The sequence below is a fragment of the Sphingobium sp. ZW T5_29 genome (assembly GCF_044987515.1).
Classification (GTDB): Bacteria; Pseudomonadota; Alphaproteobacteria; order Sphingomonadales; family Sphingomonadaceae; genus Sphingobium.
The window spans coordinates 56,253-112,104 of the sequence record NZ_JBJDRM010000005.1 but is presented as its reverse complement, the minus strand read 5'-3'; the positions used below and the strand labels follow the sequence as shown (position 1 = coordinate 112,104).

Below are 55,852 nucleotides of genomic sequence, written 5' to 3'. Positions count from 1 at the left end.
CTGATGGGGACATCGATCTAATTTTCAACACCACCGAAGGCTGGCAGTCGTTGAAGGACAGCAAAGCGATTCGCACCAGCGCGCTTCGGGCGAAGGTTGCGAGTTTCACCACGGCGGCCGCCAGCGTTGCGGCAGCGGACGCGATAGAAGCATTGCTTGGCCATGCACTTGAAGTGCGGTCCCTCCAGTCCTATTATCCTAGGCCGCAAGCCTGACCCCCTGCATTAGGAACCATGCTGCGGGCGGCCTCGACCAAAGAGGCTGCCAAAGGGAAGTTTTGACAAAGGATCTTCGATAATGGCGACCGTCGAAAAGATGCCGATGCTGCAGACGGGCTATGACAAGCTGACCGCGCAGCTTCGCGAACTCAAGGCCGAGCGGCCTTTGATTGTGGACGCTATCGAAGAAGCGCGCGCCCATGGCGACCTGTCGGAAAATGCCGAATATCATGCGGCAAAGGAACGGCAGGGTCAGGTGGAAGCGACCATCGGCGACCTGGAAGACAAGCTGTCGCGCGCGCAGATCATCGATCCTACGTCGCTGTCAGGTGACAAGGTCGTCTTTGGCGCGACGGTCACTTTGCAGGATGAGGACGAAAAGCCCGTCCGTTATCAGATTGTTGGCCAGGCAGAAGCTGACGCGAAGCTGGGCATGATCAGCTACAACAGTCCGCTGGGACGGGCGCTTATCGGCCGTCAGGTCGGCGAAGAGGTTGAAGTCTCTGTACCGTCGGGTGACAAATTCTACGTCGTCGACAAAATAGAATTCATCTGAACGAGGTGCAGCTGCCCGCAGGCCGAATGACTAGTTCGATCGCGGCGATCACCTTTGCCGCGTTCCTGATTCTGTTGCTGTCGGGGCAGACCGACAATGCGGCAGTTCTGGGTGGGTTCATAGCTGCGCGGTTCGGGGATCCAGGCTTGTTCGCAGGCGTGGCGGCTGTGCCAGCATGGCTGACACCGCTTAGTTGTGCACTGATCCATGCGGGTTGGCTGCATATCGGCTTCAATCTGCTGATGCTGATCTTTTGCGGCCGACAGGTCGAACAGGTGCTTCAGAAGGGTGCTTTTCTGACCCTTTACATCGCGGGTGCCTACGGCGCAGCAGCGTTGCAGTGGGCGATGCAGCCGGATGCGCTTAACCCAATGATAGGGGCCAGCGGCGCTATCTCGGCCGTGATCGCGACATATGCACTGCTCTTCAGCCAGCAATCGGTGCGCAGCATCGGGCCTTTTTCGGCAAACCTCCTCCGCATTCTGTGGTTGGCTGCAGGATGGATAGTGATCCAACTGATGATCGGCGTGGCGACCGCAGGCGGCATCGGAGATCTGGGACAGATCGCGGTGGCGGCGCATATCGGGGGCTTTTTGGTTGGTCTGCTGCTTACGCGCCCGTTGCTCTGGTGGCGCTTTCGCAAAAGACCTCAGTCGCTGATCTGACGCCGCCGCCGCGGCATTATTGGGTCTGGGGTAGGTCAGGTTCCAGCAGGCGGTGCAGGTGCACGATGACATAGCGCATTTCGGCGTCGTCAACCGTGCGCTGTGCCGCCCCGCGCCAGGCGTTTTCCGCCGACGCAAAGTCAGGGAAAATCCCTACGACGTCGATCGAGTCCAGATCTTCAAATTCCAGCGTTTGAGGGTCTTTGACGCGACCGCCCATGACCAGGTGGAGCTTGCTCATATATTTTATAATCTCCCTCGGAAGGAACGGGCAGCCTTAGCAGTGAGGCCGCCCGTGTCCAAGCGGAAGGAGCGACAGTATCAGTGTTTGGGCAGCCTGGCCTTGAGCGTTTCGCTGACCGTATCGATCTTGCTGGCGACAAGAGTGACGAGGTTGTCGGCCAAGCGCGACGCTGTACCGCTGATGTCAGCGGAAGCAGCGGTGTCCCGCGCAGACGCAGCAGCATGACTGGCCCCTTCGCGAGCTTGGTGGAACGCATCGCTCGCGCTGGATTTAACGCTCACTGCTCCCTCTGCGGCGGCGTTACGCGCGGCCAGGGCGGCTTCCACCACTCGGCTGCCTGCCGTCGTGGCAATGGCGGGCAGGGCCTTGAGCGCAGCGCGGCTTTTTGGGAACATCCACGCGATCATCGCACCTGCCGCGACGGCGCCAGCCACTGCGACTATCGGATGCTCTTGCACGATTTCATTCGCGCGCGTCGCGACTCGTTGGGTGCGTGCGCGCGCGTCGCTATAGACATCTTCGGCACGTTCACGGCCGTTTTGAATGAGGTCGCTGGCGCTGTCGCGTGCCTTGCCCGTGGTATCGCGCAACTTTTCCGTCGTAGTTTCTGCAATATCGTTTGCAGCGTCGCGTACGCGAGTGATCTGGGCGCGAATGTCAGCCATCGTCTTTCTCCGATTGATCCGGGGTGCGGTTGGTAGCTCGAACGTATATACGCCGGAAAAGTGCCGAAAGCGGGCGGCGGAACAAATAGATGCCTAACGCCCCGGCAGCCGCAACTGTGGCGACTGGGCGCTCACTAACTTGTGCCAAGGCTGTTGAACTCACCTTGTGAAACCGGTCGGCCACCTTTTGCTGAACATCCCGCTTCAACCGGGCAGGCGACAGCCGGGCCTTTACCGTCGTGGCGCTAGACCGAAACGCCGCCTTTTTCGATTCTGCCTCGATATTTGCCCTTTTATATTGTTCTTCCGGCGTCATGACTGGACCGCCTTCTTCATGCGGGCGATGCGCGTCTTTGCCAACAGCAACAACAGTAAAGCCACAAGCAGGGATGACCCGAATATAATGATGGTCGCCCATCCCGCACCGACATGAGGTTGGAGCGTGATGATAAGTCCCACAAGAAAAGCGATCAGTCCTGATATCGCGATCAGAAAGCCCGCCGCGCCAAAAATGACGGCATCCTTGACACCCGACCCGACAATGCCCGCGCGCAGCTTCTGTCGCTCGATCTCCGCATCGGCATAGGCGCGTCCGTCGGAATACAGCCGGGCGAATGCCGCACGAACGGTGTCCTGATCTTCCTCCGTTTCCGGATTCGCCGCAAGAGTTGGCTGTTTACTCAAACGCCCCTCCACCCCAGGCCGGGGTCTTGTTTAATGAAATGAAAATCGCGCTACGCCTCGTCATCGGATCCCTTGGCCAGGCGCATGAGTACGAAGCCAACGACAGCCGCCGCTCCGATGGCGACCGCGGGACTCTTGCGTACGAAATCGCGTGCTTCAGTCATCAACTGATCGACATCCTTGCTGTCCAGTTTGTCCGCAGCGCCGGCCACCGACTCGGCGGCCTGCCGAGCATAGTCGCCATATTGGGGGCCCAGTTTCGCATCGACTGTTCCGGCCGTATCGGAAATCAGCTTGGCCAGGCTCTGCATCGCTGATCCGGTCCGATCCTTGGCCGCGCCAGCAGCCGACATGGCCGTCTTTGATGCCTGTTCCTTTAACGGATCGATATGTGTTCTCCAGTCGACGGCGTTCAACTTTTCGGTGGCGGTCTTGACCACCTTTTCTGCCTGCGCCTTGACCGGCTCAATCTGTGATGTCCAGCTTGCAGCGGCCTTGTCCACCGGGGCGACAGGCGCACTTGCCGTGGCGGCGGTCTTCAAAGGTGCGGCAGGTGCTGCTCCAGCGCTCTTCCTCGGCTTCGGATTGGGCGCTTTTTTTGCGCGCTTTGCGGGCGGGGTGTCCGGTGTATCGACCATCGTCCTATGTCTCCTCAGATATGGTGGGGTCGCGATGCGGCCGGATGGGTATCCGTCCTAATGCTTTGCGGCGCGCCACAGTTCCGTTGCCGTTACAATTTTGAACATCGGCATTTTTCGAGTCCTTGCAAGCCCCTGCATTGCCATTCCCAAAGCTGCTGTCTAAGCGATGCGCAAAGCAGGCCCAATGCAGTATTTCAGGGAGCGACCATGACCGCTATTCTCGATATCCACGCTCGGCAAATCCTAGACAGCCGGGGCAATCCCACTGTCGAAGTCGATGTCATGCTGGAGGACGGCAGCTTCGGTCGCGCGGCGGTGCCATCGGGTGCTTCGACCGGCGCCTATGAAGCGGTCGAAAAGCGCGACGGGGACGCCACCAAATATCTGGGCAAGGGTGTGCTCGCTGCCGTGGCGGCAGTAAATGACGAAATTGCCGAACAGCTCATCGGTTTCGACGCGGAAGATCAGGCTGAAGTCGATGCGGCGATGATCTCACTGGACGGGACCGAGAATAAGGCGCGGCTCGGCGCCAATGCCATCCTGGGCGTCAGCCTGGCCACGGCGAAGGCTGCGGCGGACGCGCGCGGCCTGCCGCTCTATCGCTATGTCGGCGGCGTTTCCGCCCATGTGTTGCCGGTGCCGATGATGAATATCATCAACGGTGGTGAGCATGCCGACAATCCAATCGATTTCCAGGAATTCATGATCATGCCGGTGGGCGCGGAAAGCCTGGCCGATGCCGTGCGCGTGGGGGCCGAGATATTCCACACGCTTAAAAAAGGCCTGCATGACAAGGGGCTGGCGACGGCGGTGGGCGACGAAGGCGGCTTTGCGCCGAACCTGTCGTCGACCACGGACGCTCTGGACTTCATCCTCGCCTCCATTGAAAAGGCGGGTTACAAGCCGGGTGACGACGTGATGCTGGCGCTGGATTGCGCATCCACGGAATTCTTCAAGAACGGAAAATATGAGATGGTGGGCGAGGGCAAGAGCCTGACCTCTGCAGAGATGGCCGATTACCTTGCTGATCTGGTGGCCCGTTATCCGATCAAGTCGATCGAAGACGGCATGGGCGAGGATGATTTTGAAGGCTGGAAGATCCTGACTGACAAGATCGGCGATAAATGCCAGTTGGTGGGCGACGACCTGTTCGTCACCAACCCCAAGCGTCTGGGCATGGGCATCGACAAGGGGCTGGCCAATTCGCTGCTAGTGAAGGTGAATCAGATTGGTTCATTGACCGAAACGCTGGCAGCGGTGGATATGGCGCACCGCGCGCGCTACACCGCCGTCATGTCCCACCGTTCCGGCGAGACCGAGGATGCGACCATTGCAGACCTGGCCGTTGCCACCAATTGTGGGCAGATCAAGACTGGCTCGCTGGCTCGTTCCGACCGGCTCGCCAAATATAATCAATTGATCCGGATCGAAGAGGAACTGGGGGACGTCGCCGTTTATGCGGGGCGTTCCATCTTCCGCTGATATTCTTTCAAGGACCGGCCGTCGGGGAACAGAATTCCCTTGCGGCCAGCGTTCAGCTGTGATTCAACTTACCTATGGCGCACATTGCTAAGCTTCGCATATTGTTATGGTCTGCTCTTGGGCCAGCAATTGCGGTGCTTCTTCTTCTGTTCTTCGCGGGATATGTCGTGCTGGGGTCAAACGGGATTCTGGCGTGGGGTGATTACACGCGGCAACTGCACCATGCCAAGGTGGAGTTGGCACAGGTCGCGGCGCATCGCACTGAACTGAAAAACCGCGTCGACCTGCTCAATCCGCGCCGGGTCGATCCGGACCTCAGCGATGAGCTGATCAGGCGCCAACTGGGCGTCATCCATAATGACGAAGTGGTCGTTCCGCTGAACTGACCGGAAGGCGGTCCGCGCCGCTATTCGCAGTCCTCAAACGTTGCATTTGGCGGACTTGTGCCGCTATACCGGCGTTCCTTCCATCCATGTCCACGCAAAAGGATAAGAGCCTTGGCGAAACCAACGACGCCGCGTCCATCGCGCGCTAAAGCAAAGGGGGCAAACCCTGCTAGCGCCGACCATAACCGGCCTCGCCCTGACACACCGTCCGTATACAAGGCATCCAAGGAAGAACTGATGGAGTTCTACCGACAGATGGTCCTCATCCGCCGGTTTGAGGAAAAAGCGGGTCAACTCTACGGCTTGGGCCTGATCGGTGGATTTTGTCACCTTTATATCGGCCAGGAAGCCGTCGCGGTCGGCATTCAATCCGCCCTTCAGCCAGGCAAGGACAGCGTGATCACCGGCTATCGCGACCATGGGCACATGCTGGCTTATGGCATCGATCCCAAAGTCATCATGGCCGAACTGACCGGGCGCGAAGCTGGCATTTCAAGGGGCAAGGGCGGTTCGATGCACATGTTCAGCGTCGAACATAGATTTTTCGGCGGCCATGGCATCGTCGGTGCGCAGGTATCATTGGGCGCGGGGCTTGGCTTTGCGCATAAATATAATGATGACGGTGGCGTGTGCGTCGCTTATTTCGGTGACGGGGCTGCTAACCAGGGCCAGGTCTATGAGAGCTTCAACATGGCCGAGCTATGGAAGCTGCCGATCATCTTCGTGATCGAAAACAACCAATATGCCATGGGCACCAGCGTCAACCGGTCATCGGCCGAAGATCAGCTTTATCGCCGAGGCGAAAGCTTCCGCATTCCGGGGCTGCAGGTCGATGGCATGGACGTGCTGGCCGTGCGCGGCGCGACTGAGGAAGCGCTGAAATGGGTGCAGGGGGGCAACGGGCCGATCCTTCTGGAAATGAAAACATACCGCTATCGGGGCCACTCCATGTCGGACCCTGCCAAATACCGGTCGCGTGAGGAAGTGCAGGCGATGCGCGAGAAATCCGATCCGATCGAAGGCGCGAAGAAATATCTCACCGAAATGGGCGTTGGCGAAGACGAACTCAAGAAGGTCGATCAAGACATCCGCAAGATCGTGAGTGACTCTGCCGACTTCGCTGAAACTTCCCCTGAACCGGAAATGTCGGAACTTTATACCGACGTGCTGGTGGAGCAATATTAATGGGTATCGAAATCAAGATGCCGGCGCTGTCGCCGACTATGGAGGAAGGCACGCTTGCCAAGTGGCTCGTCAAGGAAGGCGATGAGGTCCGTTCCGGCGACATTCTGGCCGAGATTGAAACGGACAAGGCGACGATGGAATTCGAAGCCGTCGATGAGGGCAAGATCGGTTCGATTGTCGTGCCAGAGGGGTCGGAAGGCGTGAAGGTCGGAACCGTCATCGCGACCATGGCGGGTGAAGAAGGCGAGCAGCCGTCTGTTCCGGCTCCCAAGGACAGCAAGACCGAGCCTGAAAGCACGCCGAAGAAGGCGGAAAGCGGCACGTCCAAGCTGACAACCCAAGTCCGGCCAGCCGTTCAGGACGCCGACTTGCCCGAAGGCACCGAAATGGTGAAGACGACCGTTCGCGAAGCTCTGCGCGACGCGATGGCGGAAGAGATGCGCCGAGACGAGCGGGTCTTCGTAATGGGCGAAGAGGTTGCCGAATATCAAGGCGCCTATAAGGTCACGCAGGGCCTGCTGGACGAATTTGGAGCCAAGCGCGTCATCGATACGCCGATTACCGAATATGGCTTTGCCGGCGTTGGTGCGGGCGCCGCCATGGGTGGTTTGCGTCCGGTGATTGAATTCATGACGTTCAACTTCGCGATGCAGGCGATCGATCACATCATTAACTCCGCGGCCAAGACCAACTATATGTCGGGCGGTCAGATGCGTTGCCCGATCGTATTCCGTGGTCCCAATGGCGCGGCCAGCCGCGTCGGTGCCCAGCATAGCCAGAATTACGGTCCCTGGTATGCGGCGGTTCCCGGCCTGATCGTCATCGCGCCCTATGATGCAGCGGATGCCAAAGGCCTTCTCAAGGCTGCGATCCGGTCGGAAGATCCAGTCGTATTCCTGGAAAATGAGCTGGTCTACGGCCGCAGCTTCGACGTGCCCAAGCTGGATGATTATGTCCTGCCGATCGGCAAGGCGCGGATTGTGCGGCAGGGCGCGGACGTAACGCTGGTCAGCTATTCGATCGGCGTCGGCGTCGCGCTGGAAGCGGCGGAGACGCTCGCGTCCGAAGGCATCGATGCTGAAGTCATCGACCTTCGCACCTTGCGGCCGCTGGACACGGCGACGGTGCTGGAAAGCCTGAAGAAGACCAACCGCATTGTGGTGGTCGAAGAAGGCTGGCCGGTCTGTTCAATCGCGTCGGAAATCGCGGCGGTGGCGATGGAACAGGGCTTCGACGACCTCGACGCCCCGGTGCTGCGCGTGACGAACGAAGATGTCCCGCTACCCTACGCCGCCAATCTGGAAAAGGCGGCGCTGATCGACGCGGACCGAGTCGTGGCTACCGTGAAAAAGGTTTGCTATCGCGGCTGACACGCATGGGGGAGGCGCGATGGACGCCTTCCCCCATGTTGTCATCCTGCATCAAGCGCAGGCCGATTTCGTAACATTTTCGGTATTATATACGTCGGTGATATCCCGGCTGTCACGGACGTTGAATGCTGACATTTCGGTGATGTCATGGAGCGGCAACCAAATGAGCGGCATCAGCCGCTGATAGCGGTAGCGGATTTCCACGACCATGACTGCCGTTCCCGATGCGGCCTTCAATTCTGCGCCGGTTGGTCCCACTCCGGGAAAGCTGGTTCCCGTTTCACCGGTTTTTTCTGGACCATAGGCTGAGGAATAATCGACGCCGCCAAAACAACGCTGCCAGGCTATTGTCTGGCCACCGTCATCATTCTCCTGCAGGCTGGACAGGATGATCCGGCTGTTTGTGCCAAGAGCCAGACCGGGAGCCTGCAAATCCGCGCCGATGAATACATCGTTGATTTCCGCTTCGCTCACCGGCTTGTTGTTAATCGCGCTTTGGGCTCCCATACGCGAAGCGTTGTCGGCAACCATCACCGAAAGTTCGCCTATCTGCTTCACAGTCAGGGCGTAGTTGGTCAGCTCAAGGCCTGATGTCGCCATGATCAGAAGAAATGGAAGGGAAAAGGCGAATTCGGTCAACGCCAATCCGCTTTGGCATTGGTTGAGCTTATTTGTTGAGGCAATTGAATACCGCCCCATTCGGGCTAAGCCTCGCAGGAATGATCGTCCGTTCATCAACTGATCCTCAGGTGCAATGGCCGATGACGGCCTCTGCCTGTTTGTCGAAAGGCTGATTCCGCAACAGGGTGCTCGATCGCATCGTTACCTCCTGTCCCCAACCAAGCAGGGAAGCCATGGGGAACATGCGGTCGTAGCGAAGCGTAACGGTGTAGATTGTCACGTCCTTCGCGCCGCCCTGGCCCGACGTCCCGGAATCGAGATCACGGACGCCATTACCATTGGCATCATCGAAACTTTCATTTGCGTCGCAGATATTGTTGTTGTTGCCGTCGATGAATGCTTCCGCCTTTGCTTGGGCGCGCCCGTAGGATTTATAGGCCATGCGGTCGAAGCTTAACGTACCGCTGTTGACCAGCCGCTTCACGGACGTTTCCACGTTATTGTCCAACAAATCGCGGTTCGCTTGGGTGGCGGTTTCCAATGCCGATGATCGCCCCGCCGCCAGTACCTCTCCAGTCAGGATCGACTTTGCGTAGAGATAATAGCCGACGTCGAACAGGAACATCAGCAGCAGAATGAGCACAGGAGCGACGAAAGCGAACTCTACGATCGTAGCCCCCCGTGCATCGCGGAGCAGTGTCCTCGATTCTTCGGTGGTAGCTGGACCGGTCATTTTGTGACCCGCAGCTGAGCGATTTGGGAGGCGATTTCCGCGAAGGTTTCAGTCAACTGGGAGGCATTGTTTGCCTGGAAAGCACGGCCTGGGGAAGCACAGCTGGACAGCAGGCTGGTCAGCTCTGTGCCGAAGGCGATTACCCAGACGGTGATATTCTTGTTGTTTTTCGCGATGTTACATAGCTCCGTCAGACGGGCTTCGGTAATGCCGTTCTGCGTCGCGTCCGTCGGGATCGATGTCTTGGGCGTGCGGCGGCGTGCGACTGCCGACTGGCCCCAGGCGTCATAGGCGCCGATGCGAGTATCGGTCTGGCCATCCGTCATGAATATGAGGTTGCGGGCATATTTGCCGGTTGCTTCCGCCGCGCTATGTTCGGCAGCGAACAGACCTTCTCGCGACATAAGGCGCAGGCCCCACAGCATCCCGATATCATGATAGGTAAAGCCCGCCGGCTTCAGCGCAGCCAGATAGGTTGCCAGAGCGCTTGCATCGATTTCGGCCAACTTGCGCGCATAGGTCGGACACGCGCCATATTGGGTCAGATCCGAAAATGGCGTGACATAGTTGGATGTGGACTTTGTGTAAGGTTGTGTTTCGCTGAAAATCCATCCGCTCGTAGCCGTAGGCGAGGTGCTACCGCGCCCGTAAACAAGACCCGGCAGGAATGGCTTCCACTGGGTCGTCACGTCATTCTTGTCGGGTATCAAATCGACATCCATGTCGTAGCGCTTGAAGTCATTACTTTCGTCCGTCCGCCGGGTAGCACGCTCTTCGATGCAGGCGTTTGTCTGATTCCATACGACCTTGCGCGTTGTTGGCTTCCCATTGGAAATGTTGCCGACCAACGGGACGGGGTTCTTTAGTTCCCCGCCGCTCACCGTGGCATTGCCGTCGCCCGTGCCCTTGAGATCGGTAAGGGGATATTCGATCTGCCGATAACGCCAAGGGTAGTCGTAGCTATCTGCGTTTTCCTGCCCAGCATTCGGATTTTCCTTTACCCACGACCGCTGCGTTTCGATGAGATTGTTGTAATTGGTGGGGGTGATCCAGCAGACTCCGTTCGACAGGCCCGCAGAATAGGTTGTCCCATTGCGGGTGCGCGTACGGGTTCGTTCGCGAGGTACCGCCGTGTTCGAAGGCGTCCAAGCCGTATAAGTGCTTGTATCGCTCAGCGTGTTCGCAGGCGCCTTGCAGTTTTCCGATGCGCCTTGATATTTCGTTCCTGCGCCCGAAGAACCACTCACCTTCTGCCACGGGTCGCTACCTGATATAGTATCCCCTTGGATGCCTCCGTCCCTGGGGACTTTGTCGGCCTCATGAAATTCCCGGGAATCATATTTCCATTTGTCGGCCACCCAGTCGCGCTTCAGAAGCATGCCGACATTGACCGTTGAGGAATAGGGTACGAATCCATAACGGATATGGCTGCCCGCGGGCTTCACGCTTTGAAGCGTGTTGTAGAAGTCGGTGACGGCGCTGCGCAGCACTGTGATGCGGCTCTGGCTGTCGCCTGGATTGATGTCATTCATGGACAGCGTGGTGTCGAGAACGAACATGACGTCGGTATTGGGCAACTGAAGGTCGGCGGTGCATTCGACTGTGACAGTCTTGTCAGGCATGCTGAACAGCGACATCAGCGTCATGGGCACGACGGCACTCGCCACGCCGGTGACCGCGCCTGTGTTCGATGCCGTATAGTCCACCGTCGATGAATTGGTGCCATATCTGTGCGCAGGAAAGTTGATGCTGAAAAACTTTTCAGCCGTTTCCTTGCTGTTGTCGGCACCGGTGGTCGTCCAGGTGATGCCCGACATGGATCGCCGCCCGGCAAGCGCGCCAGCATCGCAGGCTTGTTGCAGCCGCGTCTTGGTCAGGTAGATCCGGCTCATTTCAACGCCGCCGCCGATCAGCGCCGCCAGAGGAAAAATCGCGGCTGCAACCATGGCGAGCGTATTGCCAGCCTGGTTGTAATAAAGCCGCATCAGGATAAACAGTCCCCGCTTGATCCGTTCGCCCATGTTCTTCCACCCTGTTGACCCCGCCTTGCCGTGGCGGGGCGTCCCATCGCCTGACAGGCGCAATCATGAGGATCGATATGCGGACAGCAGTTAAAATGGTGATAATGCCTAGAACTGAAGCAATCCCACATGGCTGATAATGATGAAGGTCCTACCGCTGTAGCATCCCTGTTGAGCGCCTATGCCGGGCGCGATGCTGCGCGGCACCGACTGCTCTGGACGCTGGACGCGCGGCTCGCTCGTCTGGTGGCCTCCACAACGGAGCCGATGATCGGGCAGATCCGGCTCGCCTGGTGGAGCGATGCGTTGACGGATGAGAGCGGCGTGAAGGGAAGGGGAGAGCCGCTGGTCGACGCCTTGCGCGAAGCGGGGATAGCGCCGCCGACGGGATTGAGCGACTGGTTGGACGGTTGGGAGTCGCTGATCGGCGAGCCTGATCTTGTTGGCTATGCTGTTGGGCGCGGCGGCGGGCTTTTCCGGTCCCTCGCAGGCGAAGATGACGTGCCGGACTGGCTGATCGATGCGGGAGCGGTCTGGGCGCTGTGGGACCTGTCAGGCCATGTGAGCGACGTCGCAACTGCCTCCCAGGCCGTGGCGATGGGCCGCGATCGGCTGTTGTCCGGGCAGCCGCACTGGCCGCGTAAGTGGCGCCCGATGCGGATCGCCTATACCTTGGCCTGTCATGACATTATGCGGGGACGACCAGCGCCGCACGGGCTGACGCTGCGCCTTTATATGCGGTTGGTCCGCACGGCTTTGATGGCGCGTTAAGGGAGAGAAGGCATTGGGGCGATTTCTGGCAGGTGCGGCGGGTTCGCTGCTGTTGGTGGCGGGGGGTCTATTCTGGTGGCAAGGGCGCGCGACGAGTGAACCTGTTTCGCAAGCTCTAGTGGCGCCACCGCCACCGCCGCCCATCGCGTCTTTGCCCGAAGGCGATCCTGGCGCTGTTGGAAAGGCCTTGCCCATGCCGGGTGAGGCCAGCCCGGAAAGTCGCGAGCAAAAGCGCTTCGCCCGCTATGACCGCAATCGCGACGGGGCGATCACGCGGATCGAGATGATGGGCAGCCGGGTAAAGGCGTTCAAGGCGCTCGACAAGGATGGCGATAATCTACTCTCATTTGAAGAGTGGGCCGTCGCCACGTCTGACAGGTTCGGCAAGGCCGATGGGAATGCCGACGGCAAGCTGACGCCCGCCGAATTCGCGACCACCGCCCCTAAGCGGAAGGCGGCGCCAAAGTGCAGATGCTAGGGTCCTTATGCCCTAACGAAGCTATAAACGATCAGGCAGGCTGAAGCGTCCCCAGCCATTCCCCCAGCGCTGCCCGCGCGCGGGATGTCATGGCTTCCTTGCGCTGCTTTTTCTTCACATCGTCCAATGGAGGGAACAGGCCGAAATTGACGTTCATCGGCTGATAATCTGCGGTCGCTTCATTACCGGTGACATGGCCCAGCAGAGCGCCGAGCGCCGTTTCTGGAGGCGGTGCGGGTAGAGGATGCCCCAACAGTTCTGCGGCGGCGAAACGCCCGGCCAGCAACCCGATGGCCGCACTCTCGACATAGCCTTCACAGCCCGTCATTTGACCGGCGAAGCGGATGTGCGGCGCGCTTTTCAGACGCAGGGTTGCGTCGAGCAGCTTGGGGCTTTGGATGAAGGTATTGCGGTGCAGCCCGCCCAGGCGCGCGAACTCAGCCTTTTCCAACCCTGGAATCGTACGGAACAGTTCCACCTGCGCGCCGTGCTTCAGCTTTGTCTGAAAGCCGACCATGTTCCATAATGTGCCGGACGCATTGTCCTGCCGCAGTTGCACCACCGCATAAGGCCAGCGTCCCGTGCGAGGGTCGTCCAGTCCCATCGGCTTCATCGGGCCGTGCCGCAATGTTTCGGGACCGCGCGACGCCATCACTTCAATCGGCATGCAGCCTTCGAAATAGGGCGTGTTGGTTTCCCATTCCTTGAACTCGGTCTTTTCACCGTCGATCAGTCCCTGGACAAAGGTCTGATATTGTTCGCGGTTCATCGGGCAGTTGATGTAATCCTTGCCCTCGCCGCCGCCCGGACCAATTTTGTCCCAGCGATTGGCCATCCAGCATTTGTCCATGTCGATGCTGTCGAAGTGTAGGACCGGCGCGATGGCGTCGAAAAAGGCGAGATGGTCCATGCCTGCCGCCTGGCCGATACTGGCCGCCAGCGCGGGCGCAGTCAGCGGGCCGGTCGCGATGATTGTCATGCCGCTGGACGGTAGGGTATCGATACGTTCCCGAACGACTTCGACATTGGGGTGTTCGGCCAGCGCACTGGTCACGCCTTGCGAAAAGACATCCCGATCGACGGCGAGCGCCGATCCCGCCGGCACCTTGGCAAGTTCTGCCTGCGTCATGATGAGCGATCCGAGCCGCCGCATTTCCTGATGGAGCAGGCCGACGGCATTCTTGTCCGCATCGTCCGACCGGAAACTGTTGGAGCAGACCAGTTCGGCCAGCCCATCCGTCTGATGGGCCGGGGTCATGTCACCAGCGCCCCGCATCTCCGACAGGCGGACTTTCACCCCCGCCTGCGCCAACTGCCAGGCGGCTTCGGTCCCGGCGAGGCCGCCGCCGATGACATGAACCTGATGGTCCGCTGCTTTGCTCATTATTCGTCAGCCTGCTTTATCGGTCAGGCCGCGGCCACGCTGTTCGCCGCCGACAGGACGGCCTGAACCGACGCGGTCGCAATGTCGGTGTCGGTGCCTATGCCAAAAATGGTGCGGCCATCGGGCGTGCGGCATTCGACATAGGCGGCGGCGGCGACATTGGTGCCTGCGCCGATTGCATGCTCGCTATAGTCGGCGACCTCCAGATCGATACCCAGATCATCGCGCAACGCGGCCAGCACGGACGAAATGAGACCGTTGCCGCGCCCGGAAATAGACCGTTCCCCGCCCGCGTGCGCAATCTTTCCGGTAAAGATGCGGTCGCCCGCCTGGCCCGTCTCATTATAGTCGATCAGCCTGTAGGCCTGGTCGCCCGACAGGCGGTAATGGTCTTCAAACGCGGTCCATATGTCGGACGCGTTCAATTCCCGACTGGTCTGGTCGGCCAGCGCCTGCACCACGCGGGAGAAGTCAGCCTGCATCCGCTTTGGCAGCTTCAGCCCCTTGTCCTGCTGCAGCACCCAGGCCACGCCGCCCTTGCCCGATTGCGAATTGACGCGGATCACCGCTTCGTAATCGCGCCCCAGATCCTTGGGATCGATAGGCAGATAGGGCACGTCCCAAATCTGGTCGTTGCGCGTTTCCTGGGCGGCAAAGCCCTTCTTGATCGCGTCCTGATGCGATCCCGAAAATGCGGTGAAGACCAGTTCGCCTGCATAGGGATGACGCTGATGCACTGGCAGCTGGTTGCAATATTCGACGGTCTGAATGACTTCATCGATATCGGAAAAATCGAGGCCCGGATTGATGCCCTGCGTGTACATGTTCAGCGCCACCGTCACCAGATCGCAATTGCCAGTGCGCTCGCCATTGCCGAACAGGCATCCTTCGACGCGATCCGCGCCCGCCATCAGGCCCAGTTCGGCCGCCGCCACGCCCGTGCCGCGGTCATTATGGGTGTGCAGCGAAATCACGACGCTATCGCGGCGCGAAATATTGCGGCACATCCATTCGATCTGGTCGGCATAGATGTTGGGCGTCGCGGCTTCGACCGTGGCAGGCAGGTTCAGGATCAGCGGACGATTAGGCGTAGGCTGCAGGATTTCCATCACTGCTTCGCAACATTCGAGGCTGAAATCCAGCTCAGCGGTAGAGAAGGTTTCTGGCGAATATTCGAAATGCCAGTCGGTATTGGGCTGCTTGGCCGCATTATCGCGCAGCAGTTTGGCCGCGTTGATCGCGATGTCCTTGATCTGGGGGCGGTCCATCTGGAACACGATGTTGCGCCAGGCGGGCGACACGGCGTTGTAGACATGGACGATCGCCTTTTTCGCGCCGCGCAGGCTTTCAAAGGTGGTAGCGATCAGGTCTTCGCGGGCCTGGGTCAGAACCTGCGGGAACACATCGTCCGGGATCGCGCCATCGCGCACCAGGCCGGAAATGAAATCGAACTCGGTTGCGCCAGCGCTGGGGAAGCCGACCTCTATTTCCTTGACGCCCACTTTCAGCAGCAGGTCAAAGAAACGGCGCTTCTTTTCCGCGTTCATCGGGTCGATCAGCGACTGGTTGCCATCGCGCATGTCAGTGGACAGCCAGCGCGGGGGCGATGTGATGGTGGCGCTCGGCCACTGGCGGTTGGGCAGATCCACCTGGGGGAAGGGACGGTATTTCTGCGAAGGGTCGGTCAGCATCATGGGAAAGCTACTTCTTCTGCAAACGGGCGGCGGCACGGCCTGCCCGGTGAAACGACTATCTGCTTGGAAATGCCCTTAGGCGTATCGCTGCGTCATTCAAGCGAAGAGCAGCACAAAAGCACGCCTAAGGGCGTGTAAGTCGTAGCAGGGAAAGGAGCGCGCGCTGCATGATGGAGACGGCTTAACCTTTTTTGGGGGTGCGCGTCTAGTGTTTGTTGGGGGGAAGGCGGAATAGCGGCTTAGGGTGGGAAGCCGACAGACGGGTTCGTGAAGTGGTGAAGCGGAAAGGAGACATTGCTAAAGCAGCAAAGCGATGCTCTATTCTCGGCCTATGTCATCTGCCCGAGCATTTGCCCTCCTCTTCGCGGCGAGTTCAATATCTGTTGCTTGCTCAGCCGACGATGAAACGAGAATAACGACGCGTGACGCTGTCGGAGAATATCGGGGTACAGGCTATTCAGGCATAGTCCCTGGCCCTCGCCTAATTAAAATGAGTATTCTTGTGAACGGGACGTTCAACGGGGACATCTCCGTTCCCGATGGCTACATACAACATACCGGGACTTGGAATTTCGGGAAGTATATCCGGGCGAAGCAATGCCGCGAGATAGAATTCAGAGATGAGGGGCATCTGCTTGGGGTCAAATGCGCCTCAGTTGGTTCTGATGGCGTAACGGGCCTTGATTGCATCGCAAATCGAGATTGCTCGATGAGCAGAAGACTGGATTTCCAGCCCGTTCGAGTGTCTGTTATCGGATGACCTTGGGCCAACTCTGAAGGGCAACAACTGGTCGGTTCGAGACCATGCTTAGCTGCATCACCCCGGATAAGGTCCGGGGTGATGCCGTGTGTTGGCCGGCGTTATTTCTGAAATGCCGCCACGATTTTCAGTTCGATGGTGTCGCCGACCATGGGCACGCCATAGCCCATGTCGAAGTCGCTGCGCTTCACCGCGCCGGTCGCTACGAAGCCGACATTTTCCTTGCCGCCCATCATCGCGGGAGCCTTGCCCGCGCCATAGAATTCGGCTTCGAGCGTCACGGGCTTGGTGATGCCCTTGATGGTGAGGTTGCCGGTGATTTCCGCGCCGGTGGGGCCGTCAGCCTTTACGCTGGTCGAGACGAACGTCGCCTTGGGGAATTTTGCGGCGTCGAAGAAGTCGGCCTTCATCAGATGTTCGTCGAGTTTGGCGACGCCGGTGCGGATGTTGGCGATGGGGACGTCCACGGAGACCTTGGCAGCGGCGACATTCTTGGGATCGAGGGTCAGCGTGCCAGTGGATTCGGAGATGACGCCGACATTGTTGGAAAAGCCCATATGGTCATAGGCAAACACGATCTGCGTGTGGCCGGGATCAATCTGATACGTGCCACCGGTGACGCGGGCGGGATCCTTTGCGCCGGGTACGGCGGGCGTTTGCTGGGCGATGACGACGGTGCCGCCTGCGATCGCGGTGAAGGCAGCAGCGGAAATCAGCAACTTGCGCATCGGTGGTTCTCCAGAAGCAAAAGACGCGACACCATAGCGGCATCATTTCATTGTTCCAGAGGTGTAACCGGAAACAGAGGGTTACCGGATGTGGATTTTTGGAGGGGGGCTGCGCGCGTGGCGCGGGATGGGACTGGGGCTTTAGATCCCAGCTTTCGCTGGAGTGACGGGGTGGTGTGTTGCTGCTGGGGGGCTTACCGTCTGCGGGAGGGCGCAGGATCAACCTTGCATATGCGAGAGGCGCAAAGGTCGCAGGAGTAATTCTCCCTGCGTCCTCTGCGCCTCTGCGCGAACGAATGGAAAAGTGGTCAGGGGGGCGGGCCGGATAGCCCTCCCGCGCCAGCCTTAGTTCTTTTCCTGATCCACCAGCTTGTTGGCGGCGATCCAGGGCATCATGGCACGCAGCTTTGCGCCGGTTTCTTCGATCGGGTGACGCTGGGCGGCGATGCGGCTGGCCTTCAGTTCAGGCTGGCCGGCGCGGTTGTCGAGCACGAAGTCCTTCACGAAGCGGCCCGACTGGATGTCGGCGAGAACGCGCTTCATTTCCTTCTTCGTTTCTTCGGTGATGATGCGCGGGCCGGTCTTGATATCGCCATATTCGGCGGTGTTCGAGATCGAGTAGCGCATGTTGGCGATGCCGCCTTCATACATCAGATCGACGATCAGCTTCAGTTCGTGGAGGCATTCGAAATAGGCCATTTCCGGCGCGTAACCAGCTTCTACCAGGGTTTCGAAGCCCGCCTGGACCAGCGCGGTCGCGCCGCCGCACAGCACGGCCTGTTCACCGAACAGGTCGGTTTCGCATTCCTCGCGGAAGTTGGTTTCAATGATGCCCGAACGGCCGCCGCCGACGCCGCTGGCGTAGGACAGGGCGATGTCATGGGCGTTGCCGGTTGCGTCCTGCGCGATGGCGATCAGGCAGGGGACGCCGCCGCCGCGCTGATATTCGCTGCGAACAGTGTGGCCGGGGCCCTTCGGCGCGATCATGATCACGTCCACGTCCTTGCGCGGCTCGATCAGGCCGAAATGGACGTTGAGACCGTGCGCGAAGGCGAGCGCCGCGCCCGGCTTCAGGTTGGCGTGAATGTCGTCGGCGTAGATGGCGGCCTGATGCTCGTCGGGGGCGAGGATCATGAGGACGTCGGCCCATGCGGCAGCTTCGGCGTTCGGCAGAACCTTGAAGCCTGCGCCTTCCGCCTTCTTGGCGCTGGCTGAGCCGGGGCGGAGCGCAATGGCGACTTCGGCAACGCCGCTGTCGCGCAGGTTCTGGGCGTGGGCGTGGCCCTGCGAGCCGTAGCCGAGGATGGCGACCTTCTTGCCCTTGATGAGGCCGATGTCGGCGTCGCGATCGTAATAAACCTTCATGTTTCCAATTCCCTCAATCGTGCCATTGTCCTCACCCCGCCACGGGGAGAGGATACGAAATCTTGGCTCGACCAAGCCGGGCCTAGATGGAGTAGGAGAGGGGCTTTCGTTCCCGTGAGGGCGCTGGCCCCTCTCCCGCTGCGACTAGGCGGCGAGCCGCCAAGTCTCGCTGCCCTCTCCCCTGCAGGGGAGAGGGAAATTCGGTCAGTTCGGCTCCTTGCCGCGGATCAGGCCGACGACGCCGGTGCGACCGACTTCGACCAGGCCGATCTGGCGCATCAGGCCGACGAAATTGTCGATCTTTTCGGTGGTGCCGGTGATTTCGAAGATGAAGCTTTCGATCGTCGTATCCACCACCTTGGCGCGGAACACGTCGGCAAGGCGCAGCGCCTCTATCCGGTCTTCCCCAGTGCCCGAAACCTTGACCAGCGCCAGTTCGCGTTCCACGAACGGGCCATTCTCCGTAAGGTCGGTGACCTTATGTACGGGCACCAGCCGGTCCAGTTGGGCGATGATCTGGTCGATCACCTTTGGCGGGCCATTGGTGACGATGGTGATGCGGCTGATCGCGTGATCGGCTGTGATGTCCGCCACGGTCAAACTGTCGATATTATAGCCGCGCGCGGTGAACAGGCCTGCGATGCGGGCCAGAATGCCCGCTTCATTGGCGACCATCAGCGACAGGACGTGTCGCTCGCTATATTCTTCCTGGATATGCATCAGATGCTTGCCCCGTTATCCGGTTCCTTGTCGCGTTCGCGACGCTCGGAAATCATGCCTGTGAAGGCGTAGTGCCAACTGCCTTCGTCCTGATGAGCGAGGCGGACTGGAAAGCCCGCAATCGCGTCGAACATGCGCGCGATATGTTCGCCCACATAGCGTGGAGAGGCGAGCAGGCGGCTCACCCGGCGTCCGTGGAAATCAAATCCGTCATCCAGATGAACTTCCCACTCTTCATTTTCTGGATCACCATGGTCCACGGTCCAGCCCGTCAGTTCGGCCGTACCCGCGATCCGTTCGAAATCGAAGGGTTCGCTCACATGAATGCGCAGCTTCAGATGTCCGGTCACGCCATCACCTTCACACCAGCGCCTTCGCCTCGTCGGACATGATACCTTCCACCTGGCTGGGGTCGAGCAGCATGTCGGTATGCGCCGCGCCGGACGGGATCATCGGGAAACAATTGGACAGCTTCGCCACGCGGCAGTCCACGATCACGGGGCCGGGCGTGTCGATCATCTGACGAATGCCTGCTTCCAGTTCCTGTGGTCCTTCGATGCGTATGCCAGTCCAGCCATAGGCTTCGGCCAGCTTTACGAAGTCGGGCAAGCTATCCGAATAGCTGTTCGAATAGCGGCTTTCATAGGTCAGTTCCTGCCACTGGCGAACCATGCCCATATATTCATTGTTCAGGATGAAAATCTTGACCGGCAGGCGATATTGGCTGGCCGTCCCCATTTCCTGGATGTTCATCTGGATCGATGCATCGCCCGCGACGCAGACGACCAGGCTGTCGGGGTTGCCGACCTGCGCGCCGATGGCGGCGGGGAAGCCATAGCCCATGGTGCCAAGGCCGCCGGAGGTCAGCCACTTGTTGGGCGCGTCAAAGCCGAAATGCTGGGCCGCCCACATTTGATGCTGGCCGACTTCGGTGGTGATGATCACATCTTCCGCCGAACGTGACGCCTTGTAGAGTTGGGCAATCGCCTCTTGCGGCATGATCTCTTCGCGGCTTTCGGGATAGGCCAGGCTGTTGCGGGCGCGCCATCCTTCGATTCGGGCCCACCATTCGGACAGGTCAGCTGTCTTGTGCCCGCGATCCTTCCAGCATGCGATCATGTCGGTCAGGGCGCTGCCGACGTCCGCAATGACGGGCAAGTCGACGGCGACCGTCTTGTTGATGGAGCTCCGATCGATGTCGATGTGGATTTTCGTGCTGTTGGGCGCGAAAGCATCCAGACGCCCCGTGACCCGGTCGTCGAACCGGGCGCCGACGCACAGGATGACATCGGCCTTGTTCATCGCCCAATTGGCTTCGTAAGTCCCATGCATGCCCAACATGCCCAGCCATTGCGGCCCGGATGCGGGATAGGCGCCCAGGCCCATCAGCGTGGAAGTCACCGGCGCACCGGTCAGCGCTGCCAGTTCCCGCAGCAGCGTGGATGCTTCCGGCCCGGAATTGATCACGCCGCCGCCGGTATACAGAACCGGACGCTCAGCATTTGCGAGCAACTCGACAGCCTTGGCGATGACCGCAGGGTCCGCCTTTGTCTGCGGGCGGTAGCTGGCATGTTCCAGCCGTTCGGGACGTTCATAACGCGCGGTCGCGACCTGGACATTCTTGGGAATGTCCACGACGACCGGACCGGGCCGACCGGTGGTGGCGATATGAAACGCCTCATGAACGACGCCTGCCAACTTGGCCGGGTCCTTCACCAGATAATTATGCTTCGAACAATGGCGCGTGATGCCGATGGTGTCCGCTTCCTGGAAAGCGTCGGTGCCGATCAGCTGCGTTGCGACCTGGCCGGTGATGACGACCATCGGGATGGAATCCATCAGCGCGTCGGTGATGCCGGTGACGGCATTTGTAGCGCCGGGGCCGGACGTGACCAGCACGACGCCGGGCTTGCCGGTCGAACGGGCATAGCCTTCCGCCATATGGGTCGCGCCCTGTTCATGACGGACAAGGACGTGGCGGATTTTCGGATGATTGTAGAGCGCATCGTAAATGGGCAACACAGCCCCGCCCGGATAACCGAACACGACCTCGACCCCCAAGTCGATCAGGCACTCAACCAATATGTCCGCGCCGCTCTTTTCGGCCACGATGAAATCCTTCCGCTATGCAGGTTGCGCCCTCTGCTCCAGATGAGGAGCGAAGGCAAGGAGGGTGCCTCTATTAGACATAAAATGCCTAGTCAATAGCTATGCACGTAACTTAATTACGATATCGTCGATGATATTGTTATCAATATACTCAATTTCTCGCGGCCAGTCGCTGGGGGGTTGTCGGGAAAACCAGGTATACTGGCGTTTGGCATATTGCCGGGTGGCGATGCGACCGCGCTCCAGCATCGTTGCCTGTTCCATCTCTCCCCGCAGCCAGGCCGCAATCTCTGGCACGCCGATCGCCCGCATGACCGGGAGGTCGGGGGAAAGATTGCGGGCCAGCAGGGCTTCCACCTCCCCCACGGCCCCGCCTGTTACCATCTGTTCAAAGCGGCTGTCACATCGGTCGATCAGCCAGTCGCGTGGCGGCAGCAGGATTAGCGGCGATAGCCTGATCTGCTCTGCGATCCCGCCGCGCTTATGTTGCTGCCATTCGGCGAGTGTTCGTCCGGTGGATCGCACGACCTCAAGCGCGCGGGCGACCCGGCTTGTGTCGGCAGCGGCCAGACGTGCCGCAGCAGGCGGATCTTCACGGGTCAGGGCCGCATGCGCCTCAGCCACGGGCAAGGCGCGCACTTCGGCGCGTATGGCCGGGTCAATGTCCGGCACCGGCGCAATTCCATCGAGCAACGTGCGAATATAAAGGCCGGTGCCGCCAACCAGGATCGGTAGCTGCCCGCCTTCATGCGCTCGCCGGATTTCAGCTCGCGCTTCGGCTGCCCAGCGGGCGGCGGTACACGCCTGCGCGCCATCAATATGGCCAAAGAGGCGGTGGGGAACGCCCCCCATTTCCTGCGCATTGGGACGGGCGGACAGGATTTGAAGGTCGGCATAGACCTGGCTGGCATCGGCATTGATGACGACCCCGTTCGCTGCCTTGGCCAATGCGATGGCGAGCGCGCTCTTGCCGCTGGCGGTGGGTCCGGCAATAAGCGCCACGCGCGGGCGGGATTCGCCTTTATGTGTTTCGGGCCAGTTTGTTTCGGCCCAGTTTGTTTCGGGAGTGTCCATGTTCGTCGCGACCTTAGTGGCAAGTGCGGCCTTGAGTCAGGAAGATATTGTAGAGGCGGTTCGTCGGCTGGCCCAAGCCGGCTGCGCGCCGGGCGATAGCGTCTGGCTGGACGAAGGCAAGGCAGCCGACATTTTCTTCAATGCAGAGCCGACGGTCGCGCGTGCCGCGCTTGCCGGGCTGGGGCAGGGGGTGGACATAATCGTTCAGCCTGCGGACAACCGTGAAAAGAAGCTGCTGATCGCCGACATGGATTCCACCATGATCACCGTGGAATGTATCGACGAGCTGGCTGACTATGCCGGGATAAAGACGCAGATTGCGGACATTACCGAACGGGCCATGCGCGGCGAGCTGGACTTTGCCGGGGCGCTGCATGAGCGGGTCGCGTTGCTCAAGGGCCTTGACGATTCCGCGATCGATCGCTGCCGTGTGGAGCGGGTGAAGATCATGCCTGGCGCCAAGGTGCTGGTCCGCACGATGAAGGCGCGCGGTGCGCGAGCGCTGCTGGTTTCAGGCGGTTTCACTCGCTTCACCGGGCCGGTAGCCGAAGAAATCGGCTTCGACAGTGCGGTGGCCAATGTGCTGGACATAATCGACGGCACGCTGGCTGGAACGGTTGCCCTGCCCATCGTGGATGCGGCGCGCAAGCGGGCCGAGTTGGAGCAGGCCATCGCGGGCGGCATTGATCGCGCTCTTACCCTGGCGGTCGGTGATGGGGCGAACGACATTCCCATGATCCAGGCAGCCGGCTTGGGCGTTGCCTATCATGCCAAGCCCAAGACCAGGGAAGCAGCAGCAGCCGAGATTGTCCATGGTGACCTGTCGGTGCTGCTCTACGCCCAGGGCATAGCGGCCGCTCATTGGGTGCATGATTGAAGTTTTCGGGACGTCACGGCTGGCTGCATGTTGATCGCGCGAAGGTCCGGTCAGGCTTAAAAGCTCGCCATTAACCCATCGATCGCGCCCTGCAATATGTAGCTGGCGGCTAGCTTGTCGACCAGTTCACTGCGCCGGGCGCGGCTGGCGTCGGCTTCCAATAATGTGCGCGTGACGGCTTGCGTCGACCAGCGTTCATCCCATAGCAGGATTGGTCGGCCCAGGTCGGCGATGTTGCGGGCGAAAGCCCGGCTGGCCTGACTGCGCGGACTTTCGCCGCCGTCAAGGTTCAGGGGCAGGCCAATGACGATCCCCTTCACCTGCTGCTGATCGATAAAGGCGGTCAGCGCGATCTTGTCCTTGCTGAACTTGCCGCGGGCAACAGTATGAGCGGGGCTGGCGATGGACCAGCCAGCGTCGCACAGGGCCAGGCCGATCGTCTTGGTCCCCACGTCCATGCCGAGCAGCCTTCCACCCTGGGGCAGGGCTTGGCGAAAATCAGCGCGGTGATTGGTGATCAGGGATGAAGTCATGATTTCAGAAAAGCCGCCAGTCGATGTCGCGCGTCTTCCCGCACGTCGCCCCAAAAGAGGCTGTAGTCATAGACGTGATAATTGTTGCCGGGCAAGGTGAACGGCCCCATGTCGATTGGCTCGCCGATCATCAATATGCCTCTGCCATCGCACTTGGCAGGCACGATCCCTTTGAGCAGTCGCGGTGCCCCCTTCTCGTCGCGGCTGTCCAGCGTTCCCTGATTGGCGTTCGCTGCGGCAGCACCGTTAAGAACGCCCGTAATCGGGTTTGTGCACAGCATGTTCGTGCCCTTGCGCGTCATCCCGGTGAAGCCCTTCTGACGCTCGAAGCTTTCAATCATGGGCGAAGGGTCGGCGGGATCGGCATAGCTCTGCCAACTGACCAGGCAATGCGCCTGATCGCGGCGCGCACAGGCGGGTAGGCCCAGCGCGGGCAGGTCCGCCTCTACCGATACGGGCCACCCGACCGCATAGGCTGCGACCACCCGTTCCGCGACCGGCTTGCCCGCCACCTGTTCGCGCAGCACCTGGAGCAAATGACGCGATCCTTGGCTATGCCCGGCAAGGATCAGCGGCCCGGTGGGATTGGCCTTAAGGAAGGCGGCGAAGGCCAGAACGACATCGCCATAAGCAGCGGACAGCGCTCGATCCCCGGCGGGCTCGCTGGTCAGGAATGCGCCGAAATTGGCCTGGCGATATCGCGGAACCCAAATGTCGCCGATGCCGTTGAACGCGCTGGCCTGATCCCGCACAAAAATCCGCGCGGTCGCGAGGGACCCCTTATCGTTCAGCCGCATGTTCCAATGCGCGCCGCTGAAGGTGGTGATATAGGATGTGGGATGGATGAAGAAGACTGCGGCCTTTTGCGCAACGGGTTCGTCCTTCAAGCCTTCGGGCCGCCAAAGCGCCGGATTATCCCTGACGATGTCGGGCCGTGCGATCCACATTCCCCGGTCGTCATAGGCATTTACGGGGAGAGGGGCGAGGGGGGTGAAGGCTTCACGCGGAACCATGACCGCGCGGATCATCTGCATGCCCCAGATGCGATATGCCAGCAACGCCGCCAGGACCAGCACGATCAGGCTGGCGACGACGTAAAGAAACTTGCGGGCCAAGGCTTTGCTCTCCATCAGTTGGCAGCGCCTTACAGCCTGCTTCTGGCGGCGCTGTCTGGCGCAGGTGAATGTGGCGCGCAAGTGCGGACTTGAAGCGGGCGTGAGCGGGTGGTAGCGGCGGCCCATGTCGATAGACCTTCAGACCGTGAAAAAGATCGCCAGCCTCTCGCGCATTTCGGTGACGGATGCCGAAGCCGAAGCAATGGTGCCGGAACTCAACAACATCCTTGGCTGGGTGGAGCAATTGGGCGAGGTGGATGTGACCGGCGTTGAGCCGATGACCGCCGTCATCCCTAACAAGCTGCGCCTGCGCGAAGATGCTGTCACCGACGGCAATGTCCGCGACAAGGTGCTGGCCAATGCGCCACAGGCTGAACACGGCTTCTTCGCCGTGCCCAAGGTGATCGAATGATGAGCAATCTGACTGACCTGACGGTTGCGGAAATCCGCGACGGCTTTCGCGCGGGCGATTTTTCCGCGCGCGAAGTGGCCGAGGCGTTCAACGCCAATGTCGCCGCTGCCCAGGCGCTGAACGCATTCATCGTCGAAACCCCGGAAAAGGCGCTGGAAGCTGCCGATGCGGCCGACAAGGCGAAGGCTGCCGGTGAACCGCTAAAGCCGCTTTCGGGCGTGCCGATCGGCATGAAGGACCTGTTTTGCACGGAAGGCGTACAGACGACCGCGGCCAGCCACATGCTGGAAGGGTTCAAGCCGACCTATGAGTCCACCGTGTCGAAGAAGCTGTGGGACGCGGGCGCGGGGATGCTGGGCAAGCTGAACCTTGATCAGTTCGCCATGGGGTCGTCCAACGAAACCAGCTATTTCGGCAATGTCATTTCGCCTTGGCGGCGTGGCGGTGGCGATAACGCCGCGCTGGCACCGGGTGGTTCTTCGGGCGGTTCATCCTCTGCCATCGCTGCGCGGCTGTGTCCGGCGGCCACCGGGACCGATACGGGCGGTTCTATCCGTCAGCCCGCTGCCTTCACCGGCATTTCGGGCATCAAGCCGACTTACGGGCGTTGCTCGCGCTGGGGCATCGTGGCGTTCGCAAGCTCGCTGGATCAGGCCGGGCCGATGGCGCGGACGGTGCGCGACAACGCGATCCTGCTGGAGACGATGGCGGGCTTTGACCCCAAGGATTCCACCTCGCTCGATCTGGCGGTGCCGCAGTGGGAAGCTAATTTATCGAGCAATCTCAAGGGCAAAAAGGTCGGCATTCCCAAGGAATATCGTCCCGATGGCCTGAACGCGGAAATCTCCGCCATGTGGGATCGCGGCATTGATTGGCTAAAGGACGCGGGCGCCGAGGTGGTGGAGGTATCGCTGCCTCATACCAAATATGCGCTGCCGACCTATTATATCATCGCCCCGGCAGAGGCTTCTTCGAACCTCGCCCGTTATGATGGTGTGCGTTACGGCCAGCGCGACCTGCCCGATGGGGCGGGATTGCAGGACATGTATGCCGCGACCCGCGCCTTGGGCTTTGGACCAGAGGTCAAGCGCCGCATCATGATCGGCACCTATGTGCTGTCAGCGGGCTTCTACGACGCCTATTATACGCAGGCGCAGAAGGTCCGGGCGCTGATCGCGCGTGACTTCGAACAGGCTTTCGAAAAATGCGACCTGCTGCTGACGCCGACCGCACCGAGCGCCTCCTTCGCGTTGGGAGAGAAACAGGCCGATCCGTTGGCCATGTATCTGAACGATGTCTTCACCGTGCCTGCCTCGCTGGCCGGATTGCCTGCCATGGCGGTTCCGGGCGGGCTGGACTCGCAGGGCTTGCCGCTTGGGTTGCAGATCATCGGCAAGGCGCTCGATGAGCAGACGGTGCTAAACGCGGGGCTCGCTATCGAGGAACGCGCGGGCTTCACGGCACGGCCGGCGAAGTGGTGGTAAAATGAACCGTGCTCCGGCGAAGGCCGGAGCCCAGGGCCACTTGGCTCTGCACTCACCCTGGGTTCTTGCCTTCGCAGGAACACTTGAGGACAAGAAAATGACCGACACAGCATATCGCATTCAGGGCGCAACCGGCGAGTGGGAGGTCGTGATCGGCCTGGAAGTCCATGCGCAGGTGACGAGCCAGGCGAAGCTCTTTTCCGGCGCCGCGACGGCTTTCGGTGCGGAGCCGAACACGCAGGTTTCGCTGGTGGATGCGGCCATGCCCGGCATGCTGCCCGTGCCGAACCGGGAATGCATCCGCCAGGCAGTGCGCACCGGCATGGCGATCAATGCGAAGATCAACAAATGGTCGCGCTTTGATCGCAAGAATTATTTCTACGCCGATCTGCCGCAGGGCTATCAGATCAGCCAGCTCTATCACCCGCTCGTGGGCGAGGGAGAGATTGAGATCAATCTCGACGAGAAAAACCCCGATGCGGAAACCAAGCGGATCGGCATTGAACGCATCCATGTCGAGCAGGATGCGGGCAAGCTGATGCATGACCAGCATCCCACGCGTTCCTATGTCGATCTTAACCGTTCCGGCGTGGCGCTGATGGAAATCGTGTCGAAGCCGGACATGCGTTCTCCCGCAGAAGCAGGGGCGTATCTGTCGAAGCTGCGAACCATCCTTCGCTATGTCGGCTCCTGCGACGGCAATATGGACCAGGGTTCGATGCGCGCCGACGTCAATGTTTCCGTCCGCAAGCCGGGGCATGAATTCGGCACGCGCACGGAAACAAAGAATGTGAACTCGGTCCGATTCGTCATGGCGGTGGTCGAATATGAGGCGAGCCGTCAGGTCGACGTGCTGGAAGCTGGCGGCAAGATCGTTCAGGAAACGCGCCTTTACGACCCGGACAAGAATGAAACGCGGTCCATGCGGTCGAAGGAAGATGCGCATGATTATCGCTACTTCCCCGATCCCGATCTGTTGCCGCTCGAACTGGACGATGCTTTCCTGGAGGAATGTCGCCGATCGCTGCCCGAACTCCCCGATGTCAAACGCCACCGTTATGAAGAGCAGTTGGGCCTTTCCGCCTATAATGCCGCGACCCTGACCGCTGACGCGGATACCGCACGCTGGTTCGAGGCGCTGCTGGCCGAAGCGGCGCGCATCCAGAAAAAGAGCGAGGGCGAAGTAGCCAAGGCGTCGGCCAACTGGCTGCTGTCGGAGCTTTATGGCGCGCTCAACCGGCTCGGCAAAAGCCTGGAGGACAGCCCCGTCGGCCCTGAGGAAGGCGCGGAACTGCTGGCGCTGGTCGCCGATGGCACGATCAGCGGCACCATTGCCAAGCAGGTGTTCGAAATCATGCTCGAAACCGGCGATCGCGCACCCAAAATCGTCGAGGAAAAGGGGCTGAAGCAGACTTCCGATACCGGCGCGATCGAGGCGGCGGTAGCCAAGGTGCTGGCCGACAATGGCGACAAGGTCGATCAATATAGGGCGGGCAAGGAAGCACTGTTCGGCTTCTTCGTCGGACAGACGATGAAGGCGATGCAGGGCAAAGCCAACCCGCAGGTCGTGAACGAATTGGTCCGCAAGGCGCTTGCCTGAACTGTCATGCGGCGTCTAAGCCCCTGAAAAGCTGGAAGCGGGGGGCTTTCAGCGTATGGGGGGCGACTATGAAATCATGGAGCAGGCTGGCGGCAGTGGCGCTGATGGGCGCTTGTACCTTGCCGGGCGGCGTTCGGGCAGAAACGCTGACCAACGACATGGTGGTGGCGCTGGTGCAGGCTGGCCTTGGCGACGAAGCCGTCATTGCCAAGGTCAGGGCTTCGGCCGCTCATTATGCGCTGTCGACGGATGACCTGATTTCGCTCAAGAAACGAGGCGTGCCGGGCACCGTCATCGCCGCCATGATCGATGCGGGAACATCTGGCTCCGTTTCGGCGAAAGCGGCATTTTCGGCTGATTCCCCTGATCCATTGGTGCCCCATCCATCGGGCATCTACATGCTGATGGATGGCGCGCCGCAGGTCAGGATGGCGCGGATCGACCCGACGACTTCGAACCAGAGCAAGACCGGAGGCATTTTGGGCTATGCCTTCACCGGCGGCATCGCGTCCCTCAGCATCAAGGCGGTTATTCCAAACACCAGCGCAAGGACACGGACCCCGAAGTCGCGCCCAACATTCTATTTCTATTTCGATGAGAGCAGCCGGGGTCTGTCGCAGTCCGGCGCACCTTCGCTCTGGCTGTCGGGGCCTGCCACGGCGATCACATCGCCTAATGAATTCACCTTGATCCGCTTCGACGTGAAGAAGGACCGGCGCGAAACGCGGGTCGGCAGCATGAACTTGGCTGGCGCAAAGTCTGGTGTCATGGACAAGGACCGGATCGCCTTCGACTATGAACAGATAACGCCAGGCGTGTTCAAGGTGACACCGGCGGGGGAACTGGCGGCGGGTGAATATGGCTTCCTCTATTCGGTTAGCGCAGGTGCGGGACCGGGCATGTGGGGCAGCGGGACAGGCTCTGCGCGAATCTTCGACTTTGCAATCCAGCCGGAATGAAGCCGGTCATATGGACATCGGCGCAATTTCGCTGTCCTAGCTGAAGTCTCAACGGCTGGAGGCAGGATGCAGGCGACAATGTGGGTGAACGAAGCGGCTGCGGAGTCAGTGGGCATGGACGCCGGGCGCCTTCGCGCGTTGGCGGAAGGGCTGGACCGCACCTATGTTGCGTCAGGCAAGCTGCCGCATTTGCACTTGCTTGTGTCGCGTGACGAAAAGCTGCTCCTGAGCCACATTAGCGGCAAGGCTCGCGCGACCGGTGAGCCGTTGCAGGACGATGCCCTGTTCCGCATCGCTTCGATGACCAAGCCGGTAACGTCCATCGCTTTCATGATGCTGGCGGAGCAGGGGTTGGTGGCGCTCGACGACCCGGTCACGACGGTGTTGCCGGAATTTGCGGACCTGCGCGTCGGCTTGAACGGAGAGCCGCTGCGACACCCGATTCGGATGATTGATCTGCTGCGGCACATGTCCGGCCTGACTTATGGCTTGCAACAGCGAACGGCGATAGATGCGCGTTACCGTGACCTTGGCCTCGATGAGTTTCACCAGAAACGAAGCTCCGAGGAGTTTATCCAAGCGGTGGCGAGCCTCCCGCTGGAATTTTCTCCCGGCGACCGTTGGAATTATTCCATCTCCACCGACGTGCTGGGGGTCGTGGTCGAACGACTGAGCGGAATGGATTTGGCAAGTTTCTTCGCTGAACGGATATTCCAGCCGCTTGGCATGCACGACACATTCTTCGACCTGCCCGATGACAAAGTGGGCCGGATGACCGATGCCTGGCAGCTGGGGCCGGGCGGGCGGCTGTCACTATATGACCGTGGCGAACGGAGTAGCTGGCGACGTGCTTCGCGCTTCCGATCGGGCGGAGGCGGCCTGGTTTCCAGCGCGCAGGACTATCACCGGTTCGCCCTCATGCTCCTGCGTGGCGGCGAACTGGACGGGGCCCGGCTGCTGCGGCCAGACACGCTGTCGATGATGCACGCCAATCAGTTGCCCGGTGGCGCCGACCTCGCCAGCCTTTCCTCCTCGATGTTCAGCGAGGCGGATTATGCGGGCGTGGGCTTTGGCCTGGGATTCGCCACCGATCTGGCGACTGGTGAGTTTTTCTGGGGCGGCGTGTTTTCGACTTTTTTTGTCGTTCATCCTGCTCAACGCACGATCGGCATATTGCTGACGCAGCATTTTCCATCCAACACATACCCCATACGCCGCGAGTTCCGCGACGGGATCAAAGCGTCGATCATCGGAGCGCAAGCGCCAGACGCATGATTGTGCTGCGACAGAAATGTCGTTGTAGGTGGCCTATGTGCTACCCGGCCAGGCCACCGACGGCGGCAGCACCACCTATATATCTGAGATATATGGTGAGCCCTGCTGGGTTCGAACCAGCGACCTACTGATTAAAAGTCAGTTGCTCTACCGACTGAGCTAAGGGCCCTCACGCTGCGAGGTCTGCACGCCCTAAAGGCGGCGATGCGGCGGGTCAACCTCTAGGAAGCGGGATTGGTGTCGCTTTTCGCAGCCGCGCATGAAGGTGGCGGACAAAGCGACCGGAAACCGGGTGTCGCCAGCCGGGCGCGATCTGGCGAAGCGGGTCCAGCACGAATTCCCGCAGGTGGAAAGCGGGGTGGGGAATGGTGAGCGAGCGGCTTTGCCAACATCCCCCCGACCACAGAATGATGTCGATATCCATGCTGCGCGCGCCCCAGCGCCGATGACGGCGGCGACCGAGCTTGTCTTCGATTCCCTGCAGGGCTTTCAGCATCTCGTCAGGCGTCAGCGCGCTTTCAACAATCAGGGCGCTGTTGGCGAATTGCCGGGCGGAAGGGCCAAGCGGGCGGGTTGCCAGGACCGGCGCCATCGCGCGGACATATCCCAGCGCGCTGATCCGTAAAGCGGCCTCCTGCAGTAGGCGGGCAGGCGTGCGCCCGGCGGACAAGGCACGGTTCGAGCCGAGCGCCAAGGCATAGAGGTGAAGGGCGCGATGGGCCGTCATGGAACCAGCGTTTGCCGTGTCACACTGGCGCTGCAAAGCGTCGGCCTTGCGGCATCAAATGTCCTGCGCGATCCGGCCATAAAGCTCTGGCCGTCGGTCGCGAAAGAATCCCATGCCTGCGCGGTGCTTGCGCGCCTGGTCCAGATCCAGTGTCGCCACCAGTGCGCCATTATCCTTGCTGTCGGCTTCCGCTGCAAAATCGCCCCATTCGTCCGTGATGAAGCTGTGTCCGTAGAATTTCTGCCCCTGTTCCTCACCTATGCGGTTGGCGGCGATCACGGGCATGCAATTACTGACCGCATGGCCGATCATCGCGCGCCGCCACATCCGGCTGGTGTCCAGGTCGGCGTCATAGGGTTCCGAACCGATGGCGGTGGGATAGAAAAGCATTTCAGCCCCCATCAGGGCCATGACGCGGGCCGTTTCGGGATACCATTGGTCCCAGCAGATGCCGACGCCGATGACCCCATGCCGCGTATTCCAGACCTTGAATCCCGAATTACCGGGCCGGAAATAATATTTTTCCTCATAACCCGGCCCATCGGGGATGTGGCTCTTGCGGTAGATGCCCATAATCTCCCCTTCGTCATCGATCATGGCGAGGGAGTTGTAATAATGCTGGCCGTCCCGTTCGAAAAAGCTGGTGGGAATGTAGACGCCATGCGCCTTGGCGACCTTGCGCATTTCCTGAACGGCGGGATGTTGTCCCACCGGCAGCGCCTGAGAGAACAAGGCCTCATCCTCCACCTTGCAGAAATAGGGGCCTTCGAACAGTTCGGGGGGCAGCACGATCTTCGCGCCCCGTGCCGCCGCCTTCACGACCTGGCCAGCAACCATTTCGATATTGCTCGCCATGTCTTCGGAAAAGGCGAGTTGAAGCGCGGCGACAGTCACTTTGGTCATTGGTTCATGGTCCCTGGAGACGAGTGCCCATAGGGGCGGCAGAGGCAACGATCAGCAAATAGGGCAGGAAAGTGCCGGTGCAAGGTTCAGGCAGATGGCATTTGCTGACTCGTGCAATGGAAGCTGCCCCCGCCCGAAAGGATCGCGTTGCTGGGCAATCCCACAACCTCACGACCGGGAAAGAAGGGGCGCAGCGCATCAACGGCGGCCCGATCGTTGGGGCAGCCATATAATGGGACGATGACCACCGCATTGCCGATGTAGAAATTCATGTAGCTGGCGGGGACGACCTCGCCATCCACGACGACCCGGCCGGGGGAGGGAATGGACGCTACCTCGATCCCGAACGCCTTGGCCCTGGCAAGGGCATCGGCATAGATGGCGGCGTTGGGATCGTCGGCTGTCGTCGCTTCTGGCAGTGCCAGAAGGCCTGGCGCCAGGAAGCGGGCCAGATTATCGACATGGCCATCGGTGTGATCATTCAGCAGCCCGTCGCCCAGCCACAACATATCCGACAGCCCCAGGGCGCCCGCCAGCAGCGTTTCGATCTTGCCCCGATCCAGGTCGGGATTGCGATTGGGATTGAGCAGGCACTGTTCGGTCGTGACGAACAGGCCGGTGCCATCGGTATCCACCGCTCCCCCTTCGAACACCCATTGCTGTGTGGATGTGGGCAGGCCGGTGGTGGCGGCCAATCGCGCCCCGATATCCTCATCGCCCTCCATCCGGTATTTGCCGCCCCAGCCGTTGAAGCCGAAATCGACGAGCGCACGCTCCTTGCCGCGCATGACTGCAATCGGGGCGGTATCCCGCAGCCAGACGTCACCCAGCTTCTGGACGACGACTTCGGCGCCCGGATCGATCAGCGATCGGGCAGCCTGTGCATCCGTTTCGCTGGCGGCGACCAGCCGCACTTCCTCGCCACGCCCGCCTGCGTGCAGGGCGTTGGCGAAATCGGCGATCTGCCGCCGCGCGTCGTCAAAAGCGCCGGGCCATTCTTCGGCATTTGCCGGAAAGCCGATCCACGTCCATTCATGCGGCGCCCATTCGGCAGGCATATGGAAGGTCATGGGCTTTCTCCTGACGATGCGGATCCTTTCTGCCCTCTACAGGATCACAGCCTGCATGAAAGTGGCAAATGCGCCGAGGCGCACCCATCAGCCCTGCATCTGCGCGGTCCATTGATCCAACAGCTTGAATCCCAGCGGTACATGGAATTGCAGCCCGAAACTGCGGTCCTGTCGCCAACAAACGCTTGCATCGCGCTTGCCAAGGCCTTCGATCGATATCTGGACGTCCGTCCCTACGGCCAATGATGCGGTTTCGTCGATGACCTTGACGCCGGACAGGGAGATGTCCTGCATCACACAACTGCAGTCGCCATCGGGCGTCGTGACGGAAACTGGCATGGTGAAATGGAGGCGTATGGCTTCTCGTCCGCCACGTCCGTCGCGCTGCTCCGCCAGCATGGCAGAGGTGGACATCTGCCCTTCGAACAACAGCAAGACCTGGTCGCCCTGAACAAAACCAACCACGGCAGCGATGGTAAAGCCGTTCCGCAGCGCCAGCGTGACGCTTTGCCCCGAATCCAGGGGCAGGGTGGTCCGTATCAACGCTTCCTTGGATGCGAGGGAATGCACGACGCATAAGCGTTCCCTATCCGCCGTGACCAGCTTGCCTACATGCAATATTGTGACTGCGTTTTTGATCTCCATGGAGCATCCACCCTTCGTTGCGACCGCGTTTCTTTTATGGGGGGCAGTTAAACCTATGGATTCCGTAGCGGAAGTGGAAACGACTCCTGCCTCATGTACGAAAAGGGGACAGTTGCGAGCAGCCCTTTGTCACCAGCGGGGACATGGTTTTAGGTGTTAGCGGGGTTCGCGCGGTGACGGACTGGCGGAAATGTGCCGATTAATGATCCGTCGCTTCTGTTACGGAATTCATCGCCTGGGGTCGGCTGGACCTGCCGGTCATGCTCGCGAGTGCACGTCCTGCATCAAAATAAAGTTCAGGATCGCTCTCCACCTGATCCCATCCCAGCCCGAATCATATCTGCGCCGGGATTGATCGGCCCAGCCCGCTGTTTGGGGAGGGCGCGCGATACTGAGCAAGGCATGGAGCGCAAAAGAAAAGGCGGCCCATAAGGACCGCCTTTCCGAAAAATGCAAAAGTCTGGATCGATCAGCGCGAATAGAATTCGACGACCAGATTCGGCTCCATCTTGACCGGATAAGGTACTTCGTCGAGCGTCGGAACGCGGACATAAGTTACCTTGGTGGCGCCATCGGGAGCGACATAGTCAGGAATTTCGCGCTCTGGCAGGCTCTGCGCCTCCAGAACCAGCGCCATCTCCTGCGCCTTCTTGCCCAAAGTGATTTCGTCGCCCGGCTTCACCAGACGCGACGCGATGTTGCACTTCACGCCGTTCACATAGATGTGACCGTGGGAAACGACCTGACGCGCCGAAAAGATGGTGGGAGCGAACTTGGCGCGATAAACGACAGCGTCCAGGCGGCGCTCAAGCAGGCCGATCAGGTTCTGGCCGGTATCGCCCTTCATGCGCGCGGCTTCGATATAGTTCTTCTTGAACTGCTTTTCGGTGATGTCGCCGTAATAGCCCTTCAGCTTTTGCTTGGCGCGCAGCTGGATGCCGTAGTCGGACATCTTGCCCTTGCGGCGCTGACCATGCTGGCCGGGGCCATATTCACGCTTGTTGACCGGGCTCTTGGGGCGACCCCAGATGTTTTCGCCCATGCGGCGGTCGAGTTTATGCTTGGCGCTGGAACGCTTCGACATGATATTTCCTTCGATATGCTAACAACGTTGTTTCCGGTCGTCGCCTGCTTGCCTCAAACAAGGGGCAGGGCCACCGCTTCACCGGAGTGCGGGACCAATCGCGAAGGCGCGCCTATGAAGAAGGGCCTGGCTCATGTCAACCCTCGACAGGGCGGTTATGCGGGCTTAGGCAGCTGCCCATGAACCCGGAAAACTACACCAGCATGGCGCAAGTCCGCGCGGGCGTCGACACTATCGACCGGCAACTCGTCGCGCTGCTGGACCAGCGCTTTGCTCATATGCGGGCGGCGGCACGGATCAAGCCCGATCGTGCCGATGTGCGGGACGAAGCGCGCAAGGCGCAAGTCATCGCCAACGCGCGCTCCGAAGCGGAACGCCTGGGCGTGCCTGCCGACATCGTCGCGGACCTGTGGGACCGGCTGGTCGAAGCGTCCATTGCTTACGAACTGAACGAGTTTGAACGGCTCAGGGCCTGAACCCACCCTTAGCGACGCCGAGGGCGGGACAGGGTGGACAGAACGCCGCGCAGCGTTCGCACTTCAAAATGATTCCAACCCGGCTTCGTCAACAGATTGCGCAACGTCCGCTTGGTCGCGGTGGCGCGGTCGGGCGGGAAGAAATAGCCAGCATCCTCCAAAAGCGCTTCGAACTGGTCCAACATGCCTTCCAGCTCGATTTGCGGGGCGGGCTCGCCAAGATCGTTGAGAGTGGGCTGCTCCAGCCCCGCCTGTTTCGACCATTCATAGGCGCACAGGATCACCGCCTGGGCCAGGTTTAGTGATCCGAATTCCGGGTTGATTGGAACCGTCAATATCTTGCGGGCGAGCGCAACATCTTCCGTTTCCAGTCCTGACCTTTCCGGTCCGAAGACATAGGCGCAGCGGCCAACTGCCTGATGCACTTCGCGCGCGGCCTCTTCAGGCGTGACCACTGGCTTGGTTACCCCCCGCTTGCGCACCGTAGTGGCATAGACATGCGCGCAATCCGCCACAGCCTCGGCCAGCGTGCCGAAAACCTGCGCCTGATCCAGGACGACATCCGCCCCCGCCGCAGATGGACCGGCGTCAGGGTTGGGCCAGCCGTCACGCGGGCTGACCAGCCGCATTTCGGTCAGGCCGAAATTCAGCATGGCGCGCGCGGCCTTGCCGATATTCTCGCCCAGCTGTGGCCGGACCAGAACGATGACGGGGCGGGATGTGGTGCTGGCTGTCATTTCGTTAGTCCTGGGTGGGGGCTGATCCGCCATTTCGAAGGCTTAATGGCTATTCAGGACAGACGAGGAAATGCAAGGAGCAGGGCTATCGGCCTCACTCACTCCCCACCTCTTTCACCGACCCGGCAAAATCCTCAAAGTCCCGCGCGTCGGTGAAGTCCTTGTACACGCTCGCGAAGCGGATGTACGCGACGCTGTCGAGCCGTTTGAGGCCCTCCATCACCATTTCGCCAATCGCGCGCGCAGGAATTTCCCCTTCACCACTCGTTTCCAGCTGGCGCTGGATGCCCGAAATCATCTTTTCCAACCGGCTGGGGTCGATCTGCCGTTTGCGGCAGGCAATGTCGATTGACCGGGCGAGCTTGTCCCGGTCGAACGCTTCCTTGCGTCCCTCGCTCTTGCCCACCCAGATGTCGCGCAACTGAATGCGTTCGAATGTAGTGAAACGTGCCCCACAGGCTTCACACTGCCGCCTGCGGCGAATGGCGGCGCCATCTTCGGTGGGGCGGCTGTCCTTTACCTGACTGTCGTCATGGGCACAGAAGGGGCAACGCATTCAGTGATTAGCTCCGTTCGTTTCAGGCGATTCGAGACACGGGATGGCACAGCCGCCGCGCCTCGACCACCCCTTGAAACGAACGGAGGCGATCAACCTTCGTAAATCGGGAAGCGGGCGCAAAGCGCCGTCACCCGGTCACGCACATTGGCCTCGACCGCCGCGTCGCCATGCTCGCCGCCGGAACGCTGGGTATCGCGCAGACCTTCCAGAACGTCGGCGATCATATCGCCAATCGCTTCGAATTCCGCGACGCCGAAGCCGCGGGTCGTGCCTGCGGGCGAACCCACGCGAATGCCGCTGGTCTTGGTCGGCGGCAACGGATCGCCCGGCACGCCATTCTTGTTGCAGGTGATGAAGCTGCGCTCCAGCGCCTCGTCAGCATCCTTGCCCGAAATGCCGTAGGGGCGCAGGTCGATGAGCGCCAGATGCGTGTCGGTGCCGCCGGAAACCACGGCCAGGCCGCGCTGCTCCAGCTTGGCGGCCAGCGCCTTGGCATTGGTGACGATCGCCTGGGCATAGGTCTTGAATTCGGGCCGCAGCGCTTCGCCGAATGCAACCGCCTTGGCGGCGATGACGTGCATCAGCGGCCCGCCCTGCAGGCCGGGGAACACAGCCGAATTGATCTTCTTCGCAATGGCTTCATCATTGGTCAGGATCATGCCGCCGCGCGGACCGCGCAGGGTCTTGTGCGTGGTCGTGGTCACGACATCGGCGAAGCCGAAGGGCGTGGGATGCGCACCGCCAGCGACCAACCCAGCGAAATGCGCCATATCGACCATCAGCAGCGCGCCGACCTTGTCAGCGATCGCGCGGAAGCGGGCGAAGTCGAGGTGGCGGGGATAGGCCGATCCGCCCGCGATGATGAGCGTCGGCTTGGCCTCGATCGCCTGCGCTTCCAAAGCGTCATAGTCGATCAGATGCGTATCTTCGCGCACGCCATATTGTACGGCATTGTACCACTTGCCCGACAGGGCGGGCTTTGCGCCATGCGTCAGGTGGCCACCAGCGTCGAGCGACAGGCCCATGATGGTGTCGCCCGGCTTGGTCAGCGCCAGCATCACCGCGCCGTTCGCCTGCGCGCCCGAATGGGGCTGCACATTGACGAAGCCGCAGTTGAATATCTGCTTGGCCCGGTCGATGGCCAGCTGTTCGACCGTATCCGACGGCGCGCAGCCCTGATAGTAGCGCTTGCCCGGATAGCCTTCGGCATATTTGTTGGTGAAGACGCTGCCCTGCGCCTCCAGCACTGCCTTTGACACGATATTTTCGGACGCGATCAGTTCGATCTGGGCCTGTTCGCGCATCAGTTCGCTGGCGACGCCCGCAAAGACTGCCGGATCGGCTTCGGCCAGGCCGCGGGTGAAATATCCTTCGGCCCGGATGTCGGACAGGTCAGGCTGGGCGAGGGCGGCTGTGCTCATCGGCTGGCTCCTTGAAGCGCGGGCTGGGACAGTTTTTCGACGCGGCCACTATGGCGGCCACCGCCGAATTCGGTGGAAAGAAATGCTGTGATGCAGGCACGGGCCATGTCGACGCCGGTCAGGCGGGCGCCCAGGGCGAGAACGTTGGCATCATTATGTTCGCGGGCGAGCGCGGCCGACAGAGGTTCGGATACCAAGGCGGCGCGGCATGCGGGGTTGCGATTCACGGCAATCGAAATCCCTATGCCCGATCCGCACAGCGCAATGCCGCGATCGGCGTCGCCAGCGGCCACAACGGCTGCAAGCTTGTAACCATAATCAGGATAATCGACGCGGTCGGCGGTCGCCGGGCCAAGGTCGTTTACCTCATGTCCTTCAGCACGCAGCCAGTCTGTCAGTTCCGCCTTCAGATCGACAGCGGCGTGATCGGAAGCGATTGCGATTTTCATATGCCGTCCCCTGCATCATATGGGGGTGATTCGTCCCGCGCCTCATAGGGGGTGCGCTGATCAATTGCCACAGTCCAGCTGCCGCCTTATGGCCTGCATCATGACTGGTACGATATTATCCATCCTGATGCTGGCGGGCCTGTTCCTGACCGGCGGCGGCATTTACGCGATCGTCAGGAAGGGGGATCGCAAACGCGGTATCCTGATGATCATAGCCGGATTGGTGATGTTCGCCAACGTCGGCATTTCCGCCATTCCGGGACCTGATGTCGCCCTACTGGATGGCGGTAACTGATCAGGGATGCAATGCTATCGCCGCCAGAAGGTCGGTCTGCGTCACCAGGCCGCGTAACCGGCGATCATCATCCACGACAATCGCTTCGCGGCGCGTTCCGCTGGTCAGTGGCCGCAGCAGCTGGGCCACCGGGGTCGCGGAAGTGACCAGCAGGGGTTCGGACGCAATGTCCCTTACCCTCTCGCCAGCTTTCGCCAGGTCGAGCGGCCCGACCAGGCCGCGCACGCGCCCGGCTTCGTCAAGCACCGGCAACGACAAGAGCCGCCGGGTGTAGAGCAACTGCCGCGCCTCTGAAACCGGCTGCCCTTCGCCTATCGCGATAACGTCCCGGGACATGATCTCTCCGCAGGTAAGGTCGCCATGAACCCGCTCGGCGGCGCGTATTTCGGCGTCGTGCAGCACGACATGCAAGTCGGCAGCATCCACATCCAGAGCGTCGCCATAGGCTTCCAGGGCTTCTTCCACATCACGCTCCGACGGGGTGCGCAGCGGCGGAGCGCTATCCTGCGTTCCATGCGGGCTAGGTGCCTTGGGCGCGACATGTGGATAGCTGTGCCCGGCAATCCGGTGGAAGATTATCGCCACGACGAGCAGCAGGGCGGTATTCACCGCAACCGGCACCAACGCGAACATGAAGCTGGGGGCCGCTCCACTCGCGCCAAGCACAGCCGACAGCGCAACCGCACCTCCCGGTGGATGAAGGCAGCGCAGCAGCGACATGGCCGCGATGGCGCAGCCCACGGCCAGCGCGGCGGCGACGGTAGGATCGGGGATCGCTCTGGCAATGGCGATGCCGACGACCGCAGAAATCACATTACCGCCGAACACTGACCAGGGTTGGGCCAGCGGGCTTGCAGGCACGGCGAACAGCAGGACGGCGGATGCCCCCATTGGCGCGACCAGCAAGGGATGGGTGATGCCATTTCCCAACATCAGGCCGCACAACAGGCCCGTGATGGCGATGCCGCCAATAGCCCCGCTCGCGGCCTTCAATCGATCGACAAAGGCCGGCCCCGGCGGAGCGGGTATGAAGGCGCTGTAATAGCGGCTCCAGATCAGGCGGGCGTCATTTTTCGGTTCGGTCATCAGGCGTGGCGGCTAGCCGCGAAGGGTGACAAGGCCAAGCAGGAATTTCACCCGCCTGGGCAAGCTGCGCTTTGCGGGGGTGCTGGCGGATCGAAGGGGCGAGCCCATCAATCCGCCTGCCCATCAGGATCAGCGGATCGGAGAGTCGGGGGCGAGCCGCATGTCGAGATAATTGTCGACGGACTTCATCAACTGGTCCAGCTCATGTTCGAAAAAGTGGTTCGCGCCACGGATTTCGTCATGATGGATTGTGATGCCCTTTTGTGTGCGCAGCTTGTCGACCAGCTTCTGCACGGCGCTGGCGGTCACTACCTCATCGCCCGTTCCCTGGACGATGATGCCGGACGAAGGGCAAGGCGCCAGGAAGGAAAAGTCGTACATGTTCGCGGGCGGAGCGACCGAGATGAAGCCGCGAATTTCAGGACGGCGCATCAGCAATTGCATGCCGATCCACGCGCCGAATGAAAATCCGGCGATCCAGGTGGTCTGCGCTTCGGGATGGAAGCTCTGCACCCAATCCAGCGCTGCGGCTGCATCGCTCAATTCACCGACGCCGTTGTCGAATGTCCCCTGGCTACGTCCCACGCCCCGGAAGTTGAAGCGCAAAACCGCGAATCCGCGTTTCACGAACGTCTTGTAAAGCGCCTGGGTGATGCGATCGTTCATCGTGCCCCCGCCTTGCGGGTGGGGATGAAGGATCATCGCGACAGGGGCGCGAGGGCGGGGCGGAGGGCTGAAACGCCCTTCAAGGCGGCCTTCAGGGCCAGGAAAGATAACGTCGGGCATGGCACCTTATTATGGTTATGGCCGCGAACGGCTGACTGGATGCGGGGGCGCAAGCCTTTGCTGGCGTTGCGCGGCAGACCGCCTATATAGAAGTCACCGCCGTTTCCGCAATCAATGAGTATAGCCGCCTAGTGGCCGCCGATCGCCTTTACCTGGATCATGCCGCAACGACGCCGATGATGGCCGAAGCGAAAGCGGCGATGATCGAAGCGATGAACCGCTGGGCCAACCCGTCCAGCCCCCATGCCGAAGGGCGTGCGGCGCGCGCTGTGTTGGAAGACGCGCGGGGCAGGATTGCGCGTGCGCTGGGCTGGCAGGCGCATGTCATCTTCACCTCCGGCGCGACCGAAGCGATCTCCATGGCGCTGGGCCACGTACCTGCCGACGATATTGCGACCTCGCCGGTAGAACATGATTCCGTCCTGCGCGTCACGCCTGGAGTCGGTCGGCTGCCGGTCGGTCGCGACGGGCGCGTCGACACCAAGTCTAACTCCGTGCTTCCGCGCGTGATTGCGGTCCAGCACGTCAATAACGAAACCGGCGTCATCCAGCCGCTTGATAAAATCGATCGCGCCGACACGTGGCTGTTCGCCGATTGCGCCCAAAGCGCGGGCAAGCTCCCCCTGCCGGACGCGGACATGATCGCGATCAGCGCACATAAATTCGGCGGCCCGCCGGGAATCGGCGCACTGCTGGTCAAGAACCTTGCCCTTTTGCGCCCCAGTGGCGGGCAGGAACAAGGCTACCGGGCCGGAACGGAAAATCTGCCGGGCGTGATCGCCATGATGGCTGCGCTGGAGGAGCGGCGGAACTGGCTGGCGGAGGCTGAACGACTGCGGGCAAGGCTAGACAGTGGAATAGAGGCGGCTGGGGGCGAAGTGGTTGCGCGGGACGCTCCACGCATCGCTTCGATTGCCAGCTATCGCATGCCGGGCGTGTCGGCCCGTGCGCAACTGATCCAGTTCGACATGGCGGGCATATCGGTGTCGGCGGGTAGCGCCTGCTCATCCGGTTCGCTAAAGACCAGCCATGTGCTGCATGCCATGGGCTGGGACGATGTCGCCGCATCCGAAGTTGTACGCGTCAGCTTTGGTCCGGCTACGGATGAGGCGGATGTGGATCGCTTCCTGCGCCAGTGGACGGGCCTGATGGAACGTGGACGGCGATGACCATCTATCTCGACTATCAGGCGACAACGCCGCTCGCGCCCGAAGTGTTTGACGCCATGGTGCCGCTGCTCCGCGAACAGTTCGCCAATCCTCATAGTGCGCACAGGCTGGGCCGGGCAGCCGCGGCCCATGTCGAGCATGCACGGGCGGAAGTTGGGACGTTGTTGCCGCCCGGCGGCCAGCTTCTCTTCACATCAGGCGCGACCGAAGCGCTTAACATCGCCATTCAGGGCGCTCCTGCTGGCGGCATCGTTACCATCGCGACGGAACATGCGGCGGTGCTGGATACCGTGCTGGCTCAGCAGGGCAACGGACGCGACATGGCCATTCTACCCGTCGGGCCGGATGGCCTGGTCGATATGGATGCAGCCGCGCGCGCAATTCGACCCGGTGTGGCGCTGGTCGCGGCGATGCTGGTCAATAATGAGATCGGCGTGATCCAGCCTGTCGCCCAACTCGCCGATATGGCGCATGAAGCGGGCGCGCTGTTTCTATGCGATGCCGTGCAGGGCTATGGCCGCGTGCCGCTGCCTCAAAATGCCGATATGATCGCGATTAGCGCGCACAAGATCCACGGACCCAAGGGCGTGGGCGCACTCTGGCTGCGCGATAGGGTGCAGCTTCAAACCGTCATCCATGGTGGAGGGCAGGAAGGGGGGCTGCGTTCGGGCACTCTATCGCCTGCCCTGTGCGCGGGTTTCGGCGTCGCTGCCCGGTTGATGCGGGAAAGGGCGGACGCTGACCGATCCCATGTCGAAGCGCTCTGGGACCTGGCGCGGGCGCTGTTCGCCGACTGGACCCTGAACGGCAGCGCGGACTGCCGCTATCATGGAAATATCAATCTGCGCCGCGAAGCCATTGATGGCGCGCGCCTGTTGTCGGATTGCCGCAATGTCGCTTTTTCGCTCGGCAGTGCTTGCGCGAGCGGGTCCGGGCGTCCTAGCCATGTGCTGCGCGCCCTGGGACTGCCGGACGGAGAGGCGCGTGGATCGGTTCGGATCGGCTTTGGTCGATACACGACACTGGCCGAATTGGAGGATGCGGCGGCAATCATAAATAAAGCGGCAGCCGCACAAGCGGCGCCATAAAGCCAAGGGAAGTCGCAATATGGTCAGGGTCACCTTCATCAGCGCCGATGGCGAACATCGACAGGAAATCGACGCCGCCAGCGGATCGGTCCTGCTGGACGTCGCCCAGGCGGCGGGCCAGCCTTTGGAAGGGACCTGCGAAGGTCAGATGGCTTGTTCCACTTGCCATGTGATCGTGGATCGGGATCATTTTGACAGGCTGACTATCGCCAGCGAAGCGGAGGAGGATATGCTCGACCTTGCGGCGGCGGCCACGCGGACCAGTCGTCTGTCCTGCCAGATCGTCCTTGATGACACGCTGGACGGCCTTGTCGTCCGCATTCCCGGCCAATCCCACAATATGCAGGGCATGTAAGCAGATGCGCTTGGTCCTGCCCGCCGCTTTGCTGGCTACGGCGATGCTTGTGACGATCGGCAGCGCGGTTGCCCAGGAACGCCAGTCGCTCCTGCCGCCCGCGCCGCGTTACATGGTCAGCCAGTCGGCAATGGAAGCCGCGCGCAATCCTCGCGAAATCGAAAAAGAGACTGGCGGACGGCTGGGTGTGGCGCTGATCGACAGCAAGGGCGCTTTGCTGCTCGGCTTCAACCGGGACGACCGTTTCGCGATGTGCTCTACCTTCAAGGCGCCTCTCGCGGCTGCCGTGCTGATGGGTGCGGAAGCAGGCAAGTTCGGGCTGGACGGGCAGGTCGCCTTTTCCAAAACCGACCTCCAGGAATATGCGCCAGTCGTAAAGGCGAACATGAAGCGCGGGCGCATGTCGATGGCCGAACTCGCCGAAGCGGCGGTGGAAGTGAGCGACAATAGCGCCGCCAATCTGCTGCTTCCCTTCGTGGGTGGACCAGAAGGACTGACGGCGTTCATGCGCTCGCATGGCGATGCGGTCAGCAGGCTGGACCGCAACGAACCCGACCTGAACGAAAATGCGGAAGGGGACGTGCGCGACACGACCAGCCCCGCGGCGATGGCTGGACTCATGGCGCGCCTGATATTTCAGGACATGCAACCCGACAGCACCAAGCGACTGCGTGAATGGCTGAACGGCAGCAGCACGGGCGACCGTCGCATCAAGGCCGGACTGCCCGAAGGCTGGACATCGGGAGGCAAGACAGGCAGCTGCGGCACGGCGTTCAATGATGTCGCCCTGGTCAAGGCGCCGTCTGGCGAAGAATATGTCCTCGCAATCTTTCTCGATCGGCCCACGGTCGATGCCAAGGCAGCTGACAGCGCGATTGCGCAAGCGGCACGGGCGGCGCTTGGGCTGATCGGCAAGGCGCAGCGCACGGGGCTGGAGTAAGGACGCGCGCACTTTGCGCCCTTGCCATCGCCGATCCCTTTCGCCATATGCGCCGCGGGAGTCGGGCGGACGTGGTCGTCGCCAACTTGGTCAGGTCCTGACGGAAGCAGCCACAACGATTTCGCCGCGGGTCGTTCCGGCTCCCACCCTTATCCGGCTTTCCGGCTTCGACAGCCGCCCGCTAAGCCGCTAGGTTGATCCTTATGTCCGATTCACCTCAGCCTTATCGCGTGCTTGCGCGCAAATACCGGCCGCGCAATTTCAATGAGCTGATCGGGCAGGATGCGATGGTCCAGACGCTGGGCAACGCCATTCGTCGCGGGCGGCTGGCTCATGCCTTCCTGATGACGGGCGTTCGCGGCGTGGGCAAGACATCCACGGCGCGGTTGATCGCCAAAGCGCTCAATTGCGTTGGTCCAGACGAACGGGGCGGCCCTACGATTGACCCGTGCGGTCAGTGCGAACCGTGCACTGCAATTGCCGAAGGTCGGCATATCGATGTCGTGGAAATGGACGCTGCCAGCCACACCGGCGTCGATGACGTGCGAGAGATTATTGAGGCGGTGCGTTACGCAGCCGTTTCCGCGCGATACAAAATCTACATCATCGACGAAGTTCACATGCTGTCGAAGAACGCGTTCAACGCGCTTCTCAAGACGCTGGAGGAACCTCCCGCGCATGTGAAGTTCCTGTTCGCCACGACTGAAGTGAACAAAGTGCCGGTCACCGTCCTGTCCCGCTGTCAGCGCTTTGACCTGCGGCGCATCCCGGCGGAAATGCTTTCCGCGCATTTCGCCCATGTCGTCGAAGCCGAAGGCGTCGCTGCGGAAGACGACGCGCTCGCGCTGATCGCGCAGGCGGCTGAAGGCTCAGCACGCGATGGCCTGTCCATTCTGGATCAGGCCATCGCCCATGCGGAAATGGGTGAAGGTGCGCCGCGGGTCACCGCCGCCCAGGTGCGTGAGATGCTGGGCCTGTCGGATCGCGCTGCTGTGCGGCGCTTGCTGGCCCTGCTGCTGGAAGGCGACACTGGCGCTCTATTGGGGGCGGTGCGCGATCAATATGCGCTGGGGGTCGAACCGCTTGCACTGGTTCGTGGCCTGTTGGAATTGGTCCATGCCGTGACGTTGTTGAAGGCCGGGCGCGACATCGCCAGTCCGGGGCAGTCGGCGGAAGAGAGGGAAGCGTTGGCCAACTGGGCCTCGCAAATCGGCTTCGCGCCGCTCCATCGTCTGTGGCAGTTGCTGCTCAAGGGACATGACGAGGTGGCGAGCGCTGCCTTTCCCATCGAAACTTGCGAAATGGCGCTTTTACGGGTGATGCATGCCGCGACCATGCCTGATCCGGGTGAGATCGCCCGTCTGCTGCGCGATGGACCGTCGGCCGCGCCGGGCGCGCCGATTTCGGGCGCCCCCGACGCACCGGCAAGCGAAGGCCCCGCCGCTTCGCTTCCCGCAACATTCGAACAGATGATCGTCATGCTGGAGGATGGCGGGCGGCACATGATCGCAGGGCAGATCAGGGACTGCGTGCGCCTGGTCAGCTACGCGCCGCAATCGCTGGAAATGCAGCTTGCCCCGCCGCTCGACGCGAATTTTGCAAAGACGCTGGAAGGCGCGCTGCATCAGGCGACAAAGGTTCGCTGGCAGGTGCGGATCAGCGATGGCCCCGCTGCGCCATCCCTGTTGGAACAGGAACAGCAACGGCGCGCTGATGAGCGAGCGGAAATATTGGAAACACCCGTGGTGAAGGCGGCAATGGCGGCCTTCCCGCATGCGCAGCTTAGCGATGAGCTGGAACAATGGAGCGCAGAGCGATGAAGGATCTGAACGAGATACTGGGCATGGCCAACCGCGTGCAGGAGGAACTGCAACGCGCGCAGGATAATCTGGACAAGATTGAGGTTGAAGGCGCTGCTGGCGGCGGCCTGGTCAAGGTGCGCGCATCGGCCAAGGGTCGGATCGTGGGCGTGTCGATCGACGACAGCCTGCTCGCCCCTTCGGAAAAGCAGATGCTGGAAGATCTCGTCGCCGCCGCGTTCAACGACGCGCGCAAAAAGGCAGACGAGGTAAGCTCTGCTGAAATGGCCAAGATGACCAGCGGTTTGCCCCTGCCTCCCGGCTTCAAGCTGCCTTTCTGAAGAATATGGGCACGTCCTCAGTCGCCGTTCATGGTTCCTTTAATAGGCTGGCGCGATTGAATGGCGGGATGACTGTCCCCATAAAGCGATGAACTGCATGGCGGCCAAGAGACCGGCGGCATCGGAGATTGAATGAACACGCAATATCCCCTTCTTCCACTGCGCGACATTGTTGTTTTCCCGCAGATGATCGTGCCGCTGTTCGTTGGCCGCGACAAAAGCGTCGCCGCCCTTGAATCGGCTATGGAAGGCAATAAAGAAATCTTCCTCGTTTCGCAGCTTGACCCTGCGGAGGATGATCCCAGCCGGGATTCGCTGTACGACACGGGCGTCATCGCCGTCGTCCTGCAATTGCTCAAACTGCCCGACGGCACGGTGCGCGTGCTGGTCGAAGGAAAGAGCCGCGCTCAACTCGTATCGATCGACGCGGACGGCACGCATCTGGTGGCGGATGTCAGCCCGATTGAAGAGATCGCTGCGGAAGGTCCCGAAGCCGCCGCATTGATGCGCTCGGTTGCGGAACAGTTTGAAAATTACGCCAAGCTCAACAAGAAGCTGCCGGCCGAAACGCCCGTGCAACTGCGTGAGATCGAAGACGCCGGACGACTGGCCGATGCCGTGTCCGCCAATATCAATGTCAAGGTCGCCGACAAGCAGTCGCTGCTGGTTGAGGCTGATCCGGTCAAGCGGCTGGAGATGGTCTTTGCCTTCATGGAAGGCGAACTGGGCGTGTTGCAGGTCGAAAAGAAAATCCGGGGCCGCGTGAAGCGCCAGATGGAAAAGACTCAGCGCGAATATTATCTGAACGAACAGCTGAAGGCGATCCAGCGTGAACTGGGTAATGGAGAGGGTGAGGAAGGCGACGAACTCGCCGAACTGACCGAAAAGATAGCCAAGGCCAAGCTCAGCAAGGAAGCGCGTTCCAAGGCGACGGCGGAGCTGAAAAAGCTCAAGGGCATGCAACCCATGTCCGCCGAGGCGACCGTCGTCCGCAATTATCTGGACGTGCTGCTGGGACTTCCCTGGGGCAAGAAGGGCAAGGTCAAGAATGACCTGAAGCGGGCGCAGGCCATCTTGGACGAAGATCATTTCGCGCTGGAGAAGGTCAAGGACCGGATCATCGAATATCTCGCTGTTCAGGCGCGCACCAACAAGCTCAAAGGTCCGATCCTGTGCCTCGTTGGGCCACCGGGCGTCGGCAAAACGTCGCTCGGTCGCTCGATCGCCAAGGCGACAGGCCGTGAATTCGTGCGCCAGTCATTGGGCGGCGTGCGCGATGAAGCCGAAATTCGTGGCCACCGCCGCACCTATATCGGATCACTGCCGGGCAAGATCGTCACCAACTTGAAGAAGGCGGGGACGATGAACCCGCTTTTCCTGCTGGATGAAATTGACAAGCTGGGCCAGGATTTCCGGGGTGATCCCGCTTCGGCACTGTTGGAAGTGCTGGACCCGGAACAGAACAGTAAGTTCCAGGATCATTATCTGGAGATCGACGTCGATCTGTCCGACATCATGTTCGTGACGACGGCCAACTCGCTGAACCTGCCGCAGCCATTGCTCGACCGCATGGAGATCATCCGTCTCGAAGGCTATACTGAGGATGAGAAGGTGGAGATTGCCCAACGGCACCTGCTCCCCAAACAGTTCGACGCCCATGGCCTCAAGGATGGCGAACTGGAAGTCACCGAGGCGGCGGTGCGTGACCTCATCCGCTATTATACGCGGGAAGCCGGTGTGCGGACGCTGGAGCGCGAAATCGCCCGGCTTGCGCGCAAGGCACTGCGCAAGATCCTGGAAGGCGCGTTCGAAAAGGTGACGATCACGCCGGACAATCTGGCGGACTATGCCGGTGTACGGAAATTCCGCCATGGCATGGGTGAAGAAGAAAACCAGATCGGCGCCGTGACCGGCCTCGCCTGGACCGAGGTCGGCGGGGAATTGCTGACCATCGAAGCCGTGACAGTGCCGGGCAAGGGACAGATCAAGACGACCGGCAAGCTGGGCGAAGTGATGAACGAATCGGTTCAGGCGGCCTTCTCCTATGTGAAGGCGCGCTCACCGGGCTATGGCATCAAGCCCAGCATCTTCATTCGCAAGGATATCCACATTCACCTTCCCGAAGGCGCGGTGCCCAAGGATGGGCCTTCCGCTGGCATTGGCATGGTGACCACCATCGTATCGACGCTGACCGGCATCCCCGTCCACAAGGATGTGGCGATGACGGGTGAGGTGACGCTGCGCGGTCGGGTGCTGCCCATCGGCGGGCTGAAGGAAAAGCTGCTCGCCGCGCTGCGTGGCGGGATCAAGACGGTCCTGATCCCTGCGGAAAATGAAAAGGATCTCGCTGAGATTCCGGCCAATATCCGCGAGGGACTGGAAATCGTGCCGGTCGCGCATGTGGATGAAGTGCTGGCGCGGGCACTGGTTTCCACCCCCGAAGCGATTGCCTGGACCGAAGAAGATGACCTGGCCGCGCAACCCAGCCCCGCACATGGCCGGGACGGGGATGGGTCCTTGCGTCACTGACAAGGGTTAAGTGGCTGTTAAGAGCCGGTTTGATGAGAGATGATCTGGATCAGAAAATCTTGTCGATGCCGGTTCTTTTGTCGTTTTCCCTTTGACAGTCATTAAAAGCTGCGCCTTATTGCGCCGCTTACGCGATTCCGACGTTTATCCATAAAGCTAGAAGGGGGTTCCAAGGCATGAATAAGCAGGATCTTATCAGCGCCGTCGCTGAAACGAGCGGCCTGAGCAAAAGCGACACGACCAAGGCTGTTGAGGGTGTGTTCGAATCCATTTCCGCCGCGCTGAAGAAGGGCGATGAAGTTCGCCTCGTCGGCTTCGGCACCTTTTCCGTTTCGCAGCGCAAGGCGTCCACCGGTCGTAACCCGCGCACTGGCGAAACCATGACGATCAAGGCTTCGGCTCAGCCCAAGTTCAAGGCTGGCAAGGGCCTGAAGGATTCGGTAAACTAAAATCCGGCATCCGGTTCGCCGGATCGTTCTGCCCCCTTTTAGCGGCATCTGGCCGACAGTTGGTGGGAAGTTTTTAGGAGAGCGGCGCGGCAGGTGGATAATCCATCGCCCGCTGTATGTTTGAGGCGGATTGGGGGAAGGGCCAGACGGTTCGTCCCCCTTTCCTTTTTCGTTGAAGAGACCCATCTGGGCGCTTGACGAGGCGGAAATGGCCGCATATGTGCCGCTTCTCTCTCGGGCCATATGGCCCTGTGGCGATCGTAGCTCAGTTGGTTAGAGCGCTGGTTTGTGGTACCAGAGGTCGGGGGTTCGGATCCCCTCGATCGCCCCATTTCCCCTTCTGCATCAATTAATTGGGCGCGTGCCGAACGGCGCGGGAAAGCCAACTTTCCATATTCACCCCTTCGCATCCCGATCATAGGCTTCTATAAAGCGGCGATGGATGATGCACGCGACCGGGGCCTGACCCTCAATCCCAAATATGACCGGGACGGGCTGATCACAGCCGTCGTCACCGATGCGGATGGAGGCGACGTCTTGATGGTCGCCCATATGAATGCTGAAGCGTTCGCGTTAACGGTCGAAACCGGACTCGCCCATTTCTGGTCCAGAAGCCGCCAGTCCCTTTGGAAAAAGGGCGAAACGTCAGGCCATATGCTGCAGGTCCGCGACATTCGCATAGATTGCGACCAGGATGCCGTGTGGGTGAAGGCGACGCCCGCCGGCCCCAGCTGTCACACGGGCGCGCGATCATGCTTTTTCCGGCGCGTGGGGGCGGACGGTCTAACCCCGGTCGACACCGACTAGAAGGCGGCCTAGCCGTTGCCCTGACCGCTGTCGCGCACCGCAACTCAGGGGTGGGGCAGGGCCGCACCGACATTCAGCATTTTGCCGTTGGTGATGATCACCAGATCGCCCAGTTTGGCTATGTTGAACAATTTGCGCGCAAAAGCCGTTGGCACGCCGATGCAGCCATGGGTCGCTTTGCCCCATTGAACATCGCTGCCGTGGATCGCGACGCCATCATTTGTGAGGCGCAGCATGTAGGGCATGGGCGCGCCATAGATTGAGGACACATGGTCCGCATCCTTCTGCGTGATCGGAAACGCGCCCAGCGGGCTGGGCTTGTCATCCGCACCATAAAGTATGACGGCCGCGCCGATTTCATGCCCGGCGCGGAATACGGATAGCGTCTGGGCCTTCAGGTCGACGGTGATGATCACCGGGCCGACCGCAGGCGCGCGGCTTTCGTCCCAGGCATAGTCCCCATGGCGGAACGGGCCATGGATGGGCAGGACGCTTTTGACTGCCAGCGTATGCGGATCGACCGCCACGGGCTGAGTGCGTGCGCGTTCGACGGGGGCAACCGGGGCGACAGATTTTGGGGCCGTATCGACCGCCTGCTCTGCCTTCGCGGTCGGCTCCAGGTCACGGCCCCGTTCCAGATACGCGGTGACCAGCAGCAGGACCGCTCCCGCGGTCGCTCCTACGGCGATCTTGGGTCCTGCAAATCGCATCAATGCCGTGATCAGTCGCACATTCACCCCGTTTTTCCGACAATCGCCTCAACGGTTTGCCGGAAAAAGATTAAGGTCACCCTTCCCGGTCGACCTCCGCCGCAGCGATGGCGGTCAGGTTCAATATGCCTCTGGCCGTCACGCCTGGTGTCAGGACGTGGATCGGTTGAGCCAGTCCCATCAGCATCGGCCCCACGGTAGGCGAACTGGATGACGCGGAAAGTGCCGTCAGCGTGATGTTCGCCGAATCGAGATTGGGCATGATGAGCAGATTGGCCGGTCCTTCGAAACGGGTGTCGGGGATCAGCTTTTCGCGCAGGGGCTGGCTCAGCGCCGCATCCGCGTGCATTTCACCATCCACCTTCAGGTCGGGCGCTGCCGCCTTCACGATTTGCAACGCAGCGCGCATCTTGCGAGCGCTGGGGCTGTGTGACGCGCCGAAATTGGAGTGGGACAACAGTGCGACACGGGGTGACAGGCCGAAATGCTTCAGCTCGGTCGCACCCAGGATCGCCATTTCCGCGACCTGCTCAGGCGTTGGATCAGGCACCATATGCGTGTCGGTGATGAACAATGCGCCGGGATCAAGGATCAGGCCTGTCAGCGCATAAACGCGACTATGTCCCGGCCTGCGCTCGACGATCCGCAGCACATGTTCCACCTGGCCCCAATATTCACTGTTGCCTCCAACGATTGCGGCATCGACCCGCCCGGTGCGCAGCAACATGGCTGCCGTCACGGTCGGGCGGCGATAAACGTGGCGAAGAACTTCGGCGGCAGGCACGCCCTTGCGCGCCGCGATCAGGCGATAAGCCTCCACCAGTTCGTTCATGACCAGATGATCGGTTTCTGGATCGATGACCTCGACATCGCGGTCCAGTTCAAGGCTCAGCCCCAGTTCGGGCAGCTTGTCCTTCAATATCCTGCGGCGCGCCACGATCACTGGCCGCACGATCCCTTCGTCCAGCCCATCCTGAATCGCGCGGAGCACACGTTCATCCTCGCCCTCGCCATAGGCGATCCGTCGGCACGTGCCGCGCGCTGCTTCGAACACCGGCAGCATGAGCTGAGCCGACCGTGTATTCTGCTGTGCCAGGGACCGCCGGTAAGCCTCTATATCCAGGGCGCGCTTGGCAACGCCGCTGTCCATTGCCGCCTTCGCCACAGCGGGAGCGATCTCGGCAATCAGGCGGGGATCGAACGGAGTCGGGATGATATATTCGGGGCCAAAGGCCAGCTTGCGGCCGCCATAGGCCTGGGCGACGCTGTCATGTGCGGGCAGCCGGGCAAGCGCGGCAATCGCCTCGGCAGCCGCCGCTTTCATCGCTTCGTTAATCTCGGTCGCGCGCGCGTCCAGCGCTCCCCTGAAAATATAGGGAAAACAAAGGACGTTGTTGACCTGGTTTGGATAGTCGGATCGCCCAGTCGCGATGATCGCGTCAGGGCGCGCCGCCTTGGCCACCTCTGGCCGAATTTCCGGCTCTGGATTGGCGAGCGCGAAGATCAGCGGCCTGTCGGCCAGCAGCGGCAACCATTCGGGCTTCAACACACCCGGCGCGGATAGCCCCAGGAAGATGTTCGCGCCCGGCAGCACTTCCGGCAAAGTCCGGGCGTTCGTATCGCGTGCATAGCGCGCCATGTTGGGCAGCATGTCCTCGCGCCCGGAATGGATCACTCCATCCTTGTCGGTCAGCGTGACATTGTCCACCTGCAGTCCCATGGACACGAGCAAGTCGACGCAGGCGAGCGCCGCCGCGCCAGCGCCCGACGTTACCAGTCTGGCTTCGGCCAGGCTTTTGCCTTGCAGGACCAGCGCGTTACGCACCGCTGCCGCGACGACGATGGCGGTGCCATGCTGGTCGTCGTGAAAAACGGGAATGTTCATCCGCTTCTTCAGTTCCGCCTCGATGGCGAAGCATTCGGGCGCCTTGATATCTTCCAGGTTGATGCCGCCAAAACTTGGTTCCAGCAGCGAAACGGCCTCGATGAACTTTTCAGGATCGGTGGTATCGACCTCCAGGTCGAACACGTCGATGTCGGCGAACTTCTTGAACAGGACCGCCTTGCCCTCCATCACCGGCTTGGACGCCAGCGCGCCGATGGCGCCCAGGCCAAGCACCGCCGTGCCATTGGAAATGACCGCGACCAGGTTGCCGCGCGCGGTATAGTCCATCGCCTTTTCGGGGTCTTGCGCGATCTCCAGGCATGGCGCGGCGACGCCCGGAGAATAGGCCAACGCCAGATCGCGCTGATTGACCATTCGCTTGGTCGGCTCGATCCGCAGCTTTCCCGGTTGCGGCAGGCGGTGATAGTCCAGTGCGGCGCGGCGTGTGTTTTCGTCCATGCTGGGGGATTAGTGGCCATTCATCGCCGGGGCAATGGCGACATCATCCAAAGGCCATCCCCGCCTGTCGGATAAGAAAACCCGCTTGACCCCTGCGGTGAAAAGCCCCGCTTGTGCGCCGGGGCGCTTGCAACTAAATCGCCCCCATGACATCGACAAACGACATTCGCCGCTCCTTCCTCGACTATTTCGGGGCGAACGGCCACACCATCGTTCCGTCCGCGCCTCTGGTGCCGCACAACGACCCGACCCTGATGTTCGTCAACGCGGGCATGGTGCCGTTCAAGAATGTCTTTACCGGATTGGAATCGCGGCCTTATTCCACCGCGACCAGCAGCCAGAAGTCGGTCCGCGCGGGCGGCAAGCATAACGACCTCGACAATGTCGGCTACACCGCGCGCCACCATACTTTCTTCGAAATGCTCGGCAATTTCAGCTTCGGCGATTATTTCAAGGAACAGGCAATTGTTCACGCCTGGACCCTGCTCACAAAGGAGTGGGGCCTGCCCGCTGAAAAACTGACGGCAACGGTCTATCACACCGACGACGAAGCCTTTGATCTGTGGAAAAAAATTGCGGGCCTGCCTGACCAGCGCATCATTCGCATCCCGACCAAGGATAATTTCTGGGCGATGGGCGACAGCGGTCCCTGCGGCCCCTGTTCGGAAATCTTCTACGATCATGGCGATCATATCTGGGGCGGACCTCCCGGATCGCCTGAGGAAGACGGCGATCGTTTCGTTGAGATCTGGAACCTCGTCTTCATGCAATATGAGCAGGAAGCTAACGAGATCGTGGGTGAATTGCCCCGGCCCAGCATCGACACCGGCATGGGGCTGGAGCGAGTCGCCGCCGTGCTTCAGGGCGTCCATAACAATTATGACACCGACACGTTCAAGGCGCTGATCGAAGAATCGGGCGCACTGACCCGGACCGCCATTGATGGCGAGCATCAGGCCAGCCACCGCGTCATTGCCGACCATCTGCGGTCGACCAGCTTCCTGATCGCGGACGGCGTGCTCCCCGCGAACGAAGGCCGCGGCTATGTTCTGCGCCGTATCATGCGCCGCGCCATGCGCCACGCGCACATCATCGGTGCCAAGGAACCCTTGATGCACCGTCTGGTGCCCAGCCTGGTGTCCGAAATGGGCGGCGCCTATCAGGAACTGGTCCGCGCCCAGCCTCTGATCGAAGAAACGCTGCTGCGTGAAGAAACCCGCTTCCGCCAGACGTTGGAAAAGGGGTTGAAACTGCTCGACGAAGCGACGGTCGGCCTTTCCGAAGGCGGCACGCTCCCCGGTGAGACTGCGTTCAAGCTCTACGACACCTACGGCTTCCCCTACGACCTGACCGAAGATGCGCTGCGCTCGCGTGGGCTGGGCGTTGACCGGGGCGGCTTTGACAAGGCGATGGCTGAACAAAAGGCCGCTGCCCGCGCCGCGTGGAAAGGCTCCGGGGAAAAGGCGTCTGACGAAATCTGGTTCGACATTGCCGAAACCACCGGCAGCACCGAATTCATCGGCTATAACGGCACGGAAGGTGAGGGCGAAGTGCTCGCGCTGGTCAAGGACGGCGCGCGCATCGACGCGGCGGGGCCGGGCGATGAGGTCATCATCATTGCCAACCAGACGCCATTTTACGGTGAAAGCGGCGGCCAGATGGGCGATGCTGGCACCATCACCTCGCAATCGGGCCTGGTCGCGGATGTCGAGGACACGTCAAAGCCGCTCGGTCGTATCCACGCCCACCGGGCAAAGGTTGGCGCCGGTAGCGTCAAGGTTGGCGACACGATCCACATGGCGGTCGATATCAGCCGCCGCGACCGCATTCGTGCCAATCACAGCGCAACGCACCTGTTGCATGCCGCCCTTCGCAATGAGTTGGGCGCCCACGTCACGCAAAAGGGCAGCCTTGTCGCGCCGGATCGCCTGCGTTTCGATTTTTCCCACCCCGAAGCGCTGACGCATAGCCAGATCGCCGCCGTGGAAATGCATGTGAACGCGCAGATCCGCCACAATGAGGCGGTGACGACCCGGCTAATGACGCCCGATGACGCGATTTCGGCGGGAGCGATGGCTCTGTTCGGTGAGAAATATGGCGATGAAGTTCGCGTCCTGTCCATGGGCAGGGGCGACGCCAACAGCTATTCGGTCGAACTGTGCGGCGGCACCCATGTTCACGCGACGGGCGACATCGCGATCTTCAAGATCATTTCGGAAAGCGCCGTTTCCTCAGGCGTCCGTCGTATCGAAGCACTGACCGGCGAATCCGCCC

57 protein-coding genes, 2 tRNA genes, 1 other RNA gene and 1 pseudogene (2 of these 61 only partly in view) are annotated in these 55,852 nt (G+C 61.0%); 29 read left to right on the top strand and 32 right to left on the bottom strand.

Annotated features, from left to right (window positions below):
• The 3 genes from carB to ACI3KQ_RS05795 all read left to right on the top strand — a co-directional run.
• Positions 1–215: the final stretch of a carbamoyl-phosphate synthase large subunit gene (gene carB, locus ACI3KQ_RS05805; protein ID WP_404955679.1), read on the top strand. Its footprint begins 3,121 nt before the window's first position; the window shows 215 of its 3,336 coding nt (coding positions 3,122–3,336); the start codon falls outside the window, past its left edge; its stop codon occupies positions 213–215.
• A gap of 82 nt (positions 216–297) precedes the next feature.
• Complete coding sequence (greA, locus tag ACI3KQ_RS05800) at positions 298–774, top strand: transcription elongation factor GreA (protein WP_404955677.1); 477 nt, start codon at positions 298–300, stop codon at positions 772–774.
• Positions 775–800: 26 nt separating this feature from the next.
• Positions 801–1,439, top strand: a complete 639-nt coding sequence (locus ACI3KQ_RS05795) for a rhomboid family intramembrane serine protease (protein WP_404955675.1) — start codon at positions 801–803, stop codon at positions 1,437–1,439.
• A gap of 16 nt (positions 1,440–1,455) precedes the next feature.
• Here ACI3KQ_RS05795 and ACI3KQ_RS05790 read toward each other — a convergent pair whose 3' ends face one another.
• The 5 genes from ACI3KQ_RS05790 to ACI3KQ_RS05770 form a co-directional block, all read right to left on the bottom strand.
• On the bottom strand, positions 1,456–1,680 hold the full coding sequence (locus tag ACI3KQ_RS05790) for a DUF4170 domain-containing protein (RefSeq protein WP_404955673.1): 225 nt from the start codon (positions 1,678–1,680) through the stop codon (positions 1,456–1,458).
• Between the two features lie 80 nt (positions 1,681–1,760).
• Complete coding sequence (locus ACI3KQ_RS05785) at positions 1,761–2,348, bottom strand: hypothetical protein (protein ID WP_404955671.1); 588 nt, start codon at positions 2,346–2,348, stop codon at positions 1,761–1,763.
• Complete coding sequence (locus tag ACI3KQ_RS05780; RefSeq protein ID WP_404955669.1) at positions 2,341–2,664, bottom strand: hypothetical protein; 324 nt, start codon at positions 2,662–2,664, stop codon at positions 2,341–2,343. Before ACI3KQ_RS05780 ends, ACI3KQ_RS05785 begins: the two co-directional genes overlap by 8 nt.
• Entirely contained in the window at positions 2,661–3,032 is a 372-nt protein-coding gene (locus ACI3KQ_RS05775) for a hypothetical protein (RefSeq protein ID WP_404955668.1), read from the bottom strand. The genes ACI3KQ_RS05780 and ACI3KQ_RS05775 overlap by 4 nt, the downstream gene beginning before the upstream one ends.
• A gap of 50 nt (positions 3,033–3,082) precedes the next feature.
• Complete coding sequence (locus ACI3KQ_RS05770) at positions 3,083–3,670, bottom strand: hypothetical protein (RefSeq protein ID WP_404955666.1); 588 nt, start codon at positions 3,668–3,670, stop codon at positions 3,083–3,085.
• Positions 3,671–3,880: 210 nt separating this feature from the next.
• Between ACI3KQ_RS05770 and eno the strand changes: the two genes are divergently transcribed.
• From eno to ACI3KQ_RS05750, 4 genes are all read left to right on the top strand, one after another.
• Positions 3,881–5,155, top strand: a complete 1,275-nt coding sequence (eno, locus tag ACI3KQ_RS05765; protein ID WP_404955664.1) for a phosphopyruvate hydratase — start codon at positions 3,881–3,883, stop codon at positions 5,153–5,155.
• Positions 5,156–5,229: 74 nt separating this feature from the next.
• Positions 5,230–5,541 (top strand): septum formation initiator family protein, encoded by a 312-nt coding sequence (locus ACI3KQ_RS05760; RefSeq protein ID WP_404955662.1) that lies wholly within the window; start codon positions 5,230–5,232, stop codon positions 5,539–5,541.
• A gap of 111 nt (positions 5,542–5,652) precedes the next feature.
• The gene (gene pdhA, locus ACI3KQ_RS05755; RefSeq protein ID WP_404955661.1) at positions 5,653–6,726 is read left to right on the top strand and encodes a pyruvate dehydrogenase (acetyl-transferring) E1 component subunit alpha; all 1,074 of its coding nucleotides are present in this window, start codon (positions 5,653–5,655) and stop codon (positions 6,724–6,726) included.
• Complete coding sequence (locus tag ACI3KQ_RS05750; RefSeq protein WP_404955659.1) at positions 6,726–8,096, top strand: pyruvate dehydrogenase complex E1 component subunit beta; 1,371 nt, start codon at positions 6,726–6,728, stop codon at positions 8,094–8,096. Before pdhA ends, ACI3KQ_RS05750 begins: the two co-directional genes overlap by 1 nt.
• Positions 8,097–8,147: 51 nt before the next feature.
• Here the strand turns inward: ACI3KQ_RS05750 and ACI3KQ_RS05745 are convergent, their stop codons facing one another.
• The 3 genes from ACI3KQ_RS05745 to ACI3KQ_RS05735 form a co-directional block, all read right to left on the bottom strand.
• The gene (locus ACI3KQ_RS05745; protein ID WP_404955658.1) at positions 8,148–8,735 is read right to left on the bottom strand and encodes a hypothetical protein; all 588 of its coding nucleotides are present in this window, start codon (positions 8,733–8,735) and stop codon (positions 8,148–8,150) included.
• Positions 8,736–8,841: 106 nt separating this feature from the next.
• Entirely contained in the window at positions 8,842–9,450 is a 609-nt protein-coding gene (locus ACI3KQ_RS05740; protein WP_404955656.1) for a TadE/TadG family type IV pilus assembly protein, read from the bottom strand.
• Positions 9,447–11,471 carry a TadE/TadG family type IV pilus assembly protein gene (locus tag ACI3KQ_RS05735; RefSeq protein ID WP_404955655.1) on the bottom strand — a complete coding sequence of 675 codons (2,025 nt, stop codon included), beginning with the start codon at positions 11,469–11,471 and terminating at the stop codon, positions 9,447–9,449. Before ACI3KQ_RS05735 ends, ACI3KQ_RS05740 begins: the two co-directional genes overlap by 4 nt.
• Positions 11,472–11,600: 129 nt before the next feature.
• Between ACI3KQ_RS05735 and ACI3KQ_RS05730 the strand changes: the two genes are divergently transcribed.
• Complete coding sequence (locus ACI3KQ_RS05730) at positions 11,601–12,242, top strand: hypothetical protein (RefSeq protein WP_404955653.1); 642 nt, start codon at positions 11,601–11,603, stop codon at positions 12,240–12,242.
• Positions 12,243–12,255: 13 nt separating this feature from the next.
• Entirely contained in the window at positions 12,256–12,720 is a 465-nt protein-coding gene (locus ACI3KQ_RS05725) for an EF-hand domain-containing protein (RefSeq protein WP_404955651.1), read from the top strand.
• Positions 12,721–12,751: 31 nt separating this feature from the next.
• Here the strand turns inward: ACI3KQ_RS05725 and trmFO are convergent, their stop codons facing one another.
• From trmFO to miaA, 8 genes are all read right to left on the bottom strand, one after another.
• Entirely contained in the window at positions 12,752–14,104 is a 1,353-nt protein-coding gene (trmFO, locus tag ACI3KQ_RS05720; protein ID WP_404955650.1) for a methylenetetrahydrofolate--tRNA-(uracil(54)-C(5))-methyltransferase (FADH(2)-oxidizing) TrmFO, read from the bottom strand.
• A gap of 23 nt (positions 14,105–14,127) precedes the next feature.
• Entirely contained in the window at positions 14,128–15,798 is a 1,671-nt protein-coding gene (gene leuA / locus ACI3KQ_RS05715) for a 2-isopropylmalate synthase (RefSeq protein WP_404955648.1), read from the bottom strand.
• An 861-nt stretch (positions 15,799–16,659) separates the two neighbouring features.
• On the bottom strand, positions 16,660–17,286 hold the full coding sequence (locus ACI3KQ_RS05710) for a YceI family protein (RefSeq protein ID WP_404955646.1): 627 nt from the start codon (positions 17,284–17,286) through the stop codon (positions 16,660–16,662).
• Positions 17,287–17,631: 345 nt separating this feature from the next.
• The gene (gene ilvC / locus ACI3KQ_RS05705) at positions 17,632–18,651 is read right to left on the bottom strand and encodes a ketol-acid reductoisomerase (RefSeq protein ID WP_037463071.1); all 1,020 of its coding nucleotides are present in this window, start codon (positions 18,649–18,651) and stop codon (positions 17,632–17,634) included.
• A 204-nt stretch (positions 18,652–18,855) separates the two neighbouring features.
• Positions 18,856–19,371, bottom strand: coding sequence for an acetolactate synthase small subunit (gene ilvN / locus ACI3KQ_RS05700; RefSeq protein ID WP_404955644.1), 516 nt, complete (start codon positions 19,369–19,371; stop codon positions 18,856–18,858).
• Positions 19,371–19,721, bottom strand: coding sequence for a hypothetical protein (locus ACI3KQ_RS05695; RefSeq protein WP_404955642.1), 351 nt, complete (start codon positions 19,719–19,721; stop codon positions 19,371–19,373). Before ACI3KQ_RS05695 ends, ilvN begins: the two co-directional genes overlap by 1 nt.
• A 10-nt stretch (positions 19,722–19,731) precedes the next feature.
• On the bottom strand, positions 19,732–21,480 hold the full coding sequence (locus ACI3KQ_RS05690) for an acetolactate synthase 3 large subunit (RefSeq protein WP_404955640.1): 1,749 nt from the start codon (positions 21,478–21,480) through the stop codon (positions 19,732–19,734).
• A gap of 99 nt (positions 21,481–21,579) precedes the next feature.
• Positions 21,580–22,554: a tRNA (adenosine(37)-N6)-dimethylallyltransferase MiaA gene (gene miaA / locus ACI3KQ_RS05685; protein WP_404955638.1), complete on the bottom strand. Its 975-nt coding sequence runs from the start codon at positions 22,552–22,554 to the stop codon at positions 21,580–21,582.
• Between miaA and serB the strand changes: the two genes are divergently transcribed.
• Positions 22,553–23,431, top strand: a complete 879-nt coding sequence (gene serB / locus ACI3KQ_RS05680) for a phosphoserine phosphatase SerB (protein ID WP_404955636.1) — start codon at positions 22,553–22,555, stop codon at positions 23,429–23,431. The two genes, miaA and serB, sit on opposite strands and share 2 nt — an antisense overlap.
• A 56-nt stretch (positions 23,432–23,487) precedes the next feature.
• Here the strand turns inward: serB and ruvX are convergent, their stop codons facing one another.
• A complete protein-coding gene (gene ruvX / locus ACI3KQ_RS05675) occupies positions 23,488–23,964 on the bottom strand; it encodes a Holliday junction resolvase RuvX (protein ID WP_404955634.1) in 477 nt (158 codons plus the stop codon).
• The gene (locus ACI3KQ_RS05670; protein WP_404955845.1) at positions 23,961–25,079 is read right to left on the bottom strand and encodes a DUF3089 domain-containing protein; all 1,119 of its coding nucleotides are present in this window, start codon (positions 25,077–25,079) and stop codon (positions 23,961–23,963) included. Before ACI3KQ_RS05670 ends, ruvX begins: the two co-directional genes overlap by 4 nt.
• A gap of 124 nt (positions 25,080–25,203) precedes the next feature.
• On the opposite strand from ACI3KQ_RS05670, the gene gatC reads away from it, so the two are divergent.
• The 5 genes from gatC to ACI3KQ_RS05645 all read left to right on the top strand — a co-directional run bounded on the left by gatC (position 25,204) and on the right by ACI3KQ_RS05645 (position 30,809).
• Positions 25,204–25,491, top strand: a complete 288-nt coding sequence (gene gatC / locus ACI3KQ_RS05665) for an Asp-tRNA(Asn)/Glu-tRNA(Gln) amidotransferase subunit GatC (RefSeq protein ID WP_404955632.1) — start codon at positions 25,204–25,206, stop codon at positions 25,489–25,491.
• The gene (gene gatA / locus ACI3KQ_RS05660; protein ID WP_404955843.1) at positions 25,491–26,975 is read left to right on the top strand and encodes an Asp-tRNA(Asn)/Glu-tRNA(Gln) amidotransferase subunit GatA; all 1,485 of its coding nucleotides are present in this window, start codon (positions 25,491–25,493) and stop codon (positions 26,973–26,975) included. The genes gatC and gatA overlap by 1 nt, the downstream gene beginning before the upstream one ends.
• Positions 26,976–27,072: 97 nt before the next feature.
• On the top strand, positions 27,073–28,575 hold the full coding sequence (gene gatB / locus ACI3KQ_RS05655; protein WP_404955630.1) for an Asp-tRNA(Asn)/Glu-tRNA(Gln) amidotransferase subunit GatB: 1,503 nt from the start codon (positions 27,073–27,075) through the stop codon (positions 28,573–28,575).
• A gap of 68 nt (positions 28,576–28,643) precedes the next feature.
• Positions 28,644–29,534: a hypothetical protein gene (locus ACI3KQ_RS05650; protein WP_404955628.1), complete on the top strand. Its 891-nt coding sequence runs from the start codon at positions 28,644–28,646 to the stop codon at positions 29,532–29,534.
• A 66-nt stretch (positions 29,535–29,600) separates the two neighbouring features.
• Positions 29,601–30,809, top strand: a complete 1,209-nt coding sequence (locus ACI3KQ_RS05645) for a serine hydrolase domain-containing protein (RefSeq protein WP_404955626.1) — start codon at positions 29,601–29,603, stop codon at positions 30,807–30,809.
• Positions 30,810–30,902: 93 nt separating this feature from the next.
• On the opposite strand, the gene ACI3KQ_RS05640 is transcribed toward ACI3KQ_RS05645, so the two are convergent.
• From ACI3KQ_RS05640 to rpsD, 6 genes are all read right to left on the bottom strand, one after another.
• Positions 30,903–30,978, bottom strand: a tRNA-Lys gene (locus ACI3KQ_RS05640).
• Between the two features lie 45 nt (positions 30,979–31,023).
• Entirely contained in the window at positions 31,024–31,536 is a 513-nt protein-coding gene (folK, locus tag ACI3KQ_RS05635) for a 2-amino-4-hydroxy-6-hydroxymethyldihydropteridine diphosphokinase (RefSeq protein WP_404955624.1), read from the bottom strand.
• 54 nt (positions 31,537–31,590) lie between these two features.
• Positions 31,591–32,439 (bottom strand): N-carbamoylputrescine amidase, encoded by an 849-nt coding sequence (aguB, locus tag ACI3KQ_RS05630; protein ID WP_404955622.1) that lies wholly within the window; start codon positions 32,437–32,439, stop codon positions 31,591–31,593.
• Positions 32,440–32,525: 86 nt separating this feature from the next.
• Positions 32,526–33,509: an agmatine deiminase family protein gene (locus ACI3KQ_RS05625; RefSeq protein WP_404955620.1), complete on the bottom strand. Its 984-nt coding sequence runs from the start codon at positions 33,507–33,509 to the stop codon at positions 32,526–32,528.
• 87 nt (positions 33,510–33,596) lie between these two features.
• A complete protein-coding gene (locus ACI3KQ_RS05620; RefSeq protein WP_404955618.1) occupies positions 33,597–34,154 on the bottom strand; it encodes a PilZ domain-containing protein in 558 nt (185 codons plus the stop codon).
• A gap of 469 nt (positions 34,155–34,623) precedes the next feature.
• Positions 34,624–35,238, bottom strand: a complete 615-nt coding sequence (gene rpsD / locus ACI3KQ_RS05615; protein WP_404955616.1) for a 30S ribosomal protein S4 — start codon at positions 35,236–35,238, stop codon at positions 34,624–34,626.
• Between the two features lie 179 nt (positions 35,239–35,417).
• Between rpsD and ACI3KQ_RS05610 the strand changes: the two genes are divergently transcribed.
• Positions 35,418–35,714: a chorismate mutase gene (locus tag ACI3KQ_RS05610; protein WP_404955614.1), complete on the top strand. Its 297-nt coding sequence runs from the start codon at positions 35,418–35,420 to the stop codon at positions 35,712–35,714.
• Positions 35,715–35,722: 8 nt separating this feature from the next.
• Here ACI3KQ_RS05610 and ACI3KQ_RS05605 read toward each other — a convergent pair.
• The 4 genes and pseudogenes from ACI3KQ_RS05605 to rpiB all read right to left on the bottom strand — a co-directional run.
• Positions 35,723–36,475 (bottom strand): annotated as a pseudogene (locus ACI3KQ_RS05605) (RNA methyltransferase); the annotation flags it as partial.
• 70 nt (positions 36,476–36,545) lie between these two features.
• Positions 36,546–37,007 carry a transcriptional regulator NrdR gene (gene nrdR / locus ACI3KQ_RS05600; protein WP_404955612.1) on the bottom strand — a complete coding sequence of 154 codons (462 nt, stop codon included), beginning with the start codon at positions 37,005–37,007 and terminating at the stop codon, positions 36,546–36,548.
• A 92-nt stretch (positions 37,008–37,099) separates the two neighbouring features.
• The gene (gene glyA / locus ACI3KQ_RS05595) at positions 37,100–38,431 is read right to left on the bottom strand and encodes a serine hydroxymethyltransferase (protein ID WP_404955610.1); all 1,332 of its coding nucleotides are present in this window, start codon (positions 38,429–38,431) and stop codon (positions 37,100–37,102) included.
• Positions 38,428–38,880, bottom strand: a complete 453-nt coding sequence (gene rpiB, locus ACI3KQ_RS05590) for a ribose 5-phosphate isomerase B (protein ID WP_404955608.1) — start codon at positions 38,878–38,880, stop codon at positions 38,428–38,430. The genes glyA and rpiB overlap by 4 nt, the downstream gene beginning before the upstream one ends.
• A 100-nt stretch (positions 38,881–38,980) precedes the next feature.
• Between rpiB and ACI3KQ_RS05585 the strand changes: the two genes are divergently transcribed.
• A complete protein-coding gene (locus ACI3KQ_RS05585) occupies positions 38,981–39,175 on the top strand; it encodes a hypothetical protein (protein ID WP_404955606.1) in 195 nt (64 codons plus the stop codon).
• On the opposite strand, the gene ACI3KQ_RS05580 is transcribed toward ACI3KQ_RS05585, so the two are convergent.
• Both ACI3KQ_RS05580 and ACI3KQ_RS05575 read right to left on the bottom strand, forming a co-directional pair.
• The gene (locus ACI3KQ_RS05580; RefSeq protein ID WP_404955604.1) at positions 39,176–40,261 is read right to left on the bottom strand and encodes an HPP family protein; all 1,086 of its coding nucleotides are present in this window, start codon (positions 40,259–40,261) and stop codon (positions 39,176–39,178) included.
• Between the two features lie 129 nt (positions 40,262–40,390).
• Positions 40,391–41,047, bottom strand: a complete 657-nt coding sequence (locus ACI3KQ_RS05575; protein WP_404955602.1) for an alpha/beta hydrolase — start codon at positions 41,045–41,047, stop codon at positions 40,391–40,393.
• 131 nt (positions 41,048–41,178) lie between these two features.
• On the opposite strand from ACI3KQ_RS05575, the gene ACI3KQ_RS05570 reads away from it, so the two are divergent.
• The 11 genes from ACI3KQ_RS05570 to hisI all read left to right on the top strand — a co-directional run bounded on the left by ACI3KQ_RS05570 (position 41,179) and on the right by hisI (position 50,524).
• Positions 41,179–42,216: a cysteine desulfurase family protein gene (locus tag ACI3KQ_RS05570; RefSeq protein ID WP_404955599.1), complete on the top strand. Its 1,038-nt coding sequence runs from the start codon at positions 41,179–41,181 to the stop codon at positions 42,214–42,216.
• Complete coding sequence (locus ACI3KQ_RS05565; protein ID WP_404955597.1) at positions 42,213–43,304, top strand: cysteine desulfurase family protein; 1,092 nt, start codon at positions 42,213–42,215, stop codon at positions 43,302–43,304. The genes ACI3KQ_RS05570 and ACI3KQ_RS05565 overlap by 4 nt, the downstream gene beginning before the upstream one ends.
• A 19-nt stretch (positions 43,305–43,323) precedes the next feature.
• A complete protein-coding gene (locus tag ACI3KQ_RS05560; RefSeq protein ID WP_404955595.1) occupies positions 43,324–43,659 on the top strand; it encodes a 2Fe-2S iron-sulfur cluster-binding protein in 336 nt (111 codons plus the stop codon).
• 10 nt (positions 43,660–43,669) lie between these two features.
• The gene (blaSGM, locus tag ACI3KQ_RS05555) at positions 43,670–44,599 is read left to right on the top strand and encodes an SGM family class A beta-lactamase (RefSeq protein ID WP_404955593.1); all 930 of its coding nucleotides are present in this window, start codon (positions 43,670–43,672) and stop codon (positions 44,597–44,599) included.
• Between the two features lie 53 nt (positions 44,600–44,652).
• Positions 44,653–44,750, top strand: an RNA gene (ffs, locus tag ACI3KQ_RS05550) — signal recognition particle sRNA small type.
• Between the two features lie 52 nt (positions 44,751–44,802).
• On the top strand, positions 44,803–46,419 hold the full coding sequence (locus ACI3KQ_RS05545) for a DNA polymerase III subunit gamma/tau (protein ID WP_404955591.1): 1,617 nt from the start codon (positions 44,803–44,805) through the stop codon (positions 46,417–46,419).
• Entirely contained in the window at positions 46,416–46,739 is a 324-nt protein-coding gene (locus ACI3KQ_RS05540) for a YbaB/EbfC family nucleoid-associated protein (RefSeq protein WP_404955589.1), read from the top strand. The genes ACI3KQ_RS05545 and ACI3KQ_RS05540 overlap by 4 nt, the downstream gene beginning before the upstream one ends.
• A gap of 132 nt (positions 46,740–46,871) precedes the next feature.
• Positions 46,872–49,268, top strand: coding sequence for an endopeptidase La (lon, locus tag ACI3KQ_RS05535; RefSeq protein WP_404955587.1), 2,397 nt, complete (start codon positions 46,872–46,874; stop codon positions 49,266–49,268).
• Positions 49,269–49,444: 176 nt separating this feature from the next.
• The gene (locus ACI3KQ_RS05530; protein WP_404955585.1) at positions 49,445–49,717 is read left to right on the top strand and encodes an HU family DNA-binding protein; all 273 of its coding nucleotides are present in this window, start codon (positions 49,445–49,447) and stop codon (positions 49,715–49,717) included.
• Positions 49,718–49,971: 254 nt separating this feature from the next.
• Positions 49,972–50,048: transfer RNA gene (locus ACI3KQ_RS05525), tRNA-His, on the top strand.
• A gap of 107 nt (positions 50,049–50,155) precedes the next feature.
• Entirely contained in the window at positions 50,156–50,524 is a 369-nt protein-coding gene (hisI, locus tag ACI3KQ_RS05520; protein ID WP_404955583.1) for a phosphoribosyl-AMP cyclohydrolase, read from the top strand.
• Positions 50,525–50,568: 44 nt separating this feature from the next.
• Here hisI and ACI3KQ_RS05515 read toward each other — a convergent pair whose 3' ends face one another.
• Together ACI3KQ_RS05515 and ACI3KQ_RS05510 are read right to left on the bottom strand one after the other, a co-directional pair.
• Positions 50,569–51,234, bottom strand: a complete 666-nt coding sequence (locus ACI3KQ_RS05515; RefSeq protein ID WP_404955841.1) for a L,D-transpeptidase family protein — start codon at positions 51,232–51,234, stop codon at positions 50,569–50,571.
• 76 nt (positions 51,235–51,310) lie between these two features.
• Positions 51,311–53,578, bottom strand: coding sequence for an NADP-dependent malic enzyme (locus ACI3KQ_RS05510; protein WP_404955581.1), 2,268 nt, complete (start codon positions 53,576–53,578; stop codon positions 51,311–51,313).
• Positions 53,579–53,724: 146 nt separating this feature from the next.
• On the opposite strand from ACI3KQ_RS05510, the gene alaS reads away from it, so the two are divergent.
• Positions 53,725–55,852, top strand: the 5' portion of a protein-coding gene (alaS, locus tag ACI3KQ_RS05505; RefSeq protein WP_404955578.1) for an alanine--tRNA ligase. 527 nt of this gene lie beyond the right edge of the window; only the first 2,128 of its 2,655 coding nucleotides appear in the window; the start codon lies at positions 53,725–53,727; the stop codon falls past the right edge of the window.

Bases quoted from the DNA above. Each gene is read 5' to 3' on its own strand.
- ilvC (WP_037463071.1), bottom strand. From the start codon at position 18,651: ATGAAGGTTTATTACGATCGCGACGCCGACATCGGCCTCATCAAGGGC.
- hisI (WP_404955583.1), top strand. From the start codon at position 50,156: ATGGATGATGCACGCGACCGGGGCCTGACCCTCAATCCCAAATATGAC.
- ACI3KQ_RS05515 (WP_404955841.1), bottom strand. From the start codon at position 51,234: ATGCGATTTGCAGGACCCAAGATCGCCGTAGGAGCGACCGCGGGAGCG.
- ACI3KQ_RS05750 (WP_404955659.1), top strand. From the start codon at position 6,726: ATGGGTATCGAAATCAAGATGCCGGCGCTGTCGCCGACTATGGAGGAA.
- miaA (WP_404955638.1), bottom strand. From the start codon at position 22,554: ATGGACACTCCCGAAACAAACTGGGCCGAAACAAACTGGCCCGAAACA.
- ACI3KQ_RS05545 (WP_404955591.1), top strand. From the start codon at position 44,803: ATGTCCGATTCACCTCAGCCTTATCGCGTGCTTGCGCGCAAATACCGG.
- gatC (WP_404955632.1), top strand. From the start codon at position 25,204: ATGTCGATAGACCTTCAGACCGTGAAAAAGATCGCCAGCCTCTCGCGC.
- ACI3KQ_RS05780 (WP_404955669.1), bottom strand. From the start codon at position 2,664: ATGACGCCGGAAGAACAATATAAAAGGGCAAATATCGAGGCAGAATCG.
- ACI3KQ_RS05560 (WP_404955595.1), top strand. From the start codon at position 43,324: ATGGTCAGGGTCACCTTCATCAGCGCCGATGGCGAACATCGACAGGAA.
- leuA (WP_404955648.1), bottom strand. From the start codon at position 15,798: ATGATGCTGACCGACCCTTCGCAGAAATACCGTCCCTTCCCCCAGGTG.
- serB (WP_404955636.1), top strand. From the start codon at position 22,553: ATGTTCGTCGCGACCTTAGTGGCAAGTGCGGCCTTGAGTCAGGAAGAT.
- ACI3KQ_RS05620 (WP_404955618.1), bottom strand. From the start codon at position 34,154: ATGGAGATCAAAAACGCAGTCACAATATTGCATGTAGGCAAGCTGGTC.
- lon (WP_404955587.1), top strand. From the start codon at position 46,872: ATGAACACGCAATATCCCCTTCTTCCACTGCGCGACATTGTTGTTTTC.
- gatA (WP_404955843.1), top strand. From the start codon at position 25,491: ATGAGCAATCTGACTGACCTGACGGTTGCGGAAATCCGCGACGGCTTT.
- ACI3KQ_RS05580 (WP_404955604.1), bottom strand. From the start codon at position 40,261: ATGACCGAACCGAAAAATGACGCCCGCCTGATCTGGAGCCGCTATTAC.
- ACI3KQ_RS05790 (WP_404955673.1), bottom strand. From the start codon at position 1,680: ATGAGCAAGCTCCACCTGGTCATGGGCGGTCGCGTCAAAGACCCTCAA.
- ACI3KQ_RS05795 (WP_404955675.1), top strand. From the start codon at position 801: ATGACTAGTTCGATCGCGGCGATCACCTTTGCCGCGTTCCTGATTCTG.
- ACI3KQ_RS05585 (WP_404955606.1), top strand. From the start codon at position 38,981: ATGACTGGTACGATATTATCCATCCTGATGCTGGCGGGCCTGTTCCTG.
- ACI3KQ_RS05710 (WP_404955646.1), bottom strand. From the start codon at position 17,286: ATGCGCAAGTTGCTGATTTCCGCTGCTGCCTTCACCGCGATCGCAGGC.
- trmFO (WP_404955650.1), bottom strand. From the start codon at position 14,104: ATGAGCAAAGCAGCGGACCATCAGGTTCATGTCATCGGCGGCGGCCTC.
- ACI3KQ_RS05565 (WP_404955597.1), top strand. From the start codon at position 42,213: ATGACCATCTATCTCGACTATCAGGCGACAACGCCGCTCGCGCCCGAA.
- glyA (WP_404955610.1), bottom strand. From the start codon at position 38,431: ATGAGCACAGCCGCCCTCGCCCAGCCTGACCTGTCCGACATCCGGGCC.
- ACI3KQ_RS05610 (WP_404955614.1), top strand. From the start codon at position 35,418: ATGAACCCGGAAAACTACACCAGCATGGCGCAAGTCCGCGCGGGCGTC.
- ACI3KQ_RS05770 (WP_404955666.1), bottom strand. From the start codon at position 3,670: ATGGTCGATACACCGGACACCCCGCCCGCAAAGCGCGCAAAAAAAGCG.
- ACI3KQ_RS05730 (WP_404955653.1), top strand. From the start codon at position 11,601: ATGGCTGATAATGATGAAGGTCCTACCGCTGTAGCATCCCTGTTGAGC.
- ACI3KQ_RS05510 (WP_404955581.1), bottom strand. From the start codon at position 53,578: ATGGACGAAAACACACGCCGCGCCGCACTGGACTATCACCGCCTGCCG.
- ACI3KQ_RS05530 (WP_404955585.1), top strand. From the start codon at position 49,445: ATGAATAAGCAGGATCTTATCAGCGCCGTCGCTGAAACGAGCGGCCTG.
- ACI3KQ_RS05740 (WP_404955656.1), bottom strand. From the start codon at position 9,450: ATGACCGGTCCAGCTACCACCGAAGAATCGAGGACACTGCTCCGCGAT.
- gatB (WP_404955630.1), top strand. From the start codon at position 27,073: ATGACCGACACAGCATATCGCATTCAGGGCGCAACCGGCGAGTGGGAG.
- ACI3KQ_RS05760 (WP_404955662.1), top strand. From the start codon at position 5,230: ATGGCGCACATTGCTAAGCTTCGCATATTGTTATGGTCTGCTCTTGGG.
- ACI3KQ_RS05540 (WP_404955589.1), top strand. From the start codon at position 46,416: ATGAAGGATCTGAACGAGATACTGGGCATGGCCAACCGCGTGCAGGAG.
- ACI3KQ_RS05575 (WP_404955602.1), bottom strand. From the start codon at position 41,047: ATGCCCGACGTTATCTTTCCTGGCCCTGAAGGCCGCCTTGAAGGGCGT.
- greA (WP_404955677.1), top strand. From the start codon at position 298: ATGGCGACCGTCGAAAAGATGCCGATGCTGCAGACGGGCTATGACAAG.
- nrdR (WP_404955612.1), bottom strand. From the start codon at position 37,007: ATGCGTTGCCCCTTCTGTGCCCATGACGACAGTCAGGTAAAGGACAGC.
- ACI3KQ_RS05625 (WP_404955620.1), bottom strand. From the start codon at position 33,509: ATGACCTTCCATATGCCTGCCGAATGGGCGCCGCATGAATGGACGTGG.
- ACI3KQ_RS05650 (WP_404955628.1), top strand. From the start codon at position 28,644: ATGAAATCATGGAGCAGGCTGGCGGCAGTGGCGCTGATGGGCGCTTGT.
- ACI3KQ_RS05645 (WP_404955626.1), top strand. From the start codon at position 29,601: ATGCAGGCGACAATGTGGGTGAACGAAGCGGCTGCGGAGTCAGTGGGC.
- folK (WP_404955624.1), bottom strand. From the start codon at position 31,536: ATGACGGCCCATCGCGCCCTTCACCTCTATGCCTTGGCGCTCGGCTCG.
- ACI3KQ_RS05785 (WP_404955671.1), bottom strand. From the start codon at position 2,348: ATGGCTGACATTCGCGCCCAGATCACTCGCGTACGCGACGCTGCAAAC.
- eno (WP_404955664.1), top strand. From the start codon at position 3,881: ATGACCGCTATTCTCGATATCCACGCTCGGCAAATCCTAGACAGCCGG.
- ruvX (WP_404955634.1), bottom strand. From the start codon at position 23,964: ATGACTTCATCCCTGATCACCAATCACCGCGCTGATTTTCGCCAAGCC.
- rpsD (WP_404955616.1), bottom strand. From the start codon at position 35,238: ATGTCGAAGCGTTCCAGCGCCAAGCATAAACTCGACCGCCGCATGGGC.
- ilvN (WP_404955644.1), bottom strand. From the start codon at position 19,371: ATGCATATCCAGGAAGAATATAGCGAGCGACACGTCCTGTCGCTGATG.
- aguB (WP_404955622.1), bottom strand. From the start codon at position 32,439: ATGACCAAAGTGACTGTCGCCGCGCTTCAACTCGCCTTTTCCGAAGAC.
- rpiB (WP_404955608.1), bottom strand. From the start codon at position 38,880: ATGAAAATCGCAATCGCTTCCGATCACGCCGCTGTCGATCTGAAGGCG.
- ACI3KQ_RS05735 (WP_404955655.1), bottom strand. From the start codon at position 11,471: ATGGGCGAACGGATCAAGCGGGGACTGTTTATCCTGATGCGGCTTTAT.